Below are 57,671 nucleotides of genomic sequence, written 5' to 3'. Positions count from 1 at the left end.
CCGAACGAATGCCCGATCAGATGCACCGGTCCTTGCGGATACAACTGCTCAAGTGCCCGCAGGTAGAACGTGGCGGCGCTTTCGACCCGGCTGTGCGGCACCGTCGCGCCGTCCAGGCCTCGGGGTTGCAACCCATGAATCGGCCACTCCGGCCCCAGTGCCTCGGTCAGGTGGAGGAACCCGGTGACACTGTCGCCAGCTCCCGGCACACAGAAAATCGGCGCATGCCCGGTGTGACCGGTCTGAATGGTCAGGATCGGCTGATAAGCCGTTGGCGCGGGCGCAGTTGCCGTTTCCAGCGCCTGCGTCAGTGCCTGCCCCAATGCCTGAACGTGGGGTGCTTTCATCATGCTCTGGTGGTCACCTGGTACGTCGATGCAGTTCAACTCCGCACCGGGCAATTCTTCAGCCCAACCGCGGGTGAGGCTGAGTCGCGACATTGGCGCCGAACGCTCCGTGGCACGCAGCAGATGCAACGGCAGACCGATCGGGTTGATCCGGTAATGCGCCAACGCATGCCCGTGGGCCACTTCACGGTCGAGGTAATGCCAGGCATCCTCCGACGAGACAGCCGCGAGCTCGGGTCTGAGCAACTGCTGCTCGTGACAATGGTTGAACAAATCGGCGAACGCCCACTGCTCAAGTTCGGTCTGCAACACGGCCAGACGCGCCAGTGCTTGCTGCCCCTGTGTCTCGTGCCCGGCCCAATGCGCCGTGCAATGCAAAAGCAATTGGCGCTTGTGCACATGTGCATCGTTCCACTGCGCCTTGTTCGGATCGGCCAGGCGCGGCACGTAGGTGTCGATCAGCCCGACGAACGCCACTGACTCGTCCATCCCGAGCAGTTGCGCCGCGATTTCGTAAGCCAGCACGCCACCGAACGACCAGCCGGCAAGCCGATAGGGGCCGTGGGGTTGTCTGGCGCGGATCACCTCGACCAGTCGGGTTGCCAGGCATTCCATGGTACGCAGTTGCGTCATACCGGAATCGATTCCCGGCAAGCCGTAAATCGGGAACTCACCGCCGATGTGCATGCCCAGCGCCGGGAAATACAGGTCACGACCACTGAACTCATGCACCAGGAACAACGGCGTTCCCTGGTCACTTGCACGCACCACGACCACGCCGTCATGGAGCGGCACAGCGTCACTGCGCTGGCACAGCAGCGTGGCAGTCCCCTCGACAGTGGGATGCTGGAACAGCTCGGCCAACGAAACCGGCATGTCGGCCTTTTGCATCAGATCGACGAGCCGCACCGCCAGCAGCGAATGCCCGCCCAGTTCGAAGAAGTTGTCATGGCGCCCTACCTGCCCGACTTGCAACACTTCAGCCCATAGCCCGGCCAGTGATTCCTCAAGAGGATTGGCCGGCGCTTCATAGTCACGCATGACCAGCGCTTGGTGTGTCGGCGCCGGCAGGGCTTTGCGATCGACCTTGCCGTTGTTGTTCAGCGGCAGGCTCGCCATCGCCACCCAGGCGGTCGGCACCATGTACTCCGGTAACCTTGCTTGCAGCAGCGCGCGCAGAGTAGCGCTCTGCAATTCCGAATTGTGCGCGGTGTAATAGGCCACCAGCCGCGTTGGCTCCTGTTCGTCGCGTCGGGCCAGGACCACCGCTTCCTTGACTCCCGGACAACTCAACAGGCGGTTTTCGATTTCTCCGAGCTCGATCCGGAAGCCGCGAATCTTCACTTGGTCATCGTTGCGGCCGATGCATTCCAGTCGCCCCGGCGCCTGCCAGCGCACCAGGTCACCCGTGCGATACATCAAGGCTTGCGGATTGTCGCTGAACGGATCCCGGAGGAATTTCTCGGCACTCAGTTGAGGCCGATTCAGATAACCCAGCGCAACACCCTGACCACCGATGTACAACTCACCGGTGACGCCGAACGGCACCGGTTGTTGCCGGTTATCCAGCACATACACGCGGGTATTGCCGATGGGGCCGCCAATCGAAACACTGTCCGCATCCGGCGCCACCTCACGCACTTCGAAGGTGGTGGCGTACGTCGTGGTTTCGGTCGGGCCATAACAATGCACCAGGCGCAGGTCCGGCGCTTCGGCGAGCAGCTTTCGAAACGCCGCCGGATCGCCACGCTCCCCACCGCACAGCAGGATGCGCAGCCTTTTTAGCGCCTCGGGAATCAATTGCACGTACTGATTGAACAACGCGGTGGTGACAAAGAGGATCGTCGCCCCGCACCGATCAAGCTCCCGACCGAATGCCTGCGGGTCGAGCAAGGTCGCATGATCGATCACGGCCACCTGGCCACCGTTGAGCAGGGCGCCCCAGATATCCATGGTGCTCGCATCGAACGCCGGGTTCGAAGCGAATGCCACCCGGTCACTCGGGTTGAAATCGGCGTAGCCGCAATCGATCACAAGGCGGGTAATTCCGCGATGCGGCACCATGACCCCCTTCGGGGTGCCCGTGGAGCCCGAGGTGTACATGATGTACGCCAGCGCCTCCGAGGACTGAGGTAGATCCGGGTTGTGCGAAGGACTCCCGGCAAGCGCCAGGGTATCCAGATCCATTCGCCGTACCGGGTACTCGATGGCCTGATCGCTGCCGGTCAACAGCGCGACCGCCTGACAATCCTGCACCATGAATGCCTGACGCTCGGCGGGTGCATTGATGTCCAGCGGCACATAGGCCGCCGCACACTTGATGATCGCCAACTGTGCGACCAACAACTCCAGCGAGCGTGGCAACAGGATCGCCACATGATCGCCGGGCTGCACACCCTGGGCGATGAGGTGATGAGCCAGGCCGTTGGCGCGGCGGTTCAATTCTGCGTAACTCAACGCCTGCATTCCGTGCACCGCCGCGACGGCTTGCGAATCTTTGGCAGCCTGCATCTCGAATAAACGGTGCACGGTCAGTATTTGCGGAGTGTTCCGCGCGCTGGCGTTGAATTCGTCGAGCAACTGCGTGCGTTCCTGATCCTCGATTATCTGCGCGTGTTCCAGCACTGCCTGGTCGTTGTTGACCATGGCCTGCAACAAACGCTTGAAGTAACCGACATAACGCCGTGCCGTCGCCTCATCGAAGAGCGCTGTGGCGTACTCCATCCAGCCACTTATCCCGTTGGGCGACTCCCCCAGGGTCAGGGTCAGATCAAACTTGGCGAAGTGACTCGGCTCGGCCACCGCTTCCAGGGTCAGATCCCCCAGCGCCAACACCGGTCCGTCGCTGTTGCGCCAGTTGAACATGGTCTGGAACAGCGGGCTGTGGGCCAGGCTGCGGGCCGGTCGGGCGATTTCCACCACTTGCTCGAAGGGCAGGTCCTGATGATCCTGGGCCTGCAAGGTCAGCGCCTTGACCCGCGCCAGCAGCGCTTCGGTGCTCAACTCACCGGAGGTATCAATGCGTAATGCCAGGGTATTGACGAACAACCCGATCAGTCCCTCGATTTCGGCCCGCTGACGGTTGGCCACCGGCGAGCCGACCACGACGTCCGATTGCCCGGCCAAACGACCGAGCAGCATCGCCCACGCGCTCAGCATCGTCATGTACAGCGTCACGCCATGGCGCTGGCTCAAGGCTTTGAGCCCGGCGCTCAAGCGCTCGTCCAGGCACACTTCGACGCTGCTGCCTGCGTAATCCTGTTGCGCCGGCCGCGGTCGGTCGGCAGGCAACGTCAGCAAGGCAGGCGCGTCGGCCAGCGTACGTTGCCAGTATTCGCTCTGGCGCTGCAATACCTCCCCGCTCAGCCAGCGTCGCTGCCAGACGGCATAGTCGGTGTATTGCAATGCCAGCGGCGGCAAAGGGTCCGCCAACCCCTGACTGAAAGCCTGATACAACGCCATCAGCTCGCGGGTCAGCACCTCCATCGACCAACCGTCGGAAATGATGTGATGCAAGGTGATCAGCAGCACATGGTGATCGTCGGCCAGACGGACCAGTCGCCCGCGAATCAACGGATCGTCCTGCAGGTCGAACGGGCCTGAGGCCTCCCCCTGAATCAGTGCCTGCAAGGCTTCGTCGGCCAGCGGGTGCTGGCGCAAGTCTTCGACACGCAGCAGCACACCGCTGTCGGGCGGGGTAATCAGCACCTGGGCTTCGCCATTGCTGGGAGCGAAGCGGCTGCGCAGGCTTTCGTGCCGGGCGACAATCCGGGCCAGCGCCCGCTGCAGCGCATCGGCGTCGAGCACACCGCGCAAACGCAGGCCGATCGGAATGTTGTAAGCCGTGTTGGCACCTTCCATCTGCGCCAGAAACCAGAAGCGCTGCTGGGAAAACGACAGCGGCAATGCGCCTTCCCGTGGCACCGGCAGGATCGGCGGCTGCGTAGAGCGTCCGGCCAGGGTCAGCGACTGCGCCACCGACGCCAGTTCGGCATTGGCGAACAACTCGCCGAGCGCAAGCTCTACACCCAGTCGCTGACGCACCTGCGCGACCATGCGCATGGCCAGCAACGAATGGCCGCCCAACTCAAAGAAATGATCCTGACGCCCTATCCGTTCGACCTGCAGAACCTCGGCCCAGATCTGCGCCAGTGTGCACTCCAGTTCGCCTTGTGGCGCCTCGTATTCGTGTGTGAGCAGGGCCGTGCGCTCCGGTAACGGCAAGGCCTTGCGATCGAGCTTGCCATTGGCGGTCAACGGCAAGCTGTCGAGCCTGACGAACGCGACCGGCACCATGTATTCGGGCAACTGGCCCAGCAAATGCTCGCGCAGCTGCGCTACCGCCAGTGGCTGCACCTGGGCCTGCTCGGTGAAATAGGCCACCAGCCGTGGTTGTCCTGGCTCGTCTTCACGAGCCAGGACAACCACTTCCTGAAGGCCGGGAAGCTGATGCAGGCGGCTTTCGATTTCCCCCAATTCGATGCGCATGCCGCGGATTTTCACTTGATCATCGTTGCGCCCCAGATAGTCGATCGTCCCGTCCGGGCGCCAGCGAGCTAGGTCGCCAGTGCGATACATACGCGCATTCGGTCGTTCACTGAAGGGGTCCGGCAGAAAGCGTTCGGCGGTCAGTTGCGCACGGTTCAAGTAACCGCGCGCCACGCCTGCGCCACCGATATACAGCTCGCCGGATACGCCGATCGGCACCGGACGCTGTTGGTCGTCGAGCAGGTACACCGAGGTATTGCTCACCGGTTTGCCGATGTGCAGCGCCTCCCCCGCCTCGATCCGTCCGGACGTGGCGACTACGGTGGCTTCGGTAGGGCCATAGTTGTTGATCACATCGAAATGCTGATTGCGCGAAAACTGACGCAAGCGGTCGCCGCCGATCAGCAGGGTACGCAATGTCGGGTGCTCGAGATGCCGGCTGAAGGCGTATTCGGCGACGGGCGTCGGCAGGAAACTCACGTCCAGCGGTTGCGCGCACCACCAGGCCAGCAGCCCGTCGACGTCTTCGCCGCCGTCCTGCGCAGGCGCCAGGTGCAGGGTCGCGCCGACGGACAGCGATGGCCAGATTTCCCAGGCCATCGCGTCGAAGCCGAACCCGGCCAGACTCGACGTATGGCGGCCGGCACACAGGTCAAACGCGTTGCTGTGCCAGTCGACCAGATTGGCCAGTGTCTGGTGTTCGACCATCACGCCCTTGGGCAAACCGGTGGAGCCCGAGGTGTAGATCACGTAAGCCAGGTTCGCCTCGGACAGACCCGGTACCACGGGGTTTGCGTCATTGCCTGAGCGCCAGGTGCGCGGGTCGAGATCGATCACCGGCAGCTCCTGCGTCGGCAGCCGTGCAAGGAGGTCACGTGAAGTCAAGATCGCCACCGGTGCGCAATCACTCAGCAGATAGTTCAGGCGTTCGGCCGGATGCGCGGGGTCGATCGGCACATACCCGGCGCCTGCCTTGAGGACTGCGAGCAATCCGGCCAGAGTATCCAGTCCTCGCCGGGCGACGACTGCGACCCGGTCATCCGGCTGCACACCCAGATCGATCAAGCGATGCGCCAGACGGTTGGCCTGGCGGTTCAGTTCGTGGAACGTCAGTTGCTTGTCCAGGTGCACCGCCGCCAGCGCTTGCGGTCGCGCGACGACCTGCGCCTCGAAGCGTTGATGAATCGTCTGTCCGCGAGGGTATTCGACATCGCTGGCGTTGAACCCCGTCAACAGCTGTTCGCGCTCCGGGGCGGGCAACACCGACAGTTGACTCAGCGGCGTATCCGCCGCGAGCGCCAGCGCCTGCAACAGGTTTTCCATGGCACACACCATATAGCCGCAGATCCGCTGCGCCTCGACCTCACGGCTGGCCAGCAGCGTCAGGCTGAAGTGATCGCCAAAGTCATCGATGCTCAAGGTCAGCGGGTAATTGGTGCGTTCCTCCGCATGCAGGACGCTGATCCCCTCCCAGGCCGAAAGCGCCTCGGCACTGGCATTGGCACTCGAGGTGCTGTGCCGATAATTGAGCAGCGAACTGAACAGCGGCGATGACCCGACCACCCCGCTGCAGCGCTGGGCCAGCGCCAGTGGTGCGTGCTCATGGCGCATCAGGCTCGTCAGACGTGCCTGTGTGGCCTTCACCGACTCGCTTGCTGCCAGCGCGCTGACCTCGACCCGTAGCGGCAAGGTGTTGATGAAAATGCCGAGCGCGCGATCGGTAGATTCCGCGCCTTGCATCCGCCCCATCAGCACAGTACCGAACACGACAGGAGACTTGCCGGTGAGTGCATTCAGGACCTGCCCCCAGCCAAGGTGGAACAGACTCGCGACACTCACGCCGAGCGAACGGGCACTGGCTCGCAGGCGCTGCCCCAGCAGTGGGTCAAGTGGCACATTGCATTCTTCGATGTCGCTGCCGTCGCCATGCACGCCTTGCAGGCCGAACGGCAACGTCGGTTCGTCGATGTCACCCAGCATCTCGCGGAAAAACGCCTCGTGCTCCGACTCGCTGATGCCAAGCCGCGCCTGGGCGACATAATTGCGAAACGGTACGGGCGCTCCCAGTCTGGCGCTCTGCCCTGACAGGCAAGCCTGCATTTCTTCGCTGACCACCGCCAGCGCCGAGTGATCCATCGCCATGTGATGAAACAGCAACATCGCGACGATACGCCCGGTCTTTGCATCCCGGGCATGGGCCAGCTGCAATAGCGGCGCACGTGTCACGTCGAGACGAAAATGCCGGGCGTCGAATCGCGCATGCAACTGCTCCAGAACATCGCCTTGAGCCACATCGAGCTGCACTTCTTCCACAGGTAACCCGACACGTCGCAGGACCACTTGCACCGGCGTATCCAGTCCTTCCCAGACGATGGCGGTGCGCAGAATGTCGTGGCGTTCGATGACGGTCTGCAGGGCCTGGACGAATGCCCCGAATCGCTCAGGTCCGCTGAACGCGAATTTCGCCTGCATCACATACGGATCACCCTGTGCAGCGCTCGCGTGGTGGTAGAGGATGCCCTCCTGCAACGGCGTCAGCGGATAGATGTCCTGGACATTGGCGCCGCCGCCAGGGATATGCGCGACAATTTGATCGAGGGTGTCCTGGCTCAGGTCAACCATTGTCAGCATCGCCGGGGTAACCCGTGTTGTGCCCGGTGAAATGCCATTGACCGGCACTGCAATCTGCCCTTCCCGTGCGGGCGAGTAACCGCCCGCCTCGATCAGCTCGATCAATGCCGGTTTGTGCTCGCGCAATGCGGCCAGCAAGGCCTGTTCACTCAGGGCCTGCTTGTTGCCATTGACCCGTAATTGTCCGTCCGTGATTGCCAACTGGATGTCTTTTGTCTTCAGCGTCGCCAACAGTTCATTCAGGTTCACAGGACGATCTCCATTCTTTCCGTGATAGCCGCGTAACCAGCCAGAGTCGGTTGCTCGAACAACGTCCGGACATCGGCTTCGATACCTTCCTGTTGCAGGCGCCCGATCAGACTGACCGCCAGCAACGAATGCCCACCCAGCTCAAAGAAATGGTCTTGTCGCCCGACGCGCTCGACTTTGAGCAATTCACACCACAGTCGCGCGAGGAGGATTTCCATCTCGCCGACCGGCGCTTCGTATTCGCGAATGCTGACTGCAGCCGAATCCGGTGCGGGCAGCGCCTTGCGATCGACCTTGCCATTAGGGCTCAGCGGCAGGCTGTCGAGCGCGACGAATGCCGACGGCACCATGTAATCGGGCAAGCGTGCGAGCAAGTGTTCGCGCAACGCCTCGATCCCCGGTTGCCCGGCTTCGGCGTGCCAGGTGAAGTACGCCACCAGACGCTCCTCACGCACCAGCACCACGGCTTCTCGCAAGGCTGGATGGCTCAACAGTTGCGCTTCGATCTCACCCGGTTCCAGACGCAAGCCACGCAGCTTGACCTGGAAGTCGTTGCGCCCGATGAATTCGAGCTGGCCATCGGCGCGGTAGCGCACCCGGTCGCCCGTGGCGTACAGCCGATCGCCGGCAACGAACGGGCTCGGGATAAACCGTTCGGCCATCAATTGCGGCAAGCCCAGATAGCCCCGCGCGACCCCGGCACCGCCAATGAACAACTGACCGATGACGCCCATCGGCACCGGCTGTTCGGCGGCATCGAGTACGTACAGACGAGTGTTGTTGATCGGCCGTCCGATCGGCAACGCGCTGTCAGGCACCGGCATCGACGGTTCCAGCGTCCACACCGTGCTGTCGACCGTGGCTTCGGTCGGGCCGTAAACGTTGTGCAAGCGCACTTGTGGCAAACGCTCACGCACGAGACAAGCCAACGCCGGCGTCAGGTCGCCGCCGCCACAGAACACATCGGTGAGGCTGCTGCACTGGCTGACATCGTTCTGCTCGAGGAACTGTTGCAACAGCACCGGCACGAACTGGATCACGCTGATCCGTTGTTCGCGAATCACCTGCACCAGATACGCCGGCTCGCGGTGTCCGTCGGGACGCGCCAGCACCAGACGCAGCCCGGCGCTCAACGGCCAGAACAGCTCCCAGACCGAGGCATCGAAACTGAACGGGGTTTTCTGCAACAGCGCGCCATCCGTCACGGCGGGACATAGCTGCGAACTCCAGTGCAACAGGTTGCCCACACCACGGTGCTCGACCATCACGCCTTTCGGCGCACCGGTCGAACCGGAGGTGTAGATCACGTAGGCCAGGTTCGAAGCGCTCAGGTTCGGTACTTGCGGGTTGTCGTCCGGATTGAATGTCCAGTGAGTCTGATCCAGATCGATCACCAGCGCAGTGCTCTCGCCCAGCAACGCACGCGTCGCCCCGTGCACCAGCACCGCTATCGGCGCGCTGTCCTTGAGCATGTAATCCAGACGTTCTGCCGGGTACGCCGGATCCAGCGGCACATAGGCACCGCCCGCCTTGAGAATGCCGAGCAGACCGACCATCAGCTCCAGCCCGCGCTCGACACAGATCGCCACCCGAGAATCCGGCCCCACGCCCAGCTCGCGCAGGTGATGGGCCAGACGGTTGGCCTGTGCGTTGAGTTCGGCGTAAGTCAGCCGCTGCTCACCAGCCTGCAAAGCAACGGCTTGCGGCGTGCGTTGCACTTGCGCCTCGAACAGCCCGTGAACGGTTTGCTCCAGATTGTCGGCAGTGCCGGTGACATTGAGATCGTAAAGCACCCGCTGACGTTCTGCGCCGTCAAGGATCGGCAAGCGGTTCAGCGGCTGATCCGGTGCCTGTTCCAGAGCCTCCGCCAGTGTCTCCAGCGCCGTCTGCATGTAGTCGCAGATCCGCTGCGAACCGATGCTCGCCGGGGTCATGGCGGTGAGCACAAAACCGCTGCCCAGATCATCGACGCCCAGACTCAGCGGATAGTTGGTGCGTTCTTCGCTGCTCAGGGTCTCGATGCCTTGCCAGGCCTGACGCAGGTTTTGCTGTTGAGCTTCATCAGCGCTGTGCCGGTAGTTGAGCATCGAACTGAACAGCGGCGACGGCGCGGCCACGCCGCTGCAACGCTGGGCCAGTGCCAGTGACGCGTGTTCATGACCGAGCAAAGCACTCAGACGCGCATGCGTCGCCCGAGCCCCTTCGCGCACCGGGGTTGTCCCCAGATCGACCCGCAGCGGCAAGGTGTTGATGAACATCCCCAACGCCCGGTCGGCACCGTCGCCGCCCTGCATCCGGCCCATCAGCACCGTACCGAACACCACACGATCCTGCCCGGATGTCGCGGCCAGCACCTGCGCCCACGCGAGGTGGAACAGGCTGGCCACGCTGATGCCCAGTTGCCGTGCGAGGCTGCGCAGACGCTGGCCGGTCGCTTCGGTCAGGGCCTGTCGCGTTTCCTCGATATCGCTACCGTCACCTTGCACATCCTGCAAACCGAACGGCAGGGTCGGCTCGTCGATGTCGCCGAGCATGTCGTGGAAGAACGCTTCGTGCTCCTGCTCGCTGACACCCAGCCGCGCCTGCGCCACGTAGTTGCGGTAAGGCGCCGCCGCGCCCAGCGAGGCTTCGCGCCCTTGCAGGCAGGCGAGCATTTCATGCTGCACCACGTCCAGCGCGGTGTGATCCATCACCACATGGTGGAACAGCAGCATCGCGACCACCCGGTCGTGGGCCGGATCACGGGCATACACCAGACGCAGCAACGGTGCCTGGCTGATGTCGAGGCGGTAGTGACGGGCATCGAAACGCCCGTGCAATTGCTCGAGGATGTCGCCATCCGCCGGATCAAGCACGATCTCCTGCACTGGCAGATCTGCGTGACGCCAGACCACTTGCATCGGCTCGGCCAGTTTCTGCCAGATCACTGCCGTACGCAGGATGTCGTGGCGTGCAATGACCTGGCGCAGCGCTGCCGCGAACGCTTCCACACGCTCGACGCTGTCGAAGGCCAGCCGCGATTGCAGCAGATACGGATCGCCCTGCTCTGCGCTCAAGTGGTGATAGAGGATGCCTTCCTGCAACGGCGCCAGCGGATAAATGTCCTGCACGTTGGCGGCGCCGCCGGGCACCGTGGCAACGATCCGGTCGATGCTCGGCTGATCCAGTTCGGTCAGGCTCAGCAGGTCCGGGGTGATATGGATGCAGCTATCGGGAATGCGATTGGCCGGCACTTCGATTTCGCGACCGCTGCCCACCGCCGCGGCCAATGCAGCCAGAGTTGGCTGGCTGAACAGCACACGCACATCGGTACTCAGGCCGATCTGGCGCAGGCGTTCGATCAGGGTGACGGCCAGCAGCGAATGGCCGCCCAGTTCGAAGAAGTTGTCGTGGCGACCGACTTTTTCCAGCTTCAGGACATCGGCCCAGATCTGCGCCAACGCAGTTTCCACCGGACCTTGCGGGGCTTCGTATTCGCGGCTGAGCCAGGCGTTCTGATCCGGCTCCGGCAAGGCCTTGCGGTCGAGTTTGCCGTTGGCGGTCAGCGGCAAGGCGTCGAGGCGCACGTAAGCCGCCGGGATCAGCGCTTGCGGCAATCGGGTTTGCAGATGATTGCGCAGGGTTTCGATATCGGTCGGCGCACGCTCGGTGAACCACACCAGCAACTGCCCGTCGCGCACCAGCGCCACTGCGTCCTGCACTGCCGGATGGCTGGCCAGCGCCGCTTCGATTTCCCCCAGTTCAACTCGCACGCCGCGCAGTTTCACCTGATCGTCGTTGCGGCCCAGGTACTCGATGTTGCCGTCCGCCAGCCAGCGTGCGAGGTCGCCGGTGCGGTACATGCGTCCTTCGTTGAACGGATCATTCAGGAAGCGTTCAGCGGTCAGATCGGGACGGTTCAGGTAACCCCGCGCCACGCCGGCGCCGGCGACGTACAACTCGCCCGTCACACCCACGGGCACCGGACGTTGCTGGTCATCGAGCAGATAGATTCGGGCGTTGGCCATCGGCCGGCCGATGTGCAGCGGTTGGCCGACTTCGACCGGCCCGGACGTGGCGACCACCGTAGCCTCGGTCGGACCGTAGTTGTTGATCACCGAGAAGGTCTGCTCGCGATTGAACTGACGCAGCTTGTCGCCGCCGATCAGCAAGGTGCGCAGGGTCGGATGTTGCAGTTCGCGGCTGAACGCATATTCGGCCACCGGAGTCGGCAAAAAGCTCACTTGCAACGGCTGCGCCCGCCACCAGTCGAGCAGTTCGTCCAGGTGCTCGTTGCTCACCGATTCCGGCGGCAGGTGCAACGTCGCGCCGACGCACAGCGCCGGCCAGACTTCCCACGCCATCGCATCGAAACCGAACCCGGCCACGCTGGCGGTGTGGCTGCCGGCGTGCAGGTCAAAGGCTTCGGCGTGCCAGTGCACGAGATTTTCCAGGGTCGCGTGTTCGACCATCACGCCCTTCGGCTGGCCGGTGGAGCCCGAGGTGTAGATCACATAGGCCAGGTTGTCCGGCGTAAAATCGGCGACCTGCGGATCAGCAACCGACAGGCCTGACCAGGTTTCATGGGCGAGATCGATCACCGGCACGCCCGACTGATTCGGCAAATCGACGTTGCGAACCAGTACCACCCTCGGCGCACTGTCGGCCAGCATGTAAGCGATTCGCTCGGGTGGATAAGCCGGGTCGACCGGTACATAGGCGGCGCCGGCCTTGAGGATCGCCAGCAAACCGACCAGCATTTCCGGGCTGCGTTTGAGACAGATCGCCACTCGCGTATCGGTGGTAACACCCATCCCCTGCAGATGATGGGCCAGGCGATTGGCACGCTGGTTCAATTGCCAGAAAGTCAGGCGCTGCGTGCCCGCCTGAACCGCCACGGCATCCGGCGTGCGCGCAACCTGCGCTTCGAACAGATGATGAGCACCTTGCGCTGACGGGTAAACGGCGGAGCTCGCATTGAAGTCGCCAAGCAGCTGCTCGCGCGCCGCCGCGGACAGGACGTTGAGACGTTCAAAGGCCTGTCCGGGGTTGTCAGCCAACGCTGTCGCCAGCTCCGTCAGAGCGGTGTGCATCAGCTCGCAGACCCGCTGCGCCCCCACATGATCCGGGGTCAGCACCGACAGATTGAAGCCATCACCCCGGTCGTTGATGCTCAGGGTCAGCGGATAATTCGTGCGCCCGTCCTGGGCCAGGAATTCGATGCCTTGCCAGACCGGATCAACAGGCTCTCGCGCAGCGTCGTGGCCGCCATGCCGATAGTTGAGTACCGCGCTGAACAGCGGCAAAGGGGCGGCCACGGCGCTGCAACGCTGAGCCAGTGCCAGCGACGCATGCTCATGTCCCAGTAAAGCCGCCAACCGCTCATGAACCGTTCGAACCGCTTCGCTCACACTTTGCCCGGCAACCTCCACGCGCAGCGGCAAGGTGTTGATGAACATCCCCAATGCCCGATCCGCGCCCTCACCGCCTTGCATGCGGCCCAGCAGCACCGTGCCGAACACGACGTCCCGGCGTCCGGAGGTCGCCGCCAGCACCCGTGCCCAGGCGAGATGAAACAGGCTCGCGACGCTGACCCCGTATTGCCGTGCCTGGCTGCGCAGGTGCCGATTCAATTCCACCGGCAGCGCCAGCGAATGCTCCTCGATGTTGCGGCCGTCGCCCTGTACGTCCTGCAATCCGAATGGCAGGGTCGGCTCGTCAATATCACCGAGCATCTCGCGAAAGAAGCTTTCGTGTTCTTCCTCGCTGATGCCTTGGCGAGCCTGATGGACGTAGTTGCGGTAGGGCGCGGCAGGCGGCAAAGACTCAACCTGCCCCGGCAGATACAACTGCATTTCCCGGCGAACCACCTCCAGCGCGGTGTGATCCAGCACGACGTGATGAAACAACAGCACGCCTGCCACCCGGTCATGCAGCGGATCTTCGGCATACACCAAACGGATCAGCGGTGCCTGACCGAGGTCGAGGCGATAATCCCGGGCATCGAAGCGTGCGCGCAACTGATCGAGGATATCGCCATCCAGCGGACTCAAATCGACCGATTGCACCGCCAGCGCGGCTTCTCGCCATACCACTTGCTGCGGGTTCGGCAATCCTTCCCAAACCAGACTGGTGCGCAGGATGTCGTGGCGCGCAATCACCTTTTGCAAGGCGTTGGCAAAAGCGCGCAGGCGCTCGACGCTGGCAAAGGCCAGACATGATTGCAGCAGATACGGATCGCCCTGCTCCGCGCTCAAGTGGTGATAGAGGATGCCTTCCTGCAACGGCGCCAGCGGGTAAATGTCCTGCAAGTTGGCGGCGCCGCCGGGCACCGTGGCAACGATCCGGTCGATGCTCGGCTGATCCAGTTCGGTCAGGCTCAGCAACTCCGGAGGGATGCGGGTGCAGTCGGCAGGAATGCGATTGGCCGGCACTTCGATTTCGCGACCGCTGCCCACCGCCGCGGCCAGGGCTGCCAGAGTTGGCTGGCTGAACAGCACGCGCACGTCGGTGCTCAGGCCGATCTGGCGAAGGCGTTCGATCAGGGTGACGGCCAGCAGCGAGTGGCCGCCCAGTTCGAAGAAGTTGTCGTGGCGACCGACTTTTTCCAGCTTCAGGACATCGGCCCAGATCTGCGCCAACGCAGTTTCCACCGGGCCTTGCGGGGCTTCGTATTCGCGGCTGAGCCAGGCGTTCTGATCCGGTTCCGGCAAGGCCTTGCGGTCGAGTTTGCCGTTGGCGGTCAGCGGCAAGGCGTCGAGGCGCACGTAAGCCGCCGGGATCAGCGCTTGCGGCAATCGGGTTTGCAGATGATTGCGCAGGGTTTCGATATCGGTCGGCGCACGCTCGGTGAACCACACCAGCAACTGCCCGTCGCGCACCAGCGCCACTGCGTCCTGCACTGCCGGATGGCTGGCCAGCGCCGCTTCGATTTCCCCCAGTTCAACTCGCACGCCGCGCAGTTTCACCTGATCGTCGTTGCGGCCCAGGTACTCGATGTTGCCGTCCGCCAGCCAGCGTGCGAGGTCGCCGGTGCGGTACATGCGTCCTTCGTTGAACGGATCATTCAGGAAGCGTTCAGCGGTCAGATCGGGACGGTTCAGGTAACCCCGCGCCACGCCGGCGCCGGCGACGTACAACTCGCCCGTCACACCCACGGGCACCGGACGTTGCTGGTCATCGAGCAGATAGATTCGGGCGTTGGCCATCGGCCGGCCGATGTGCAGCGGTTGGCCGACTTCGACCGGCCCGGACGTGGCGACCACCGTAGCCTCGGTCGGACCGTAGTTGTTGATCACCGAGAAGGTCTGCTCGCGATTGAACTGACGCAGCTTGTCGCCGCCGATCAGCAAGGTGCGCAGGGTCGGATGTTGCAGTTCGCGGCTGAACGCATATTCGGCCACCGGAGTCGGCAAAAAGCTCACTTGCAACGGCTGCGCCCGCCACCAGTCGAGCAGTTCGTCCAGGTGCTCGTTGCTCACCGATCCCGGCGGCAGGTGCAGGGTCGCGCCGACGCACAGCGCCGGCCAGACTTCCCAGGCCATCGCATCGAAACCGAACCCGGCCACGCTGGCGGTGTGGCTGCCGGCGTGCAGGTCAAAGGCTTCGGTGTGCCAGTGGACAAGGTTTTCCAGGGTCGCGTGTTCGACCATCACGCCCTTCGGCTGGCCGGTGGAGCCGGAGGTGTAGATCACGTAGGCCAGATGTGCCGGGGTCAGTTCCGGCAACTGTGGATTGCTGTCCGGCAGGTGCTGCCAGGCGTCGCTGTCAAGATTGATCACCGGCACGGCGCCCAGCAGGTCGCGGGTGACTGTCTGTGCCAGTACCGCCACCGGGTCGCTGTCCTGCAACAGATAAGTGATCCGTTCTGCCGGATGTGCCGGATCGACCGGAACATAACCGGCGCCAGCCTTGAGAATCGCCAGCAGCCCGACCAGCATCTGCGGACCACGCTGCACGCAGAGCGCGACGCGATCGTCCGGTTGCACACCGAGGCCGATCAGGTGATGGGCCAGGCGGTTGGCGCGGCGGTTCAACCCGTCGTAGCTCAGACTTTGCCCGCCCTGCACCACTGCTACAGCGTCGGGTTGGGTCGCTGCTCGCGCTTCAAACAATTGGTGCACCACATGGCCGTGGGCAAAGTCGCGACCGGTAACATTGAAACCGACCAGCACGCGCTGGCGTTCGGCCGCCGACAGAATCGACACCTGATTCAATGGCGCATTGCGGTCTTGTTCCAGCGCGCTCAGTAAATTGTGCAATGCCGCTTGCAGGTAGTCGCAGACCCGCATGCCATCCACTTCGGGCACTGCCTGCACAGAAAGCCGGAAGCCCTGTCCAAGGTCGTCGACGCTGACCACCAGCGGATAGTTGCTGCGCTCACGAGAATCGAGAATCCGGATGCCTTCCCATCCCGGCGTAGCCGTCTGTTGCGCACTGTGGCGATAGTTGAGCAAGGTATTGAACAGCGGATCCGAACCCGTCACGCCACTGCAACGTTGAGCCAGTATCAGCGGCGCCTGCTCATGCACCAGCAGTTGCGCCAGACGCTCGTGGGTAGACCTGACACCCGCCTCCACCGTCGTTGCCCCGACATGGACCCGCAGCGGCAGTGTGTTGATGAACATACCCAACGAACGGTCGGCGCCCTCTCCACCCTGCATGCGCCCCAGCAGCACCGTACCGAATACCACCTCCTCGCGCCCGCAGACCTGCGCAAGTACCTGACCCCAGGCCTGATGCACCAGACTCGCAACACTGATGCCCAGCGTGCGGGCCTGTTTGCGCAGGCGCCCGGCAAGACCCTCATCCAGTGCCAGTTCGCTGTCCACGATGTTTGTGCCATCGCCGAGTACGTCTCGCAGGCCGAACGCCAGGGTCGGTTCGACGATGTCGCCGAGCATCTCGCGAAAGAACGCTTCATGTGCCTGGGCATTCGAACCGAGACGGGCCTGAGCGACATAGTTGCGGTATTGCACGGGGGGCGGCAGCGCGCCGACTTGCCCGTCAAGTGCGTCGCTCATCTCGGCCACCAACACCTCGAGCGCGGTGTGATCGAGCACGATGTGGTGCAACAGCAGGATTCCGACCCAGCGGTTTTGCAACGGGTCTTCGGTGTAGGCGAAGCGCATCAACGGCGCACGCTGCAAGTCCAGGCGATAGTGTCGCGGATCGAAGCGCGCCTGCATTTGCTGCAACACATCACCGTCCTGCGGATCGGCATCCACCCGCTCCAGTGCCAGCGGCGCCGAACGCCAAACAACTTGCACTGGCTCGTCAAGGTTTTCCCTTACCACGCTGGTACGCAGGACGTCGTGCCGGGCGATGACACTGTTCAACGCGCGAACGAACGCCTTGATCTGCGCCAGTCCGTCGAAGGCGAATTGCGCTTGCAGCACGTACGGGTCACCGTCGGCGATGGCCAGATGGTGATAGAGGATTCCCGCCTGCAACGGTGCCAGGGCGTAGATGTCCTGCACGTTGTCGATACCGCCATCGACGGTCTCGACGATACGGTCGATGGCCGCTTGATCCAGCGTGGCCAGCGGCAGCATGTCCGGGGTGATGCGGGTGCAACCGGGTTCGATGCGGTTGGCCGGCACGCTGATCGTGGCGTCCCCTCCCAGCGTCGCGGCGAGTGCCGCCACGCTTGGCTGGCCGAACAGCACACGGACGTCGCACTGCATGTTTTGCTGACGCATGCGCTCGATCAGCTTCACCGCCAGCAACGAATGCCCGCCCAGCTCGAAGAAATTGTCATGCCTGCCCACCCGGTCCAGTCCGAGCAAGGTCTGCCAGATCACAGCGATGCGGGTTTCGATTTCGCCGAGCGGTGCTTCAAATGCCCGCCGGGCGAAGGCTTCGTTGTCCGGCTGCGGCAACGCCCGGCGATCGAGTTTGCCGTTGGCCGTCAGCGGGAAGGCATCGAGGCGCACGAACGCGCCCGGCACCATATGCTCGGCCAGCGATGCCAGCAGGTGATCGCGCAATTGCGCAACGCTCGGTTCGACACCTTCGGCGGCCAGCCAGTAGACCACCAGACGCGTGTCGCCGGGGCTGTCCTCGCGGGCGATCACCAGCGCATCGCGCACGCCGTCGCAGGCTGCAAGACGTGCCTGAATCTCGCCAAGTTCGATACGGAAACCGCGGATTTTCACCTGATCGTCGTTGCGTCCCAGGTATTCGAGTTCGCCCTCCACCGTCCACCGAGCCAGATCGCCGGTCTTGTACAAACGCGCTTCGGCATGCTCGCTGAACGGATCGGCGATAAAGCGCTCGGCGGTCAACGCCTCACGATTCAGATAACCACGGGCAACCCCGGCGCCACCCACATACAACTCACCGGTCACCCCGGCTGGCACTGGCTCCCGCCGAGCATCGAGGACGTATAGGTGCAGGTCGGGAATGCGCACGCCGATCGGGCTGCTGGCGGTCAATTGCGCGTCTGCCGCCACCAACGGTCGATAGGTCACATGCACCGTGGTTTCGGTGATGCCGTACATGTTCACCAGCCGGGTGCCGGCGTTGCCGACCCGCGCATACCAGGGTTTGAGCGATCCTGGCTCCAGCGCTTCACCGCCAAAAATCACTTCGCGCAGCGAATGTTGCAACGGGCTGCGGCCCTGGGCGGCGATCAACTGACGGAAAGCGCTCGGCGTCTGGTTGAGTACGGTGACCCCCGTGCGGCAGAGCAACGCATAACACTCGTCCGGCGAGCGGCTGATGTGTTGCGGCACCACCAGCAACTGACCGCCGTAAGCCAGCGCGCCCCAGATTTCCCAGACCGAGAAATCAAAGGCAAACGAGTGAAACAACGCCCAGACGTCTTGCGCATTGAACCGGAACCAATCGTGGGTCGCGCCAAACAGGCGTGCCACGTTGCGGTGCTCGACCATCACCCCTTTGGGCAGCCCGGTGGAGCCAGAGGTGTAGATCACGTAGGCCAGATGCGCCGGATTCAAGTCCGGGATCTGCGGGTTGAATTCAGGTTCGGTCTGCAAACCGTCGTTATCGAGGTCGATCTGCGGCACGGATAGCCCGGCAATCCGATCCAGAGTCGCTGCCTGCATCAGCACCGCCACCGGCGCACTGTCTTGCAGGGTGAAGGTGATCCGCTCCAGCGGATAAGCCGGATCGATCGGCACATAACCGGCGCCCGCCTTGAGCACACCGAGCAGGCCGACGATCATTTGCGGGCCGCGCTCAACGCAGATCGCTACCCGGTCATCCGGACGAATGCCGAGGGCGAGCAAACGATGGGCCACCTGGTTGGCCTGTCGGTTGAGTGCCTCATAACTGTAAGTCCTGCCCTCGAACAGCAACGCGACTGCCTCGGGCCGGGTGTGCGCATGCGCTTCGAATTGCTGATGGATCAACGGCGTGTCGAGAAAACTCGCCCTCGGTGTATTGACGCCATACAACCAGTGCTCACGCTCGGCGGGCGGCAGGATGTTGAGGCTGTGCAATGCGGCTTGCGGGTTGTTCTGCAGCGCATCGACAAGACTGTCCAGTGCCGTGCGCAGGTATCCGGCGATTCGGGAGGCGCCAAGCGTCGCGTCGGCCAGCACCGTGATGCGCAGGTCCTGACCGAGGTCATCGATGTTGACCGTCAACGGGTAATTGGTGCGCTCGCGGGCGCCCAACACGTGCACCCCCGGAGACAGCTCGATCACCTCGGCAACTTCCTCCACGCTGCTGTGGCGGTAGTTGAGCATGGCGCTGAACAGCGGCGTCGGCACCGCCACGGCGCTGCAACGCTGGGCCAGTGCCAGGGACGCCTGCTCATGGGCGAGCAGCGCGGTCAGACGCCGGTGCGTCGCCAGCACGCCGTCATGAACGCTCGACCCGCCGACATCCACCCGCAAAGGCAGCGTATTGATGAACATCCCCAATGCTTGCTCGACACCGTCAGCCGCGTTCATCCGTCCCAGCAGAACGGTGCCGAACACCACCGCCGAGCGCCCGCACAACTGCCCCAGCACGCGTGCCATGGCCAGGTGCATCAGGCTCGCCACGCTCACGCCTGATTGTCGCGCCTGGGTACGCAGGCGCTGGCTCAGATCGCTGTCGAGCATGCACGAGACTTCCTCGATGCCCTGACCGCCACCTTGTACATCGTGCAAGCCACCGGGCAGCGTCGGCTCGTCGATGTCGCCGAGCATCTCGCGGAAAAATGCCTGGTGCGCTTGCTCATCCGAGCCCAGACGTGCCCTCGCCAGGTGGTCGCGAAACGGCACCGCCCTCGCTACTTCGGCATCGCGGCCTGACAGGTAGGCCTGAATTTCCCGGCGTACCACATCGAGCGCGACGTGATCCATGATCATGTGATGGAACAGCAACAATGCGACCACCCGGTCGTTGGCCGGATCCTCGGCGAACACCAACCGCAACAACGGGGCCTGTTGCAGGTCGAGGCGAAAGTACTGCGGGTCGTGGCGTGCCAGCAATTGCGCGAGTACGTCCTCGCGGTCATTCAAATCGACTTCCTCACAGACCAGCGGGGCTTCACGCCAGACCACCTGCACGGGATCGTCCAGATGCTCCCAGAGGATGGCGGTGCGCAAAATGTCATGGCGCCCGATCACCCGACGCAGCGCGTCGGTGAATGTATCCAGCCGTCCGCGACTGTCGAACGTGAACCGCGCCTGCGACACGTAGGGATCCCCCTCCGGCGCGGAGAGATGGTGATAAAGCAGCCCCTCCTGCAACGGCGCCAGCGGATAAATGTCCTGCACGTTCGCCACGCCGCCCGGCACGGTGGCGACGATGCGGTCGATGGCCGGCTGATCCAGTTGCACCAGCGGCAGCATGTCCGGGGTGATGCGCAGCGCCGGGCTCGACCAGTCGCCGCCGTGGCTCGCCACCAGTTCCAGCAACTGCGCCTTGTGTTTGGCGAGGCTGTCCCACAACGCGTCGTCCAGCGCGTCGTCGTTGCCCAGAATGACCAGGTCTTCATCGTCCTGTTGAAGGCGGATCGCATGGGTGGAAATAACAGCCATCAGCTCGCGAAATTGCATGGGGGTAACCTGCTGTAAATTCGGGAAAAAGGAGCGCGCAGCGGCGAGTCCGTGCGGCCGCGCGCAGCCTGGAAAAGCTAAAACATCGGGGCTTGGGTGTCTGACATGGGAAGCAGGGACAAGCCCCGTGACCGGACAGTCATGGCGTCGATCCGCGGGAACCGCGAATCGACGCCGATGTCGCCTCAGAGCCGGCGTTTGCGATTGAGCGTCGGTATGGTGGTTTGCGGGACTTCCACCTGTTTTGCCTGCGCCGAGGTCTGCGCCGCCAGCGCGGCCAGGGTCGGCTGGCTGAACAGCGTCCGCGCATCGACGTGCAGCCCGGCCTGACGCATGCGCGCCACCAGACTGACCGCCAGCAACGAATGCCCGCCGAGCTCAAAGAAGTGGTCGTTGCGCCCGACCTGCTCCAGTTGCAGCACCTCGGCCCAGATCTGCGCCAGCCGGATTTCGACTTCGCCCTCGGGCGCCTCATAGCGGCGACTGAGCACCGCCTCTGCCCCCGGTGCCGGCAAGGCTTTGCGGTCGACCTTGTCGTTGGGGGTCAGGGGCAATGCGTCGAGTTTCACGTAAGCGCCCGGCGCCATGTACTCCGGCAAACGCTCCAGCACATGGGCACGCAAGGTTTCGATGGGGGGCGCGTCGAAGCCTTCGCGCACGGTGAAATACGCCACCAGTCGCTCGTCCCGCACCAGCACCACCGTTTCACGCACCGCCGGGTGCTCGATCAGCCGCGCTTCGATTTCCCCCGGCTCCAGACGCAGGCCGCGCAGCTTGATCTGGAAGTCGTTGCGGCCGAGGAATTCGATGTTGCCATCCGCCCGGTAGCGCACCAGATCGCCAGTGCGGTACAGGCGATCACCGGCCACGAACGGGCTGTCGATGAAGCGCTCGGCCTGCATATCCGGCAATCCCCGATAACCCCGCGCAACCCCGACCCCGCCGATGTGCAAATGACCGCTGACGCCGAATGGCACCGGTTGATCGTGGGCATCCAGCACATAGAGCCGGGTGTTGCTCAGGGCCTTGCCGATCGGCACCACGGTTTCCGGCACCGGTTGATCCGGTTCCAGCGTCCAGCCGGTGCTGTCGACCGTGGTTTCGGTCGGGCCGTAGACGTTATGCAGACGCACCCACGGCAGGCGTTCGCGGACACGCCGGGCCAGTGCGGCGGTCAGCTCACCGCCACCGTTGAGCACGTCGGTCAGGCTGGTGCACTGGCTGACATCATCCTGTTCGATGAACTGTTGCAGCAGCGCCGGCACGAACTTGACCACGGTGATCTGCCGTTCACGAATCACCTGAGTCACATAGGCCGAATCGCGGTTGCCGTCGGGGCGCGCCAGCACCAGCCGCAGGCCGGAACACAGCGGCCAGAAAATCTCCCACACCGAACTGTCGAAGCTGAATGGCGCCTTCTGTAACAGCGCGCCGTGCTCGGTCGGCGGGCTGATCTGCGAGCCCCAGTGGACCATGTTGCAGGCGCTTCGGTGCTCGACCATCACGCCCTTCGGCGTGCCGGTGGAGCCCGAGGTGTAGATCATGTAGGCCAGGTTTGAAGCGCTCAGACCCGGTACTTGTAGGTTTTCAGTCGATGCGCCCTGCCAGATGCAACGGTCGAAATCGATGACCGGCACACCCGGATCGCCCAACAGATTGCGGGTGGTTTCGTGTACCAGCACCGCAACCGGCGCGCTGTCCTGCAACATGTAATGCAATCGATCCAGCGGATAGTCGGGATCCAGCGGCACATACGCGCCGCCGGCCTTGAGAATGCCGAGCAGGCCGACTATCAGATCCAGACTTCGCTCGACGCAGATCGCCACCCGCGAATCGGGCTGCACGCCTTGCTCGCGTAGATGATGCGCCAGACGGTTGGCCTGTTCGTTCAGCTGGCGATAGGTCAGCTGTTGCTCGCCAGCCTGCAAGGCGATGGCGTCGGGCTTGCGTTGCACTTGTTGCTCGAACAGCACCTGAAGCGGCTGATCGAGCGGGCAATCGACTTCGCTGGCATTGAACTCGACCAGCAGTTGTTCAAGCTCCGCCGCCGGCAGGATCGGCAAGCGATTCAGCGGCTGTTGCGGGGTTTGCTCCAGGGCATCGACCAGTTCCTGCAACGCGGTTTGCACGTAGTCGCCGATGCGCTGCGCACCGATACTCATCAGGGTGCGCGTGGTGATCTGCAAAGCGCTGCCCAGATCATCAACGCTCAGGGTCATCGGGTAATTGGTGCGCTCTTCATTTTCCAGAGTCTGAATGCCTTGCCAGGCTTGGTCCGACGCCGATTCCTGCGCCTCAAGGTCGGTGTGCCGATAGTTGAGCAACGCACTGAACAGCGGCGCCGGCGACGCAACGCCGCTGCAACGCTGGGCCAGCGCCAGCGACGCGTGTTCGTGCCCGAGCAAGTCGGTCAATCGGGCGTGGGTGAGCAGCACCGCATCGCGCGCGCCCCGGTCCATGTCCACCCGCAATGGCAAGGTGTTGATGAACACTCCGAGCGCCCGGTCCGCGCCCTCGCCGCCCTGCATACGACCCATAAAAACGCTGCCGAACACCACATGTTCCTGCCCCGAGGTCGCCGCCAGCACCTGCGCCCAGGCCAGGTGAATCAGGCTGGCCACGCTGACGCCCGCCTGCCGCGCCTGAAGGCGCAAGCGCCGGTCCAGTTCCGGCGCTAGCGTGCGTACGGCTTCATCGATACCGCGCCCGTCGCCCTGCACATCCTGCAAGCCGAACGGCAAGGTCGGCTCGTCGATGTCGGCGAGCATCTCGCGGAAGAACGCTTCATGTTCCTGTTCGCTGACACCGAGCCGGGTCTGCGCCACGTAATTTCGATACGGCACCGCTGGCGGCAACGGTTCGCCCTGCCCCAGCAGATTGGCGCGCATTTCATGGCGCAGGACTTCCAGCGCGATGTGATCCAGCGCCAGGTGATGGAACAACAGAATCGCCACGATCCGCCCGTGAGCCGGGTCGCGCGCATACATCAGCCGGATCAGCGGCGCCTGACTGACGTCGATGCGATAGCGACGAGCATCGAAACGCGCGTGCAGTTGCGCGAGGACATCGCCCTCGGCCGGATCGAGGGTGATTTCCTGCACCGGCAATCCGGCTTCGCGCCAGACCACCTGCACCGGGTCGGTCAAACCTTCCCAGACCACCGCAGTACGCAGGATATCGTGGCGCGCCATGACCTGACGCAGCGCCGCCGCATAGGCCTCGACCCGCTCGACGCTGTCGAACGCCAGCTGCGATTGCAGCAGGTACGGATCGCCCTGCGCGGCAGTGATGTGGTGATAAAGAATGCCTTCCTGCAACGGCGCCAATGGATAAATATCCTGCACGTTGGCCGCCCCGCCCGGCACCGTGGCGATGATCCGGTCGAGGGTGGCCTGATCCAGTTCAACCAACGGCAACAGGTCCGGCGTGATCCGCGTGCAACCTTGCGGAATGCGGTTGGCCGGTACTTCGACCTCGCGGCCACTGCCCATCGACGCAGCCAGCGCCGCCAATGTCGGCTGGCCGAACAGCACGCGCACATCGCTGCTCATGCCGAGCTGACGCATGCGTTCGATCAGGTTGACCGCCAGCAACGAGTGCCCGCCCAGTTCAAAGAAGTGATCGTGACGCCCGACCTTTTCGACTTGCAGCACCTCGGCCCAGATCTGCGCCAGGAGGATTTCGACATCGCCTTGCGGGGCTTCATATTCGCGGCGGATCAACGCCTCAGGCCCCGGTGCCGGCAACGCCTGGCGATCCAGTTTGCCGTTGGCCGTCAGCGGCAACGCCGTCAAACGCACGTAGGCCGATGGCAGCATCGCGCTGGGCAGACGGGGCTTGAGGTGAGCATGCAGTTGCGTGATATCCAGCGGCTGGCGTTCGGTGAACCAGGCCAGCAACTGCCCGTCGCGCACCTGCACCACCGCATCGCGCACCGACTCATGGCTGCTCAACGCGGCTTCGATTTCGCCGGGCTCGATGCGCACGCCACGGATTTTCACCTGATCGTCGTTACGGCCCAGGTATTCGATAGTGCCGTCCTGGCGCCAGCGTGCGAGGTCGCCGGTGCGGTACATCCGCGCGTTGGGCTGGCGGCTGAAAGGATCGTCGAGAAAGCGTTCGGCGGTCAGCTCAGGGCGATTGAAGTAACCCCGCGCCACACCGGCGCCACCGACGTACAACTCACCGGGAACGCCAATCGGCACCGGACGCTGTCGGTCATCCAGCAGATAGGCCGTGGCATTGCTCACGGGTTTGCCGATGTGCAGCGTCCGGCCCGCTTCGATTCGGCCCGAGGTGGCGACCACCGTCGCTTCGGTCGGGCCGTAGTTGTTGACCACCGCGAACGTCTGCTCGCGATTGAACTGGCGCAGGCGATCACCGCCGATCAGCAGCGTGCGCAGGGTCGGGTGTTCGAGGTGCCGGCTGAAGGCGTACTCGGCAATCGGAGTCGGCAGGAAACTCACGTCCAGCGGCTGCGCGCGCCACCAGTCGAGCAGCGCGTCGATGTCTTCGCCGCCGTCGCGGGAAGGCGCCAGGTGCAGGGTCGCGCCGGCACACAGCGCGGGCCAGACTTCCCAGGCCATGGCGTCGAAGCCGAAGCCGGCGAGGCTTGAAGTGTGGCGACCGGCACACAGATCGAAGGCTGTGCAATGCCAGTCGACCAGGTTCGATAACGTGTGATGCTCGACCATCACGCCTTTGGGCTGGCCGGTGGAGCCGGAGGTGTAGATCACGTAGGCCAGGTGCGCGGTGGTCAGCCCCGAGACGTCGGGGTTGAGATCGTTGATCGGCCAGCCGCGCGAATCGATTTCGATCAGCGGCACGTCCAGCACCGGCAAGCGTTCGCGCAGATCGCGCTGGGTCAGGACCACGACCGGAGCACTGTCGCTCAATAAATAGCTCAAACGTTCCGCCGGATGGGCCGGATCGACCGGCACATAACCGGCGCCGGACTTGAGGATCGCCAGCAGCGCGACCAGTGTGTCCAGCCCTCGGCGGGCGACCAGCGCCACGCGGTCATCCGGTCGCACGCCGAGCCCGATCAAATGATGGGCCAGAGCGTTGGCCTGTCGGTTCAGCTCGGCATAGGTCAGCCGCAAGCCCTGGAACTCTGCCGCCACCGCATCCGGTCGCATTACGGCTTGCGCTTCGATGCGATGGTGGATGGTCAGGTCTTGGGGAAATTCAGCGCGCGTGTCATTCCACTGCTGCAACAGCGCCGTTTCGGCCGGCAGGCTCAGGCTGAAATCGCCCACCGCCAGCGCGGGTTCTTCAAGCCCCTGCTCCAGCACCCACAGCAAGCGCCCGCTCAGCGCCGCGATTTCGTCGGCGTCAAAGTAGGCTTCGTTGTACACCATGTACAAACTGTCCTCGTCGTCGCCCCGGCTGCTCAGCAGGTGCACGGACAGCGGCGTGCCCTCTTCGTGGTTCGACACTTTGACCACCCGCCCCTGCGCATCGCCGTAGCGGTACTCATGCGCGTCGCGCTCATAGGACACGGTCACTTCGAACAGCTGCGAGCGATCCTCGCGCAGCAGACCGAGTGCACGGTTCATCTCGCTGAGGGGGAAACGCTGATGGCGGAAATCCTGTTTCAACTCATCGCCAATCGCCTTGACCAGCGCCTTGAACGACAACTCGCGACCGAACCCCATGCGCACCGCGCTGACCTGGGTGAACAGCCCCAGGGTCGATTTGAACCGGGCGCCGGAACGGTTGAGCAGCGGCACGCCCACCACCCATTCGTCACGCTGGGCGCTGCGGCTGAAGTACACATGGATCGCTGCCAGCAGCACATGAAACGCCGACGCGCCGTACTCTCGGGCCACCTGCTTCATGCGTTCATGCAGGCGTGCCGGAAAGACTTGCGAGAAAATCCGGGTCGGTGCCGCAGCGCCGGCAAAGCGTTCCTGATAACGCGGCAACAACAGCGGCTCGGGACGGTGCTGGTATTTGTCCAGCCAGTACGCACGGTCACGGGCATAACGGGCGGACTGAAAATACCGCGCATCATCACGGATGAAATCGACATAGGACGGTGCCGAATCGGGCGGCTGCTGCCCGAGCGCCAGCGCGTTGTAAATCTCGTCGAGGGATTTGAGCATCTCGCCGAAACCCCAGCCATCGACGATCAGGTGATGTGCCTGGAGTGACAGCCAATGGCAGTCGTCATCGAGGCAGATCAGGCAAAACCGGAACAACGGCCCGCCGTTCAGTGTGAACCGCTGCTCAATGCATTCCTGAGTCAGTTGGCGTGCGGCGGAATAAGGGTCGGGATGGCTGCGAAAATCGTGCACCGGCATCGGCACCGGCATCGATTGCGCGAAACGCTGCAACGGCAGCCCATGCTCGCCGGCCCCCGGCAGCAGGCTGGTGCGCATGGCGTCATGCCGGGCCACGAGCCCTTCAAGCGCCGCCTGCATCAGCGCCGGATCCAGCGGCCCGGTCAGCTCGACATAACCACCGATGTTGTACATCGGCGAATTCCCCTGACGCACTTGATCGAGCCAGATATCGCGCTGGGCAGCGGTCAGCGGGAAAGCCTCGGAAATCGCGGACAGACCGTCCGCCGCGTCGGCAGCAAATTGGTTCATAAGATCCATCTCACGTGATTTGGCGCGTATTCAAGCATCGGCCCCGAAATCGGCGTGACACGTGAAACCCGGACAACCCTGCTCACTTCGTACAGTCCTGCGACCCAACAGGGCCGGACAGGTCAGCGATCCCCCTAAAAGTTCGGAAAGAAATGGCTGAAAATTCTGTAGGACAATCGCCACTCGCTGCTACCGACTAGCGCCTCGCAATTGTAGGGCGCGTCGGTCCGAGCCCCGGATTTCGGGGTTCGCACTAGACCGTACAGTCATGGACTACGAGAGCTTGCACATTGATCTGACAGAAACGTGACGCCATTTTTTCGGAAATGGTGGCACTTTGTGTCCCTGTTTTCCCCTACAGACGTAGGACAAATGCATAGGCTTAAATCCCGCTCCAGATCGATTTCAAGGAGAAAAGACTGGGTGGGCGTTTCACGGGTGCATGCACGGCAGACGATTCGGCAATGGCTCTAAATCAAGGATGACAAGGATATGAATCTGACCGGCAGTCTTCGCAACATGGAAAATCCGCACTTCTACTGGCAACTGGGTGAACTGATCGCCAGCACCGGCAACGAGCGTTTTGCCACGAACATGTTCCAGTTGGTCGACAACCTCGTGCCGGTCAATCGCGTCCATCTCAGTGAGTGGACCCTGGATGAGCGGGAAGCCAGCGTGGTCGAGATCAAGGCGTTGGGCAGTGCCGGTTTGCCGGACACCTTCCCGCCCCCGGAGCCGTTGCAGCACCCGGACGACCACCCGCTGCTGCAACAGATGATCGAGATGAACGACTCGCTACTGATTCAACTGAAAGCCTCGCTCCAGCATCGACACCCGCACCACAGCGTCCACCAATGCAATCTGGTGTCCCGCACGTCCAACCGCCGTTGCGTCATCTCGTTCTACCGCCCCCACACGCATCGGGTGTTTTCCCTGCCGGAGCTGTCGTTCCTCAAGCGCCTGTCCGACACCCTGTTGCCCCTGATCGAGCGCCACGCGCACATCAGTCGACAAGCCATCGCCCGCCAACCCCGCGCGCCACAAGCCGATCAACCCCAGACGCCGTTGCAACAGGTGTTCGACGAACGCCTGGCGTTGGGCGACATCACCCTGTCGGTGCGCGAAAAAGAGGTCTGCCTGGGCCTGCTGACCGGCGGCACCGTGCCGCAAATGGCAGAAAAGCTGCGGGTCAAGAACAGCTCGATCGAGACCTACCTCAAGCGCGCAGCCGCCAAGCTTGGGGTCAGCGGCCGTCATGGTCTGGCGAAATGGATGGCCGGGGCCTGATCCGGCGTTTTTCTCATCACGGGCGCCCGGCGTCCGCTCTCATTCGTGAACGAGGCTGTTTGATGTCCAGGTTGCCGATTTCCCTGCTGTCCGCCGCGCTACTGCTGGGCGGTTGTTCGTTGATTCCCGATTATCAGCGACCGGCATCGCCGAGCGCGGCGCAGTATCCCCAAGGTCCGGCGTATGCCGCGCAATCCCCGGTCACACCCCGGGTCGAGGACTGGCGCGCGCTGTTCAATGACCCGGCGTTGCAGCAATTGATCGAAAGCGCACTGGTCAACAACCGTGATCTGCGGGTGGCCGCGCTGAACGTCGAGGCGTTTCAGGCGCAGTACCGCATCCAGCGTGCCGATCTGCTGCCGGCGGTGTCGGCCAACGCCAACGAATTGCGTCAGCGGGTGCCGTCCAGCGTGACCCGCACCAAGGCGGCGATCACCTCGACCTATTCGGTGAACCTGGGCATCAGCGCCTATGAACTGGACTTCTTCGGCCGGGTGCGCAGCCTCAGCGAGCAGGCGCTGCTGACCTGGCTGTCCACCGAAGAGGCCCGGCGCAGTGCGCAATTGAGTCTGGTGGCCAACGTCGCCAACGCCTACCTGACGTGGCGCGCCGATCAGGAGTTGCTGGCGCTGGCCCGGGAGACGCTGGCCGCCGACGAACGAAGCCTGCACCTGACCACCCGCAACCGCGAGGCCGGCAAGTCTTCGGCGCTGGACCAGATTCAGGCGCAGACCAGTGTCGACAGCACCCGCGCGAGCCTGGCCCGTTATCAGCGTCAGGTTGCCCAGGACTTGAACAGCCTGACGCTGCTGGTAGGCGCGCCGGTGCCCGAGCACCTGCCGGCGCGTCCGCTGGACAGTGATCTGGTGGCTACCGTGCCGGCCGGATTGCCGTCGGATCTGCTGCAACGCCGGCCGGACATTCTCCAGGCCGAATACAAGCTGCGGGCCGCCAATGCCAACATCGGCGCGGCGCGGGCGGCGTTTTTCCCGAGTGTCAGCCTGACGGCCAATGCCGGGACGTCCAGCCGCGATCTGTCCGGGCTGTTCAAGGGCGGCTCCGGGGCCTGGACGTTCCAGCCGCAGATCAACCTGCCGATCTTCAACGCCGGCAGTCTGCGTGCGAGCCTTGATTACGCGAAGCTGCAAAAAGACATCACCGTCGCCGAGTACGAAAAGACCATTCAGACGGCATTCCAGGAAGTGTCCGACGGCCTCGCGGCGCGCCAGACCTACGAACAACAACTCCAGGCCCAACGCGATCTGGTGCAGGCGACCCAGGACTACTACGACATGGCGCAGCACCGCTATCGAAGCGGCGTCGACAGCAGCCTGACGTTCCTCGATGCCCAGCGTTCGCTGTTCAGTTCCCAGCAAGGACTGATTACCGACCGGTTGGCGCAACTGGTGGCGCAAGTGAACCTGTACACCGCGCTGGGTGGTGGCTGGAGTGCTGGTGAGGGATCAAATCATCAGTAACGCTATATATTCGAAGCCAATAAATGGAGTTGCCCACCATTTCCTATCAGTCTGAGCAACTGTCAGAAATGACAGTAGAAGGTAAATAGGTGGAATCATATGCTCCCTTTACTCGGAATTTGCCGAGATCAACGAAGGGAGCACATTCGATGGCGGATAAAATCACGAAATTCCTGCCCTACAACATCGAAGGTTTCGATGCTGTGACAAAGACTCTCTCAGTGGCACGGATTAGCCCGCCCGGAGCGAAGATTCAAGCCCCGGCCGACTCAAACATAGAGAGACTTATCTTTACGGGAGCCAACAGTTCGGTAGATCTGCACATGACGAATTTCCTGAGTACTCCGATGATGGAATGCACACTTCCCATATGGTTTTTGATGAACAACCTGGGCGCTGTCGTCAACTGCCTGTTCCGATCATCGCCCAGCGGAGTTGTAATCGCTGACGATATGAAAATCGTCCCTTGATACAACCAGTGAGATCGCACTCCTTACCCTGCGTCATTTTTTCTTACACCTTTTGTCGCCAGATCCCACATTGCCCGGCGATCGAAAACCGGCGCAGCGGATCATTTTGGTATCATGCGCCGCTTTTACGGTTAACCCGCCCGCCTGTCCTGCCGACTGGCGGGCTCCAAAGGGCGGTATGAAATGACGGCTTTGTTGACTCGCCGCAAGGTGCTTGCGGGAATGGGCGTACTCGGTCTCGGCCTGCTCGCCGGCTGCGACACCCGCGGCGAACTGTCGTACAAGTACGGCAAGGATCTGAGCGACAAGATCCTCGGACGCACCTTCAAGCTCAAGGACACCGAAGGCAACACCGTGTCGCTGTCGAGCTTTCGCGGCCTGATGCCGATGATCTTCTTCGGTTTCACCCAGTGCCCGGCGATCTGCCCGACGACGCTGGCCCGCGCCGCGAAAATCAAGAAGCTGATGGGCAAGGACGGCGACATCCTGCAAGTGGTGTTCATCACCCTCGACCCGGAACGCGACACCCCGGAAATCCTCGACGCCTACGTCAAGACCTTCGATCCAAGCTTCGTCGCCCTGTACGGCACCCTCGAAGAAACCAAGGCCACCGCCAAGGAATTCGACGTGTTCTACGAAAAAGTCCCGGCCGGCGACACCTATACCCTCTCCCACACCGCCACCAGCTATGTCTACGACACCCGGGGCACGTTGCGTGTGGGCCTGTCTCAATCGCTTTCTGCACAAGAGTGCACGGAAGATTTGCTTACCGTCATGGAGGTCTGCTGATGAACCCTTTTCTGAACCACATCAAACGTGCCGCACTGGGCCTGTCCCTGCTGGGCCTGGCTTTCCAGGTATCGGCGCAGACCAGGGTCGACGACGCCTGGGTGCGTGCGACCGTGCCGAACCAGTCGGCCAGCGGCGCGTTCATGACCGTCACCGCCGACAGCGACAGCAAACTGCTCAGCGTTGCCTCGCCTGCGGCCAAGGACGTGCAGATTCATGAAATGACCATGAAGAACGACGTGATGAGCATGGGCCCGGTGAAATCGGTCGACCTGCCAGCGGGCAAGGCCGTCAACTTCGACCCGAATGGCTACCACGTGATGCTGATGGGCCTGACCGCTCAGCTGAAGGAAGGCGACAGCGTGCCGCTGACCCTGACCGTGGAAAACGCCAAGGGCGAAAAAGAAACCGTTGAAGTCAAAGCACCGGTCAAGGCGCTGACCATGGAAGGCCACGATCACAGCAAGATGCATTGATCGCTGACTGACAGATCTACGGTTTCAAAAAACAAAAGGGGCGGCATGATCGATGATCATGCCGCCCCTTTTGCATCTGGATATCAGACCAGTTTCAATTCGACCTCGATATTGTTGCGCGTAGCCTTGGAGTACGGGCACACCTGATGCGCCGCATCCACCAGCTGCTGCGCCGCGCCACGCTCCATTCCCGGCAGGCTTACATTCAGTCGCGCCTGCAGGAGATACCCTCCCGAATTAGTGCCCAGGTCCACTTCGGCATCCACCGCCAGGTCTGCCGGCAGGCTGATTTTCTGCTGCCCCGCCACCGCTTTCATCGCGCCAATGAAACACGCCGACCAGCCTGCGGCGAACAATTGTTCCGGATTGGTCCCGCCGCCACTGGAACCGGGCGACGACAGTTTTACATCGAGGATCCCGTCGGAACTGCGCGATGCGCCGTCACGTCCGCCGGTGGTGTGGGTTTTCGCGGTGTAGAGGACTTTTTCGATCTGACTCATGGCGATCTCCTGAATGAAAAACAGCAGATTGTTCACTCGGCGCCTCCCGTCGCAGCCTTGAGGTGCGCCACCCGTTTCACACAGCCCTCTCACTATAGACGCGGGTTTGCCGCTCACCCGGCCGGCGGACGTGCGGATAACCGCCGGTCGTATTGGCACCGCCAAGCGGGTTGACAGAACCAGAGGGCGAGAGGATTATTATTACATCGCATACGATCTAACCGTATACGATCACAACCAATCACAACACCTTGAGGATTCCCCCATGAGCAAAATCGAAAAAGTCCTGGCCACCGGCAAAACCCACACCACCGCCAGCAGCGCCGGTCTCACCTCCCGTGGCCACAACGGCAATCTGGACATTCAGCTCTCGACGCCCGGCAGTGCCAAACCGGCGCACGTGTTTGCCAACGTCCTGCCCCACCCGACCGCCGAGCAACTGTTCGCCGGTGCCTGGTCGTCCTGCTACACCGCCGCCGTCGGCCTGGTGGCCAATGACCTGGGCGTGGTGCTGCCGGCCGACATGTCGGTAGACATCGAAGTGGATCTGGGCCAGACCGGCCCCGCCTATTTCCTTCAGGCTCGCCTGACCCTGCGCGTCCCGGGCATCGCTGAGGACATCGCGAAAAACCTGGCCCACACCGCTGACCAGATCTGCCCGTACTCCAAGGCGACTCGCGGCAACATCGAGGTGGCACTGAACGTCATCACTGAGTAATTTTTTCGCGCCAAATAAATCGCATGCGATGTAGGCGCATAAGAAACAACTAACCGGTTCGCGCTGTCCATGGCGAACCGGTTACCTCAGGCGACATGATCAACCCTCCCGATAGAATCGCATCCGACGTATAGTTCGCCCCATACGTTTCACCGGTCACCCGACCCACGAGGATGAACATGAATTCCACCGCCAATACCGCACCAACCGATCTCAAACTCAGCGATTTCCTGTGCTTTGCCGTCTACTCCACCAACCTGGCGTTCGGCAAGGCCTACAAACCGATCCTCGAACGACTCGGTCTGACATACACCCAGTACATCACCATCGTCTCCCTGTGGGAGCAGGACAACCAGACCGTCGGCGGCCTGGGCGAGAAGCTGTTCCTGGAATCGAACACCCTCACGCCAATCCTGAAAAAACTTCAGGCCATGGGTTATGTGCAACGCCAGCGTGACCCGGCAGATGAACGCCAGGTGCGGATCAGCCTGACCCAGAGTGGCCGTGACCTGCGCAACGTGTCTTCGGGCACGAGCCTGTTCGAGGCGACGGGGCTGACCACGGAAGAGTTCACGCAGATGCAGAAATCGATCGTCAAGTTGCGCAACAACCTGATCCGGTCGATGAATGCCGAGGGTTGATCGAGTCCTGATGGAAAGCGTGCTTTACATAACTAGTGGCTTCAGTAACTATGTAAAGGGTCTTTTACACAGGAAGTGAAGCATGAATCGATTCCATCTCGAAATGGGCGGCGCGCTGGTGCTGTATGCCGTCGTGCTGATTGCCTCGACGGTTGCGCTGCAGTCGTTGGAGGACGCCAACATTTACCTGCGCACGCTCATTGTTCTGACGCCGATGATTCCGGCCGCACTGGTGTGCTGGAGCGTGGTACGCGACATGAGGCGTCTGGACGAAATGTATCTGCGCATCCAGTTCGAAGCCCTCGGCTTCGCCTTCGCTGCCTCGGCCTTGCTGACCTTCAGCTACGGTTTTCTGGAGAACGTCGGCGCCCCCCATATCCCGTGGTTCTGGGTCTGGCCGGTGATGGGCGCGATGTGGATGATCGGCCTGCGGATCGCGCGGCGCCGCTACCAATGAAGAACCGGCTCAAGGAACTGCGCGCCGAGCGCAAGTGGTCGCAGGTGGATCTGGCCGAACGCTTGAACGTTTCGCGCCAGACCATCAATGCGATTGAAAACGAACGCTACGACCCGAGCCTGCCTCTGGCATTCCAGATTGCCCGGGCGTTCGAGATGCCGATCGAGAGCATCTTCGATGACACAGTGAGTTGATTCGAAAACTCCACCCGTCAGCACGGGCTGCCGGGTGGACTGTTCAGAAAAGACGAATGTTCAACTCCCCGCCCCGCCATGGGCCTCTTCAAAGAAATAATCCTTCCAGCTGTCCGCCTTGTTCTTCAGCACACCCAGCTCCTGCAATTTCTCTGCATAGATATAGGTGCGTTGCGGCACGACGGTGAAATCGATTTCCGGATCGGTGACGATTTTCTCCACCAGCGCCAGCGGCAACTTCGACTGTTCAACCCGAATGTAAGCCTGAGCCGCGGCAGGCTTGTCCGCCTTGATGATCTTCTCGGCCTCGACCAGTGCGTCGTAGAACGCCTTGTAGGTTTTCGGGTTTTCGTCGTGGAATTTTTCCGTGGTGTAGAGCACGTTGAACGTGGCTTGGCCGCCGAGCACGTCGTAGGAACTCAGCACTTTATGCACGTTGGGATTCTGCAGCGCCTGGTACTGGAACGGCGGGCTGGAGAAATGCGCGTTGATTTCCGAGCCGCCGGCGATCAATGCAGCCGTGGCATCCGGGTGCGGCAGGCTGACGGAGATGTCGTCGAATTTCTTGTATTGGTCATTGCCGAATTCCTTGGCAGTTTCGATCTGCAGCGTGCGGGACTGGAAGCCCACACCCGCCGCCGGCACGGCGATGCGATCCTTGTCGCTGAAGTCCTTGAGGGTTTTCACGTTCGGGTTATTGGTCAGCAGGTAGTTAGGCATCGAGCCCAGCGAAGCGATGGCCTTGACGTTCTGCTTGCCCTTGGTGCGATCCCACACGGTGAGCATCGGCGGCACGCCGGCCGAGACCACGTCCAGGGATCCGGTGAGCAGCGCTTCGTTCATGGCGGTGGCGCCGGAAATGCTGTTCCAGTCGACCTTGATGTCCAGGCCCTGGGCCTTGCCGTGTTTCTCGATCAAGTGCTGATCGCGCACCACATCCAGAATCAGATATCCGATGCCGAATTGCTGGGCGATGCTGATCTTGCCTTCGGCTTGAGCAGTGTTGCCGAGCAGCGCACCAGCCAGCGAAGCCGCCAGCAGCGTCAGTGCAGAACGTTTGAACGGTAGGGCCATGACAACCTCGCAGTGATTTACCGGGAAATCTGTGAGGCCGGACTCTATCGCTATAAAAAACGAAATTTAAATACCGTTATCGCATATTGATATCACCTGAATGTCAGTCTTGCAGAAACGCCTGCAAGTCCGCGCCCAAGCCATCGAACACCGCTGAAACCCGCTGCACCCGGCGCATGTCCTGATGCATGGCGATCCACACATCCACCGTAAAATCCACGTCTGCGGGCAGAACTCGTATCAGACCATGGCGCTCGGCCAGTTGCCGGGAACTCACGCCAATCCCCAGCCCGGCACGCAACGCCGCCCATTGCGCCAGATGATCATCGGTGCGGATGGCCGTGTGCTCGGCTGAACAATCGAAGCCGCGCTCGCGCAGGAATTCGATCTCGCCCGCATTGCGATCCGGGCCGATCAGCGAAAAACGGCGCAAGTCCTCAGGCGTTTCAGGCACGCCCTGCTCCGCCAGCAATTCCGGCGTGGCGTACAGGCCGACGTGCAGGTCGCCGACCTTGCGCGCCACCACCGACGCTTCGGTCGGGCGGCGGATGCGCACGGCGACGTCGGCCTCTTGCCGTGAGAGGGTTTGCAGACGATTCGACACGTTCAGTTCCAGCGCCAATTGCGGGTGCTGTTGACGTAAACGGCGCAACATCGGCGGCAGGATCTCGACGCCCAATAGCTTGCCGGCCGTCAGGCGCACGGTGCCGCCGGTTTGCGCCACGTCGGCGGAAGCGGCGCGGTTGAAGGCGTTGGCGGCCAGGGCCATGGCTTCGACGTGGCCGATCAACTCCCTGGCGGTCTCGGTCGGCAACAGCCCCGAGGGCGAACGAATGAACAGGCTGACGCCGACGCTCTGCTCCAGCACCTCGATCCGCCGTCGCGCCGTGGCCTGGGCGATTCCCAACAAGCGCGCGGCGCCCGACAGACTGCCGGTGCGCAATACCGCGAGAAAGGCGCGCTGGGTTTCCCATTGAAGTTGTGGAGCGTTCATACATTTCCTGTGAGCGGTTGGGCAGTTTTGGCCGATGTTCATTCACCGGGGTCTGCGGCATGCTGCGCGAGCATACCGCACGGGCCTTGCGCCCGGCATCGAACCCGCAGTTGAAGGAGCCTTGCCCATGACACTCACCGGCCAATGTCGCTGCAGTGCCGTCCGCTATCAGTTGAACACCGACGTGCCGCCGGCGATCTACGCCTGCCATTGCACGGATTGCCAGACCTGGAGCGGCAGCGCCTTTGCCCTGCACGCCCTGCTGCCCGCCGACGCCCTGACGTTGACCGGGCCACTGACCACTTATGCCTACGATCTCAATGGGCAGCACGCCGAACATCAGCTGTGCAGCGTCTGCCACACGCGATTGTTCAACACCACAACGGCCGCGCCGGGGATGAAAGTGCTGCGCGCCGGCACGCTCGATGAAAGTCGCTCACTGCAACCGATGGCGCACATCTGGGTGAGTCACAAACAACCCTGGCTGACGCTGCCCGAGGGGCTGCCGAGCTGGCCGCAAAGCCCGACCCCGCAAGCCTTCGGCGAAGCCCTCATGGCGTACGCTGGTTGAACCGGGTTCTGAGCCCGTCGGCGTTCGACGACAAACGCTTCGCGGTGTCCACAAACGGGGTGACGATCAGGCTGTACAACGTCAGATAACGCGTGCGGTCCTGCTCGCCCGTGCCGAAGCGCAGCACTTCGGGCTTTGAAGTGGTGACGTACAGCGTGCCGAACAGCCAGTCCCACAGTGACAGATTGATCGCGAAGTTCTTGTTGAAATGTCGCGGTGCGTCGCTGTGGTGAATCTGGTGCTGGGCCGGGCTGTTGAGCACATGCTCGACCGCCGGCCCGAACGACAGCCAGACATGGCTGTGGCGCAGATTGGAACCCAGGCTGTTGATGATCAGCACCAGCCACGTCACGCCGAACAGCGTATAGCGGCTGACTTCGCCGCCGCAGGCGTACCAGACCACACCGGCAAACGCGCCGAGGCCAGCGGTGATGACGGTTCGTTCAACAATCGATTCGACAATGTGAATCCGGCTGGCGGTGGCCGGCACCAGCACCGGCGCCGAATGGTGAACCTTGTGAAATTCCCACAGATAGCGGGAGTGGAAGGCGCGGTGAATCCAGTAATGCAGAAAATCCCTGAACAGGAACACACCCAGTCCGTAGAACAGCGCGATCATCGGGTGATCCGGCACTTGCTCGCGCGCGCCCCACAGCTGAGTGAAAAACTGCGCGTAATCACCTGAACGCAGAATGTGCGGATCGACAAGGCCGACCACGGGCAACACCAGCGTCACCCGAAGAATCGCCTTGATGAAGTAATAACGGTAATCCAGCCAGGCCGAACGATGCCCGTGAACGCGACCGCCGCCGACAAATTGCCAGAAGGATCGGGCCTGCGTCAGGTGTCGGGATTTTCGGTGGCGATAAAGGCCGTAAGCCACGCCGTAGGACGTGAGCAGGAACACCACGCCAAGGCGACCGTTCAAATCGAACAGGCCAAGGAACTGCTCGGTGACCGGATCGATCACCCAGCGGCTGAGCTGCGCAAAGAGTTGCGTGAGGACATCCACGGAGCTTGATCTCCATCAGAGGTCGCGCATTGTAAATCGCACTGGTTCGCAAATGCAGCACGAACGGATCAAAGGCCGGTTAAACAGCCTGAAACAATAAAACCGTCACCGCGCTCGGGACGGAAAACCGCCAGGACGGTCGCCGAGCAAGGCCCCAGCTCATCCGGGTTGCTAACCGCGCCTTCCGGGACCGGTTCACCCAGCCGTTTAAAAAGGCGATCAGACAGCCCACCCTTGGTATCATCGCCCACACTTTTATGACGATTTGATGGCTGGAAGGTCTTTTTGTGAGCGCTCTTTTTCAACGGTTGCGGCGTCTGGATGCCCGTCTTCTTTCTCTGGTTTTCCTGGTACTGATTGTACCGGTGTGCCTGCGGGCGGCACTTGGCTGGTCGAGCCTGTTCGGTTACCTGTCGGATCTGGCCATCGGCAGTCTGCTGGTGGTGCTGTTGCATCGTCGTCCCTGGTGGCTGGCGCTGCCGGTGCTGCTGTTCTGGGGACTGCTGGCGGTGGCGACCGCTGAACTGGTCAGCGCGGTCGGCCGCCTGCCGACCGTGGCGGACCTGCATTACCTGATCGACCCGCAGTTCGTGGAGAACTCCACCGGCGGCGGCTTCGCCCACCCCGGCGTGGCGGTTGCGCTGCTGGTGGCTCTGGTCTTGTGGTTGCTGAGTCATTGGACTCGACGCGCGACAACCGCCCCCGCTCTGCCCCGCGCAGCCTGGGCGACGCCGGTGCTGCTGTTCTCCGCGTACTGGGGCGCTCAGCATCTGGCCCCGAGCGATGCCGACCCGTGGCGTCTGTACAACCTGCCTCACCAGTTGCTGGCCGCGCAGGTCGCCGACGTGCAGATGCAGGCTGAAGAATGGCTGGACGGCGACACTCAATTCGCTCCCCCGCCCATGGCCGGGCTCACCGATGTCGATCTGAACGGTCACCCGTTGCTGGCGGCCAAGGGCCAGGCGCGCAATGTGCTGATCGTTGCCCTCGAAGGCATTCCCGGTGCCTACATCGGCGCCAATCGCCAAGCCATCGGCAGCCATTATCAGGAAGACCTGATGCCCAACCTCAGCCGCTGGGCCGAGCGCGGCATGAACACCCCGGATTACGTGCTGCACACCCACCAGACCATTCGCGGTCTGTACGCCATGCTCTGCGGCGATTACGACAAACTCGACAACGGCACGCCCAAAGGCGTGGAAATGCTGACCCAGCACGAGCGCAATCAGGCCTGTCTGCCGGCCCAGTTGCGTCAGCACGGTTTCGCCACGCACTACCTGCAAGGCGCAGGGCTGCGGTTCATGGCCAAAGACAAGATCATGCCGCACATCGGTTTCGATGCGACCCATGGCCTGGAGTGGTTCACCAACGCCAACTACCTGGAATTCCCGTGGGGCAAGGATGACAAGGCGTTCTTCGAAGGCGCGCTGAAATACGTCGGCGACCTGAAAAAGCAGAAGCAGCCGTGGATGCTCACGCTGCTCACAGTCGGCACTCACCAGCCCTACTCCGCGCCGGAGGAATACCTGCAACGCTACGACACGCCGAAGCAAGCCGCCGTCGGTTATCTGGACGATGCGCTGGAACAGTTTCTCAGCGGCCTCGAACGCCAGGGCGTGCTGAAAGACACGCTGGTGGTGATCACCTCGGACGAATCCCACGGCATCGACGGTGTGCGCCTCGCGTCGTCCTGGGGCTTCAACCTGACCCTCGCGCCGGAGCAGGCGCAACTGCCGCGCCTGAACGCCGGGGTCTACGGTCACGTCGATCTGAGCGCGTCGATTCTGGATTACTTCGACTTTCCCGTGCCTTCCGCCCTCAGCGGTCGCTCGCTGTTTCGCGATTACGATTCGGGCCGCGAAATCATGTCGTTCACCAACGGCAAGCTGCGCTATCACGACGGTCGCGGCCTGCTGACCGAATGCGACATGCCGCGCCGCTGCCGCAATTACGCCAGTGAAGGATTCATCGCCGAAAGCGCCACGTTCAAGGGCAACGCCAGCGGCCAGAATGCCCGGGACATCGCCGCCCGCGCCTCGGCCCTGGACCTGTCGCTGCTGCGTACTCCGCTCAACCAGCGCTATCAGTTCGGCAGCGCCAACGTCATTCCGCTGCAAGCGCAGATCAAGGATGACTGGGCTGACAACCTGATCGGCGCGCAATACCTGGAGATGCCAAAAGGCTCCCACACCCGCGTGCGCCTGACCGTGCGTTCGGTGGATCCGCAGCAGGCGGCGTACATTCAGCTCAAGGCCAAGGAGTTCGAACAGGACGTGCAACTGGGCCTGCCGACCGAGATGGTCGCCACGGCGGATCAGCCGCTGGAGATGGATTTCAGCTTCGACAACCCGCAACCGCGCAAGGCGTTCTCGTTCCACTTGTTGGGGTATGGCCTGGGCGCCGTGGAAGTCAGTGATTTCAGCGTGATCACCGAACTGCCGGGGCAACAGGATCTGCTGGACGAGATCCCGGAAGAAGACACCGCTCAATCGAGTTGAGGTCGACGCCAGCGTCGCAACGACGCTGGCGCTTGTCCGGTGTGAACGATCAGAACGTGGTGCGCAGACCGACCTGAATGCTGCGCCCTTCTGCCGGCGCAATATCGCGCAGGATCGAGCTGGCATAACGCACGGTCTGGTTGGTCAGGTTCTCGGCATTGACGAAAGCCAGCCATTTGCTCTGGCCGACATCAAAGTGATAACCCACATTCGCTCCCAGCGTGGTGTAGCCGTCGGTGCTGCTTTCATTGTCCGGCACCCGGTGCTGGGAACTGGCGTGTTCCACATCGATGCGCGCCTGCCAGCGATCCAGCTCCCACAACAGCCCGGTGTTCAACCGCAGCGGTGCGATGCGCGGCAGGTCCTGGCCGTTGTCGAGGTTCTTGGCGCGGGTGTAGTCGCCCGACAGCTCCAGCGCAAACTTGCCGTAAGCGTTTTCGCCAAGCGTCCAGCGATCCTGCGCTTCGATGCCGCTAAAGCGCGCCCGCACGCCGGAGTAGGTGTATTCGGGGATGCCGTCGGCGTCCTCCTCCCCTTCGTCATTCAGCGTGCGCCCTGTCCCGAGCAGGCCGATGTAGTTGGAGAAATGGCTATAGAACACGCCGACGCTGCCCTTGTGCGTACCGTTGTCAAAACGCAGGGCCAGGTCACTGGAGACGGCTTTCTCTTTCGACAGCCCCGCATCCCCGACTTCATAAGTGCCGGTGGCGACGTGGGCGCCGTTGGCGTAAAGCTCATAGAACGTCGGCGCGCGTTCGGTGTAGCCCAGCGTGGCGGCAACCGACCAGACCGGCGTCAGAGTGTACACCGCACCGGATGACAGGCTGCCGGCGGTGAAGCTGCTGGAGCGATCGGCATTGGCGAAACGCTCGTTGCCCTTGGCGTCCGGATCGACGGTGGTGTGTTCGAGGCGTCCGCCGAGGGTGAACAGCAGGCGATCCGTGGCTTGCAGCTCTTCAAGAATGAACAGTGCACCGGCATCGGTATCGGTGTGCGGCACGAAGGCTTCTTCGCCCAGCGCCGAGAATTCGTTGCGACTGACTTGTGCGCCAATCACCCCGTTGAACGGCCCCAGCGGCTGATGCCGGGCCTCGACCCGCGCCTCGTAGCCCTTGTTCTTGAACGTGGTGCCGACCTCGCCGCCCTCGATTTCGCGGTGCTGGTAATCGGTGTAACCGGCGTCGAGTTTCACCGAGCTGAACGGGCCGTCGAGGTTGCGGATTTCCGAAGCGAACGCGTAGTGCTCCTGCTCCATGCGGATGCGCACATCGTCTTCGGCCGGCGAGCCGTAGTTCGAATCGTAATTGCTGTACGACAGCCCCGCGTAACCGTCATCCCAGGTGTACGACCCGCCCACCGCACCGCCGTCCTGACGACCGTCGCTGTTGGCCAGCCGATGTTTCTTCGAATCACCATCGTCGTTCGCCCGCTCACGACTGGTCTTGGCGTAGCCGGGAATCTTCAGGTCATTGAACTCGCGGGCGCTGGCGTCCAGGTGCAAGGCGAACTGGCCGTTACCGGCTTCGAGCTTACCGGCGCTGCTGCGGGTAGTTTCCGCGCCGCCGTAGCGCAACTCGCCGGCACCGTGAATGCCGTCGATGGCTTCGGTCGGGATGCGGTTGTCGAAGGTGTTGACCACCCCGCCGATGGCGCTGCCGCCGTACAGCAAGGCTGCCGGGCCACGGACGATTTCGATGCGCTCGACGTTGACCGGATCCAGCGGCACCGCGTGATCGTAGGACAGCGACGAAGCGTCCAGCGCGCCGACGCCGTTGCGCAGGATGCGGATGCGATCGCCGTCCTGCCCGCGAATGATCGGGCGACTGGCACCCGGGCCGAAGTAGGACGACGACACACCCGGCTGCTTGTTCAGGGTTTCGCCGAGGCTGCCCTTTTGCTGCAGCGTCAGCTCATCGCCGCTCAACACGGTCGAGGGCGAGGCCAGGGTCTGACTGCCCAGCGGATTGCCGGTGATGACTTGCGGTTGCAGTTCCAGCGGGTCGGCGGCGAATGCGGGCGAAGCGATCAGCAGCGCCGAGGCCATGAGCGTCAGGCGGGGTTGGAAGGTGTGGAAACGGGAAGGCATTTCAGGAATCCGTCAGGCAGAAAAGTGAGGATCAATGCCAGCACTACAGAGGGTGTATTACCGGCATCGATCAGATGAAATCATTTTTATGTTATACAATAACATTTCTAATGGCCATCACGCTTCTTCCACACAATTGCAAACCATCGCTCAAGCACGGGCATTTCAGCGCCCTGCCCGGCACCGGATCACGAGACTTCGCGTAAGAGACTGCGCCTATCACGCACCAATAGTCGGCCTATTAGCTGACTCGCCGAGTCGGGTCTAGCCTTACTACTCCGAAGTCGGCACGAGCCGGCCGCAGAAGACCTGATAAGGACCCGAACATGGCAAATGAATCGAAATGCCCGTTCAATCACGCCGCCGGCGGTGGCACGACGAACCGCGATTGGTGGCCGAATCAACTGAACCTGAAAATCCTGAGTCAGCACTCGCCCGCATCCGATCCGCTGGGCAAGGACTTCGACTACGCCAAGGCTTTCAAAAGCCTGGATTTCCAGGCCCTCAAACGCGATCTTACGGCGCTGATGACCGACTCCCAGGAGTGGTGGCCAGCGGACTTCGGCCACTACGGCCCGCTCTTCATCCGCATGGCCTGGCACAGCGCCGGCACCTATCGCACCGCTGACGGCCGTGGCGGCGCCGGCTCCGGCCAGCAACGCTTCGCCCCGCTCAACAGCTGGCCGGACAACGTCAGCCTCGACAAGGCCCGCCGCCTGCTGTGGCCGATCAAGCAGAAATACGGCCGCAACATTTCCTGGGCTGACCTGATCGTGCTCACCGGTAACGTCGCGCTGGAGTCGATGGGCTTCAAGACCTTCGGTTTCTCCGGTGGCCGCGCAGACGTCTGGGAGCCGGATGAAGATGTGTACTGGGGCTCGGAAAACAAATGGCTGGGCGGCGACAATCGCTACGGCAAGGATCCGGAATCCATGCAACCGCCGGGCGAAGGCACGCTGGTGGCCGAGCCCGCCGAACACGGCAATGAGGAAAGCCGCACCAATCAGGGCGAACGAAACCTCGAGAACCCGCTCGCCGCCGTGCAGATGGGCCTGATCTACGTGAACCCGGAAGGTCCGGAAGGCAATCCCGACCCGGTGGCCTCGGCCAAGGACATCCGCGAAACCTTCGGCCGCATGGCCATGAACGACGAGGAAACCGTCGCCCTGATCGCCGGTGGCCACGCCTTCGGCAAGACCCACGGCGCCGGCCCGGCCGATAACGTCGGCCCGGAACCGGAAGCCGCCGGCCTTGAAGAACAAGGCCTGGGCTGGAAAAGCACCTTCGGCACCGGCAAAGGGGCCGACACCATCACCAGCGGCCTGGAAGTCACCTGGACCACCACCCCGACCAAGTGGAGTAACAACTACCTGGAAAACCTGTTCGGCTTCGAGTGGGAACTGACCAAGAGCCCCGCCGGCGCCCATCAGTGGAAACCGAAAAACGGCGCCGGGGCCGGCACCATTCCCCACGCCCACGACCCGAACAAACGCATCGACCCGACCATGCTCACCTCTGACCTGGCCCTGCGTTTCGACCCGGCCTACGAGAAAATTTCGCGGCGCTTCCTGGCCAATCCCGATCAACTGGCCGACGCCTTCGCCCGGGCCTGGTACAAACTGATTCACCGCGACATGGGCCCGCTCTCGCGTTATCTCGGCCCGGAATTGCCCCAGGAAGAACTGCTGTGGCAAGACCCGATTCCCGAAGCCAAACATCCACTGGTGGATGACAGCGATATCAGGGCGCTGAAAGGCAAAGTACTGGCGTCGGGGCTGTCCGTTTCGGAACTGGTTTCCACTGCCTGGGCGGCCGCATCGACCTTCCGGGGCTCGGACAAACGCGGCGGCGCCAATGGCGGGCGTCTGCGTCTGGCACCGCAGAAATTCTGGCAGGCCAACCAGCCGGAGCAACTGGACAAGGTGCTGAAAGTCCTCGAGGGCATTCAAAACGAGTTCAACACTGGAGCGACAGGCAAGCAAGTCTCGCTGGCGGACCTGATCGTGCTGGCCGGTAACGCCGGTGTCGAGCAAGCGGCGCAAAACGCCGGGCATACCGTGACCGTGCCGTTCAATCCGGGGCGCACCGATGCAACTCAGGAGCAAACCGATGTCGAGTCATTCGGCTTCCTCGAGCCGCATACCGACGGCTTCCGCAACTACGCCGCCAACACCTACCGCGTGCCGGCCGAAGCGTTGCTGATCGACAAGGCGCAACTGCTGACCCTTTCTGCACCGGAACTGACCGTGCTGATCGGCGGCCTGCGGGTGCTGGACACCAACGTCGGCAAGACGAAACACGGGGTGTTCACCGACAAACCCGGCTCCCTCACAAACGACTTCTTCCGCAACCTGCTGGACATGGGCGTGGAATGGAAACCGACGTCGAAAACCGAGTTCGAAGGCCGCGACCGTAAAACCGGCAGCGTGAAATGGACGGCGACCCGGGTCGATCTGGTGTTCGGTTCCAACGCCGTACTGCGGGCGCTGGCCGAGGTGTATGCCAGCTCCGATGCGAAGGAAAAGTTCGTCAACGACTTCGTTGCTGCGTGGGCGAAGGTCATGGATCTGGATCGGTTTGATTTGCGCCAATAAACCTTTTTCATCCACCCACAAAAAACGCCGCTCATCGAGCGGCGTTTTTTATTGCCCTGAACCAGCGTCAGGCAAGGCTTTTGCTAACCACCTCATACACATCACTGGACAGCTGCCCCGAAGCCAGAATCCGCTCCAACTCAGCCTTCATCAGCGCCTGACGAGCGCCGTCATACTTGCGCCAGCGGGTCAGCGGCGCCAGTTGGCGCGAAGCGATCTGCGGGTTGAAGCCGTTCAGTTCGATCACCAGATCCGCGAGGAAGCGATAACCCGAACCGTCCGCCGCATGGAAGTTGATCAGGTTCTGCCCGGCGAACGCACCGACCAGCGCGCGCACCTTGTTCGGGTTCTTGATGTTGAACGCCGGGTGCTGCATCAGCGCTTTCACGCGCTCCAGACCGCCCGGCAAGGTGCTGCCCGCCTGCACGCTGAACCACTGATCCATGACCAGCGGATTGTCCTTGAAGTGCTCGGCAAAACTGGCCAGCGCCTTGGCCTTCTCGTCGTCGAACGGCGAGTTGACCAGCACCGCGAGTGCGGTCAGGCGTTCGGTCATGTTGTCGGCGCTGTCGAATTGCTCCAGCGTCGCCGCCAACACTTCCGGTTTGCCGCTGAGCATCAGGTACGACAAGGCAATGTTCTGCAACGCGCGACGGGCGAAGTGCTCGGCCTCGGCCACGTAAGCAGTTTGCTTGGACAGGTCACGGTTGGCCTGGTAACGCAACCACAGCGCTTCGAACAAACCTTCCGAAAGTTGCTTGCGGGCGAACTCGCGGGCGTTATGGATCGCATCGACGTCAGCCGTTTCGCTGATTTCCGTCAGATAGGCTTCACCCGGAAGCGAGAGCATTTCCGCGACCATAGCCTGATCCAGCGACTCGTCCGACAGCACGGTGCGCAGCGCGGAAACCAGACGTGGGTCGAGCACCAGGCTTTCGCCCTTCTGCTGCTGGCCGATCAACTCTTGCAGCACCTGCACCGACAGTTGCTGGCCGGCATCCCACCGGTTGAAACCGTCGCTATCGTGCTGCATCAGGAACATCAACTGATCGCGGTTGTACGGGAAGCTCAGTTTCACCGGCGCCGAGAAGCCACGCAGCAAGGACGGCAGCGGTTGTTCGGCGATGTCGACGAAGGTGAACGTCTGCTCGGCCTCGGTCACCGAGATCACTCGGCTAGTGCCCTGGGCCGAGGCTTCGCCAGCCAGACGCAGGGCAATCTCGTTGCCCTGGCTGTCGAGCAGGCCCAGCTCGACCGGAATCACGAACGGCAGCTTTTCAACCTTGTCCGGGGTTTCCGGGCAGCTCTGACGGAAGCTCAGGCTGTAGGTTTTCGCAGCGGCGTCGTAAGACTCGCTCACCGCCAGACGCGGTGTGCCGGCCTGGCTGTACCAACGCTTGAACTGGCTCAGGTCGACGCCGTTGGCATCTTCCATGGCCTTGATGAAGTCATCGCAGGTCACGGCCTGGCCGTCGTGGCGTTCGAAGTACAGGTCGCTGCCCTTGCGGAAGCCTTCGGCGCCCAGCAGGGTGTGGATCATGCCGACCACTTCCGAGCCCTTTTCGTACACGGTCAGGGTGTAGAAGTTGGAAATCTCGATGAAGCTGTCCGGGCGCACGGCGTGGGCCATCGGGCCGGCATCTTCGGCGAACTGGTGGGTACGCAGGTACGCCACGTCCTGAATGCGCTTGACCGTGGCCGAGTTCATGTCGGCGGAGAAGCCAGAGTCGCGGAAAACGGTGAAGCCTTCTTTCAGCGACAGCTGGAACCAGTCGCGGCAGGTCACGCGGTTGCCCGACCAGTTGTGGAAGTATTCGTGGGCGACGATCGCTTCAACGCGCTGGTGCGCGGCGTCGGTGGCGGTTTCGGCGCGGGCCAGCACGGCGCTGGAGTTGAAGATGTTGAGGCCCTTGTTCTCCATCGCGCCCATGTTGAAGTCGTTCACGGCGACGATCATGAAGATGTCCAGATCGTACTCGCGACCGTACACCTCTTCGTCCCAACGCATCGACTTCTTCAGGCTGTTCATGGCGTGCTGGCACTTGTCGATGTTTTCCGGCTCGACATAAATGCGCAGCGCCACGTTGCGGTTGGTCATGGTGGTGAAGCTGTCTTCAACGCACCACAAGTCACCGGCCACCAGCGCGAACAGGTACGCCGGTTTCATGAACGGGTCTTCCCAGGTCGCCCAGTGCCGGCCGTCTTCGCCGGGGCCGCTGGCGATCGGGTTGCCGTTGGACAGCAGCACCGGATAGCTGTGCTGTTCGGCGACCACGGTGGTGGTGAACTTGCTCATCACGTCCGGGCGGTCGAGGTAATAGGTGATCTTGCGGAAGCCTTCGGCCTCGCACTGGGTGCAGAACATCGTGCCAGACTTGTACAGGCCTTCCAGTGCGGTGTTGGTTTCCGGGTGGATCTTGACGCTGGTGTCGACCGTGAAAGTTTCGCTGGCCGGTTGCAGGGTCAGGTGGTTCTCGGTCAGTTGATAATCGTCGGCGCTCAGTTCCTGGTCTGCCAGGGTCACCGAGAGCAGTTCCAGCTGCTGGCCATCGAGCACCAGCGGCGGCAGGCCCGGGCCACGGGCCGGGTTGCGGCGCATCACCAGTTGCGCGTGGACCAGACTGTGGTCCTCGAACAACTCGAAGGTCAGGTGTGTTTCATCGATCAGGTACTCGGGCGCCTGATAGTCCTTCAGGTAAATCATCTTCGGTTGTTCGGTGCGCATGCTGAAGTCCTTATTGATGCACGGCGAGCTGATAGGCCGTGTACTTGCGAATGTTGATCACGCCGGTGTCGAAGATCAGGTACTGGCCCTTGATCCCCAGCAGCGTGCCTTCGGCAATCGGGTTCTTGTCCAGGTTGAAGCTGACGATCTTGGCCGGGTACTGCTCGACCGGGTAACGGATTTCCAGCGGCTCGACATCGGCAATTGTCTGAATGGCCTGGAGGCCGAAACGTTCCTGCAAGCCTTGCAGGCCTTCGGCGCAGCTGTCGAACAGCTGATCACGCACCTGCGCCAGATCCACCGCCGCCGCGTCACCCTTGAGCAAGGCGCGCCAGTTGGTCTTGTCCGCCACCTGACTGCGGAACAGGTCTTCGACGAAACCCGACTGCTGCCGCGTGGAAACGCGCATGATCGGCAACGCCTGACTGGCGCCCTGATCGAGCCAGCGAGTCGGCAACTGGGTGGCGCGAGTGATGCCGACCTTGATCCCTGACGAATTGGCCAGGTAGACGACGTGGTCGGTCATGCAGAACTTCTCGCCCCACTCAGGCTCACGGCAGGTGCCGGCCTCGAAGTGGCAGCGTTCCGGGCTCATGATGCAGATGTCGCACTGAGCCAGTTTGGTCATGCACGGGTAGCAGTAACCCTGACTGAAACTGGTCTTGGTCTTGCGCCCGCAATGGGTGCAGTGGATCGCCCCCAGGTATTCCAGACGCACCGTGTTGCCGATCAACGGGTTGACCGGCACCTCGACGTCATCCAGACGAAACGCGTACTGCACGTTCGGCCCGTCCAGGCGCGCCGACATTTTGCTGATTGCACCGCGGCCGATCTCGATCAATGGAGGGCGTCCGACTTGAACAGGATGTTCGGCACTTCGATCGACTTCGACGCACATTCCTGCGGACCCATGTAACCGGTGCGCTCTTCCTCGGGCAGGTTCTGCATTTCCCAGGCGATCATCGCCTGCAACGACAGTTCACGCTGTTCGGCGGTGAGTTTGCCACCGTCCGACCATTTGCCGATCTCTACCGCCAGCTTCAGGCTCTGGTAGATATCCGGGGTGATGTTCTTGATCAAATCGTTAAAAGAGGACATCAGGGTCTCCGTGCTCTTTATTCAAAAAATTCAGGCGGCCAGTTTACGGCGGTTGTACAAACCGCCCAACAAACCGGTGAAGCATCCGATGAGTAACCCGCCGACGTGGGCGGCGTTGGCGATTTCGCCGAAACCGATCATCGAGATCAGCCCCGACATGCACACCAGCAACCACACCAGCATCATCACCAGCACGCCGCGCGGCAGGCGATAGGCCGGGTTCGGCGCCAGCAGCTGGAAGATCCAGCAGTGACCGAGCAATCCGTAAAGTACGCCAGACAGGCCGCCGAACAGGCTCGGGCCGCCCCACGCGAACTGCGCATAGTTGGAAACGAGGCCGAACAGCAGCGTCAGGCCGATCAGGTTGACGCTGCCCTGGCGCGACTCGATGCGCCGCCCCAGCTCCCAGTACCACATGCCGTTCATGGCCAGGTGCAGGATGCCGAAGTGAATCAGCATCGGCGTGAACAGGCGCCACCACTGCCCCGCCGCCAGGCTGTCGGCCAGCGGTGTGAAGTGGATGTAGTCGCCGATTACGCGAAAATCGAGGAAGGTCAGCCAGCGCATCGTCTCGAGGTTATCGCCGAGAAAGGTCAACCCGCCGACGATCAGGCTCAGCAGCAGAATGAACCCGGTGGCTTTGGCATGTTTCAGTTGCTCGGCAAAGCTCGGGCGCTTGAACGTCGGCGCCACCGGAATTTCCAGTTGCTGATCCGGGTCGCCCGCCGGGAAACGCTCGTACAGCGAACGTACGTCGTCGCTGATTTCCGAGGGCACCCACAACACCTGCTCACCCGCCTCTTCACTGACGCGATGGGGCACTTGCATGCGTTGCAGCAGTTTGACGAAACCACTCAGGTCAGCTGCCAACGGCACACGCAAGACGGCTATGGCACTCATCGCAGCACCTCCGGCCGCTCGACGTCGACCCAGACAAATTTATGCGGATCGAGGCGGGTTTCCTGATCCAGACGATAGGCCACCAGTTTGCCGTACAGCACCGCGCTGTAATCCAGACACGCGAGGTTCGGGCGGATCGGCGCCGGTTTGCCGCTTCGCCAGTAGTGGCCGACGAACAGCAATGGCTCATCGACGCCGTAGCGCAGCAGGGAATTCTTTTCGCTGGAGGTCAGTGGTTTCTGCGCCACCGGCTCCGGCAGTGCATCGGGCTGGAACACGATGTCGCCATAGGTTTGCGGGTCGTCTTCCCAGAATTTGGTGCGGAAGAACGAACGCACCAGGCCGTCGCCGCTGGTCATGGTCAGGCCATCCGGCAGACGCATGTCGGTGCCGCGCAGCAGGCGATCGAACACGGTGCAGGCAAAACTGCCCGGCACCGCCGACGCCTGGAGGAAGTGTTCATCGATGCAGCCGTCGGGGAACAGCGCGCGCAGCGGCTCGATCAGGCCGGCATCCCAGCAGGCATGCACCACGCGGAAACGTCCGGCATCGACGAACAACGGCAGTTTGTAGAACCACTGCTGGAAGTCGTGCCAGTCGCCCGGATGGTCTTCGAACTGAGTCAAGGTTTCATGCAGCAGACGGGCATGGCGCGGCGTGTGTTCACGGACGAACTGCTTGCCGCTGCCCGGAGGCGCCGGAGTGCTCCAGCCGAGCGCGTTGAATTCGTGGTTGCCCATGATGCACAACGCCTGACCGGCCTCGACCATGTCATGAACGATGTGCAGCGCCTCGCGAATCCGCGGGCCACGGTCGATGATGTCGCCGACAAACACGGCCATGCGCGATGGATGCCGCCAGACCCCGCCCTGCTTGTGGTAACCGAGTCGGTCCAGCAGGTGTTCCAGGGTCAGGGCGCATCCGTGCACGTCACCAATCAGGTCATAACTGCGCGCGGGATCGAGCATCAGTCGCCTCCACCACCCAACTTGCTGCCCCAGCCGAGCTTGGTGCGGCAGACTTCGTAGTAGTTGTGGTCGAGCGGATGGATCAGCCGTAGCTTCTGCGCTTTCTTGCTGACGGTGATGGTGTCACCCGGCGCGCAGGTGAAATGGTTCTGCCCGTCGCAGGAGACCTGCGGGTAGATCTGCATATCTTTGGACACGACGATTTTCAGCTCACTGTTGCCATCGACCACGATCGGTCTGCCCGACAAGGTATGGGGGTACATCGGCACAATCACAATAGCGTCAAGCTTGGGATGCATGATCGGGCCGCCGGCGGACAGTGCGTACGCGGTGGAACCGGTCGGGGTCGACACGATCAGGCCGTCGGCCTTCTGGCTGCAGACGAACTGGCCGTCGATGTACAGCTCGAACTCGATCATCCGCGTCGATTTGCCCGGGTGCAGCACCACGTCGTTCAGCGCATCGCCCTGGCCGATGGCCTCGGCGTGACGACGGACTTCAGCCTGCAGCAGGAAGCGGTTTTCCACCAGATAGTGGCCGTCGAGCACCTCGGCGACCTTGATTTCCAGTTCGTCGGGGCGGATGTCGGTGAGAAAACCGAGGCTGCCACGGTTGATCCCGAGCACCGGAATATTGTGTTTGGCCAGTGCCCGCGCCGCGCCGAGCAGGCTGCCGTCACCGCCGACCACGATGACCATGTCGCAGACTTCACCGAGCATCTTGCGCGACGAGGTTTGCAGGCCATGGCCCGGCAGGACTTCGGCGATGGTGTCTTCGAGAATCACATGCAGGTGACGATCGAGCAGGAAGCGTTTCAGTCGGCGGACGGTATCCAGCACCTGGGAGCTGCCCAGGCGACCGATGATGCCGATATTACGAAATTGCTCCATGGGACTCCTGCGGGGGACTGAGACGGCGAAAAGCACGATTATGGGCGAAAGCGCCGGATAGACAAAATCCTTTCAGCCCCGAGGATGCACCGGTGTTTGAGGCTATGCTCGCAAGATGATCCTATTTCCCGATTTGCTTCAGCTGCCCCACCAGTTACGCCACCCCGAGGTGCGTGATCTGGCGTGGGTTATCCTCGCCCCGCCGATGCTCGCCGCCACCCCGTGGCCGCAGCGCCATCCGCTGGCGGGCAGCGACTGGGTCACTGACCCCGAGCGCCTGGAACACTGGCTGCGCCAGCTCGACCGCGACAGTTACGGCCTGCTGCACTGGCTGTCCCAGGCCCGCACCCGGCGCCTGGGCCTGTATTACGAGCGGTTGTGGCAATTTGCGGTGGAACACGCGCCGGGCATCGAGCTGATCGCTGCCAACCTGCCGATCCGCCGCGAAGGCCACACCCTCGGCGAGCTGGACATGCTGTTGCGCGACCGCGACGGCGTGCATCACCTGGAACTGGCGATCAAGCTCTACCTCGGCCCGCAGAACGGCGACGGCCATGACCCGGCGTCGTGGCTGGGGCCGGGCTGTCATGATCGGCTGGATCGCAAACTGGCGCATTTGAGCGAGCATCAGCTGCCAATCTCCGCGCGCCCGGAAAGCCGCGAAGTGCTGGCGGCGCTGGATGTCGGGTCGTTCAGTGCGCAATTGTGGCTTGGCGGGTATCTGTTGTATCCGTGGCCCGGCCAGTCCGTGCCGCCCAGCGGCGCCCACCCGCAGCATCTGCGTGGCAGCTGGCTGCATCAGAAAGACTGGTCGGCATTTGTCGCCCAGCGCCCGGACGGACGCTGGCAGCCCCTGCCCCGCCACGCCTGGCTGGCGCCGGCGCACTACCCGGCGGACCAGACCTGGAGCAACGGACACTTGCAGGCCTGGCTCGATGAACTCGAACCGCTGGCCCCGGCGCAACTGATGGTGCGCCTGACCGAAAATGCCCGGGGCGAATGGGAAGAAGCCGAGCGGCTGTTTCTGGTGTCGGATCTGTGGCCGAACGTGCCTGGCCAGTCCTGATTTCTGTGCCGACTGGTCTGGCCCCTTCGCGAGCAAGCCCGCTCCCACAGATTCGGTGTTCACCGCATAACCTGTGGGAGCTAGCTTGCTAGCGATTGAAGCCAACTGGTTCTAAAGGGATAACCGCACGGCGAGTGCCGCCAAGGTGACCAACAGCACCGGCACGGTCAGCACGATCCCGACCTTGAAGTAATACCCCCAGCCGATCCGGATATTCTTGCGCTCCAGCACATGCAGCCAGAGCAAGGTCGCGAGACTGCCGATCGGGGTGATTTTTGGCCCCAGGTCACTGCCGATCACGTTGGCGTAGATCATCGCTTCCTTCACCACACCCGTGGCCTGGCTAGCATCGATCGACAGCAGGCCGACCAGCACCGTCGGCAGGTTGTTCATGATCGACGACAACAAGGCCGTCAGCACCCCGGTGCCCATCGCCGCGCCCCACACACCGTACCCGGCGAACACATCCAGCCACCCGGCCAGATAATCGGTGAGTCCGGCGTTGCGCAGTCCGTAGACCACCAAGTACATGCCCAGCGAGAAGATCACGATCTGCCACGGCGCCTCTTTCATCACCTTGCGCGTGGAGATCTTGTGTCCGCGCGCGGCAATCGCCAGCAACAGCGCCGCGCACACCGCCGAAATCGCACTGATCGGAATCCCCAGCGGTTCCAGCGCGAAACAGCCGATCAACAGAATCAGCAACACCGCCCAACCGGCGTAGAACGTGGCCTTGTCGTGGATGGCGGTTTCCGGATGTTCAAGCTGTTCAGGGTCGTAGCTCTTGGGAATGTCACGGCGGAAGAACCACAGCAGCATGCCCAGCGTGGCCGCGACGCTGACGAAGTTGACCGGCACCATCACCGCCGCATAGCGGTTGAAACCGATGTGGAAAAAGTCGGCCGAGACGATGTTCACCAGGTTCGACACCACCAGCGGCAGGCTCGCGGTGTCGGCAATGAACCCCGCGCCCATGACGAACGCCAAAGTCGCCGCCGGGGAAAAGCGCAAGGCCAGCAGCATGGAAATCACGATCGGCGTGAGGATCAGCGCCGCGCCGTCATTGGCGAACAGCGCCGACACCAACGCGCCGAGCAGCACCATGAAAGCAAACAGCTTGCGCCCGCTGCCCCGCCCCCATCGCGCTACGTGCAACGCGGCCCAGGCGAAGAATCCCGCTTCATCGAGCAGCAGACTGATGATGATCAGCGCCACGAACGTGCCGGTGGCGTTCCATATGATTTGCCACACCAGCGGGATATCGCTCAGGTGCACTACGCCGAAAATCAGCGCGATGATGGCGCCGAATGTTGCACTCCAGCCGACCCCGAGGCCTTTGGGTTGCCAGATCACCAGGGTAATGGTCAGCAGGAAAATCAGTGACGCAGCGAGCATTCGCGACAGCCTTCAGTCAGGTTAAGAAAACAAGCCACAACAAAAACCTGTGGGAGCGAGCTTGCTCGCGATGGCGGCGTGTCATTCAACTGAAGTGTCAGCTGATACACCGATATCGCGAGCAAGCTCGCTCCCACAGGGTCGATATCTTGTCAGAAAACTCAGTGGTTCACTTCTTGTGCTGCGCCACCCACTCACCAAAAGCATTGATGAAACTTTGCAGGAACGGCTTCACCGACTCGTTCAGCTTGCCCGCCTCGTCGAACGCCGTGCCCGCGCCGCCCAGATAGGCTTCCGGCTGCTGCATGCACGGCACGTTGAGGAAAACAAAGGACTGACGCAGATGCTGGTTGGCGCCGAAACCGCCGATGGCACCCGGCGAAACGCTGATCACCGCCCCCGGTTTGCCGCTCCAGACACTCTTGCCGTAAGGTCGTGAACCGACGTCGATCGCGTTCTTCAAAGGCGCCGGCACCGAGCGGTTGTACTCCGGGGTGACAAACAGCAGAGCGTCGGATGAACCCACTTTTTGCCGGAAAGTGCTGTAGGCTGCCGGCGGTGAATCGCCGTCGATGTCTTCGTTGTAGAGTGGCAGATCGCCAATTTCGACAATGTTCAGCTTGAGATTGGCCGGCGCCAGTTCCGCCAGCGCCAGGGCGACCTTGCGGTTGATGGACGCCTTGCGCAGGCTGCCGACCACTACTGCGACGTTATAGACATTGCTCATTGGAAGACTCTCGACTGTCCGTGGGAGGAGCCAGTAGTTATAGATGATCCGACTACGATTCCACCAGACGCCGAAGGTTATTTCCCGCGTCTGGAATATTTTTTTCCTGTAGGAAAACTTACCAAGCTCGATGACGGTCTACCAAGCCGCAAATCAAGCGTTTTATCTCCAGAGGTTCTAAGCAGATGGCAGCAGTACTCGTCGGTCAGTTCCATGCAAGAGATGCGGAAGGCCGCGTTTATTCCGTGCATGAGTTCCAGGAATCCAACCCGTCGGCAGACGGTTTCACCGGCACGGAGCCCGTTACCACCTACAAGCTGGCGATTGGCGACCGCGTCAACAAGATCGACGACAACGAGTTTTTGCTGGTTCAGTCGGGCATCACCCTGATCCGCGAACCCGAGCCATCGGTCGCTTCATAACCGATCGTTATGAGCAGAAGTCATCCGCGCCGAGTTGGGGTAGGATTCAGCCACTGACCCCAACGGCCGGACATGGACTTCACGCATGCGTTTACGTCATATCGAAGTGATTCAGGCGCTTTTGCAGACCGGTCACGTGGGCACCGCCGCCGAATGGCTGCAACTAGCGGCGCCCGAGGTCGAGGAGCGTTTGCGCGAAGCCGAGAGTCAGCTCGGGTTCATGCTGTTCGCCAGCGTACGCGGACGACTTCAGCCAACCCCGGAGGCCCGGGCGCTGCAAATCGAGATCGGCCACATCTATGAAGCGCTGGAGCCGGTGCAACGGCTGGCCAGCAGCCTCAAGCAATACCTCGCCCCGCCCCTGCGGATCATCGGCACCCCGCCGCTGGCCCAGCAGCTGCTGCCGCAAAGTCTCGCCGCCCTGCGCCGTCGCTTGCCAGACGTGCCCTGCACCCTGCTCAGCGAACCGACCCGCGACATCGTCCGCCACCTGCTGCTGCGCGACAGCGATCTGGGCCTGAGCCTGCACGACCCACAACACCCCGACATTGATTGCCAGCCACTGGCCCAGGGCAAATTGCAATTGCTCGCGCCCCACGGCTGGCTGCAGCCGAAGCAGAAGTACATTTCCCTGCAGGATCTGGCCGGCCAGGCGATGGTCGGCCTCGAAGGCCAGGACCCGCTGAGTCCGGCCCTGGAAAACAAGCTCCAGGCCCTGCGCCCGGCGCCGACCATCCAGACCCGGGTGCAGACCCACCAGATGATGCGCAACATGGTCGAGGCCGGCGAAGGGCTGGCGATCGTCGACCCGTTCACCGCCCTTGGCGCACGGGCGGGCGGTCTCGACGTCTGCCCGCTGTCGCCGGCGGTGCCGATCAGCCTCTATGCCCTGACCTTCAAACACGCCACGCCGTCAGCGGCGATTCAGACGCTGCTCGGGATCGTCACGGAACAAGCCGAGGCGATGCTGGCGAACTGATCGGATTTTCCAGCGGGTTATCGAACAATCGATACCAGAACAGCGCCACTTCGGCGGTGTTTGGATCGATGCCGCGATAACGCAGGTGGTCGATGCCGCCGATTACATACCCGCAACGCTCATACAGGCGACAGGCGCCGAGGTTGTTGTTCTGGGTTTCCAGCATGATCCCCGGCAGCTTTTTCTTGCGGCTCCAGAACTGCGCCACATCCAGCAAGGCCTTGGCCACACCATGGCGCCGCGCCGGGGCATGCACCGCCAGTTCATCGATATGGGCGAAGCCGTTCCAGTTGGTACTGATCACCAGATGACCAACCGGCTCGTCCTCCAGATACGCCATGAAAATCGCACTGTCGGCGGCGTCGCGAAAACTGCTGAACTCCTCCGGATCGATGCCGTAGCACTTGCGATACGGCACGATGGGCGTCACGGCCCATTGCGCCACGGGCTTGCCGATTTCAGCCGCGCCGTAGGCGGCCACCTCGAAACTGAAATCGCTGCCCCAGATATATTCGGCAAAACCCTCGTCGGCGACCCGCACCGACAGCCCCGGGTATTTCGGATTCATGACCGGTTGCATACTCGGAAAAGCCCTCATTCCTTGACGCAATCGACGGTGTATTGCCGCCCATTGCCCTCATCTTCGTGTTGCAGCCCGTGCACATCGACCACGAACCCCGGAAACGTTGCGTCGAACGTGCGGGCAAACCTGAGGTATTCGATGATCGAGCGCGTGGATTCGGTAAAACGTTCGCCGGGCATGATCAGCGGAATGCCCGGCGGGTACGGCACCAGCATCACCGCCGCCACCCGGCCTTCCAGCTCGTCGATCGGCACCGCCTCGACTTCGCCGCGCACCAGTTGATCGTAAGCATGGGCCGGTTTCATGGCGATTTCCGGCAGCACGGTGTACATGCGCTTGAGATGTTTGGCGGTGGCGTTGCTGCGATAGCAGGCGTGGAGTTGATCACACAGATCGCGCAGGCCCATGCCGCGATAGCGCACAGGATCTTCCTGGGCGACACATTTAAGACAGGTATCGAGGCTGACGTTGGCGTCGTAGCTGCGCTTGAACTCCAGCAGCTCGGTCAGCAGCGTGCTCCATTTGCCCTTGGTGATGCCCATGGAGAACAGCACCAGAAATGAATACAGGCCGGTTTTCTCCACCACCAATCCGCGCTCCCACAGGAAACGGCTAACGACTGCCGCCGGAATACCCTTGTCGCTCAAAGCGCCGCCGGCGGTCAGGCCCGGCATGACCAGGGTGACTTTGATCGGGTCGAGCAGTACGTAGTCGTCGCTGACCTCGCCGAAACCGTGCCAGTCCGCGTCTGGCTGCAGCAGCCAGTCCTCGGT

Annotated in this window: 33 protein-coding genes (2 of these 33 cut by a window edge); 15 read left to right on the top strand and 18 right to left on the bottom strand. The window is 62.4% G+C overall.

Translation table 11 applies throughout. The annotated features are described in order from the left end of the window. The 3 genes from ABTV87_RS11990 to ABTV87_RS11980 all read right to left on the bottom strand — a co-directional run. Positions 1-7,715: the 5' portion of an amino acid adenylation domain-containing protein gene (locus ABTV87_RS11990; protein ID WP_433899578.1), read on the bottom strand. The gene continues 586 nt to the left of window position 1, outside the view; the window shows 7,715 of its 8,301 coding nt (coding positions 1-7,715); it begins with the start codon at positions 7,713-7,715; its stop codon lies beyond the left edge, outside the window. Further along, the gene (locus tag ABTV87_RS11985; protein ID WP_433899577.1) at positions 7,712-20,710 is read right to left on the bottom strand and encodes an amino acid adenylation domain-containing protein; all 12,999 of its coding nucleotides are present in this window, start codon (positions 20,708-20,710) and stop codon (positions 7,712-7,714) included. The genes ABTV87_RS11990 and ABTV87_RS11985 overlap by 4 nt, the downstream gene beginning before the upstream one ends. A 185-nt stretch (positions 20,711-20,895) precedes the next feature. Further along, a complete protein-coding gene (locus ABTV87_RS11980; protein ID WP_433899576.1) occupies positions 20,896-27,306 on the bottom strand; it encodes an amino acid adenylation domain-containing protein in 6,411 nt (2,136 codons plus the stop codon). Between the two features lie 492 nt (positions 27,307-27,798). Between ABTV87_RS11980 and ABTV87_RS11975 the strand changes: the two genes are divergently transcribed. The 5 genes from ABTV87_RS11975 to ABTV87_RS11955 all read left to right on the top strand — a co-directional run bounded on the left by ABTV87_RS11975 (position 27,799) and on the right by ABTV87_RS11955 (position 31,806). Then, positions 27,799-28,593 carry a helix-turn-helix transcriptional regulator gene (locus ABTV87_RS11975; protein ID WP_085608940.1) on the top strand — a complete coding sequence of 265 codons (795 nt, stop codon included), beginning with the start codon at positions 27,799-27,801 and terminating at the stop codon, positions 28,591-28,593. A 62-nt stretch (positions 28,594-28,655) separates the two neighbouring features. Then, positions 28,656-30,071, top strand: a complete 1,416-nt coding sequence (gene adeC / locus ABTV87_RS11970) for an AdeC/AdeK/OprM family multidrug efflux complex outer membrane factor (protein WP_221533114.1) — start codon at positions 28,656-28,658, stop codon at positions 30,069-30,071. A 149-nt stretch (positions 30,072-30,220) separates the two neighbouring features. Further along, on the top strand, positions 30,221-30,541 hold the full coding sequence (locus ABTV87_RS11965; protein WP_221533113.1) for a hypothetical protein: 321 nt from the start codon (positions 30,221-30,223) through the stop codon (positions 30,539-30,541). A 183-nt stretch (positions 30,542-30,724) separates the two neighbouring features. Next, positions 30,725-31,330, top strand: coding sequence for an SCO family protein (locus tag ABTV87_RS11960; protein WP_179695470.1), 606 nt, complete (start codon positions 30,725-30,727; stop codon positions 31,328-31,330). After that, positions 31,330-31,806, top strand: a complete 477-nt coding sequence (locus tag ABTV87_RS11955; protein WP_085748386.1) for a copper chaperone PCu(A)C — start codon at positions 31,330-31,332, stop codon at positions 31,804-31,806. The genes ABTV87_RS11960 and ABTV87_RS11955 overlap by 1 nt, the downstream gene beginning before the upstream one ends. Before the next feature lie 83 nt (positions 31,807-31,889). On the opposite strand, the gene ABTV87_RS11950 is transcribed toward ABTV87_RS11955, so the two are convergent. After that, positions 31,890-32,306 (bottom strand): organic hydroperoxide resistance protein, encoded by a 417-nt coding sequence (locus ABTV87_RS11950; protein ID WP_007956881.1) that lies wholly within the window; start codon positions 32,304-32,306, stop codon positions 31,890-31,892. 265 nt (positions 32,307-32,571) lie between these two features. On the opposite strand from ABTV87_RS11950, the gene ABTV87_RS11945 reads away from it, so the two are divergent. The 4 genes from ABTV87_RS11945 to ABTV87_RS11930 all read left to right on the top strand — a co-directional run bounded on the left by ABTV87_RS11945 (position 32,572) and on the right by ABTV87_RS11930 (position 34,316). Further along, positions 32,572-33,024 (top strand): Ohr family peroxiredoxin, encoded by a 453-nt coding sequence (locus ABTV87_RS11945; protein ID WP_007956895.1) that lies wholly within the window; start codon positions 32,572-32,574, stop codon positions 33,022-33,024. A gap of 179 nt (positions 33,025-33,203) precedes the next feature. Next, positions 33,204-33,665, top strand: coding sequence for a MarR family winged helix-turn-helix transcriptional regulator (locus tag ABTV87_RS11940; protein ID WP_085608943.1), 462 nt, complete (start codon positions 33,204-33,206; stop codon positions 33,663-33,665). Between the two features lie 82 nt (positions 33,666-33,747). Then, positions 33,748-34,122: a hypothetical protein gene (locus tag ABTV87_RS11935; RefSeq protein WP_007956899.1), complete on the top strand. Its 375-nt coding sequence runs from the start codon at positions 33,748-33,750 to the stop codon at positions 34,120-34,122. Then, positions 34,119-34,316 carry a helix-turn-helix transcriptional regulator gene (locus ABTV87_RS11930; RefSeq protein ID WP_007956901.1) on the top strand — a complete coding sequence of 66 codons (198 nt, stop codon included), beginning with the start codon at positions 34,119-34,121 and terminating at the stop codon, positions 34,314-34,316. The genes ABTV87_RS11935 and ABTV87_RS11930 overlap by 4 nt, the downstream gene beginning before the upstream one ends. A gap of 60 nt (positions 34,317-34,376) precedes the next feature. Here the strand turns inward: ABTV87_RS11930 and ABTV87_RS11925 are convergent, their stop codons facing one another. After that, positions 34,377-35,390 (bottom strand): ABC transporter substrate-binding protein, encoded by a 1,014-nt coding sequence (locus tag ABTV87_RS11925; RefSeq protein ID WP_433899575.1) that lies wholly within the window; start codon positions 35,388-35,390, stop codon positions 34,377-34,379. A 103-nt stretch (positions 35,391-35,493) separates the two neighbouring features. Continuing rightward, positions 35,494-36,384 (bottom strand): LysR family transcriptional regulator, encoded by an 891-nt coding sequence (locus ABTV87_RS11920; RefSeq protein WP_258713303.1) that lies wholly within the window; start codon positions 36,382-36,384, stop codon positions 35,494-35,496. A 127-nt stretch (positions 36,385-36,511) separates the two neighbouring features. Between ABTV87_RS11920 and ABTV87_RS11915 the strand changes: the two genes are divergently transcribed. Next, positions 36,512-36,955, top strand: coding sequence for a GFA family protein (locus ABTV87_RS11915; RefSeq protein WP_085608947.1), 444 nt, complete (start codon positions 36,512-36,514; stop codon positions 36,953-36,955). Here the strand turns inward: ABTV87_RS11915 and ABTV87_RS11910 are convergent. After that, positions 36,936-37,967 (bottom strand): sterol desaturase family protein, encoded by a 1,032-nt coding sequence (locus tag ABTV87_RS11910; protein ID WP_085608948.1) that lies wholly within the window; start codon positions 37,965-37,967, stop codon positions 36,936-36,938. The genes ABTV87_RS11915 and ABTV87_RS11910 overlap by 20 nt on opposite strands. A gap of 287 nt (positions 37,968-38,254) precedes the next feature. Between ABTV87_RS11910 and ABTV87_RS11905 the strand changes: the two genes are divergently transcribed. Continuing rightward, positions 38,255-40,465: an LTA synthase family protein gene (locus ABTV87_RS11905; RefSeq protein ID WP_085608949.1), complete on the top strand. Its 2,211-nt coding sequence runs from the start codon at positions 38,255-38,257 to the stop codon at positions 40,463-40,465. A gap of 49 nt (positions 40,466-40,514) precedes the next feature. Here ABTV87_RS11905 and ABTV87_RS11900 read toward each other — a convergent pair whose 3' ends face one another. Continuing rightward, entirely contained in the window at positions 40,515-42,551 is a 2,037-nt protein-coding gene (locus tag ABTV87_RS11900; RefSeq protein WP_433899574.1) for a TonB-dependent receptor, read from the bottom strand. 326 nt (positions 42,552-42,877) lie between these two features. Between ABTV87_RS11900 and katG the strand changes: the two genes are divergently transcribed. Continuing rightward, positions 42,878-45,145: a catalase/peroxidase HPI gene (gene katG / locus ABTV87_RS11895; protein ID WP_433899573.1), complete on the top strand. Its 2,268-nt coding sequence runs from the start codon at positions 42,878-42,880 to the stop codon at positions 45,143-45,145. Positions 45,146-45,212: 67 nt separating this feature from the next. Here katG and pepN read toward each other — a convergent pair whose 3' ends face one another. The 6 genes from pepN to ABTV87_RS11865 are packed head-to-tail and all read right to left on the bottom strand — an operon-like array spanning position 45,213 to position 51,726. Further along, positions 45,213-47,870 (bottom strand): aminopeptidase N, encoded by a 2,658-nt coding sequence (gene pepN / locus ABTV87_RS11890; protein ID WP_433899572.1) that lies wholly within the window; start codon positions 47,868-47,870, stop codon positions 45,213-45,215. Between the two features lie 10 nt (positions 47,871-47,880). Next, entirely contained in the window at positions 47,881-48,711 is an 831-nt protein-coding gene (locus ABTV87_RS11885) for a DUF2797 domain-containing protein (protein ID WP_433899571.1), read from the bottom strand. Beyond that, positions 48,708-48,968 (bottom strand): YeaC family protein, encoded by a 261-nt coding sequence (locus ABTV87_RS11880; RefSeq protein WP_011333626.1) that lies wholly within the window; start codon positions 48,966-48,968, stop codon positions 48,708-48,710. The genes ABTV87_RS11885 and ABTV87_RS11880 overlap by 4 nt, the downstream gene beginning before the upstream one ends. 30 nt (positions 48,969-48,998) lie before the next feature. Next, complete coding sequence (locus tag ABTV87_RS11875; RefSeq protein ID WP_258713296.1) at positions 48,999-49,868, bottom strand: rhomboid family intramembrane serine protease; 870 nt, start codon at positions 49,866-49,868, stop codon at positions 48,999-49,001. Then, the gene (locus ABTV87_RS11870; protein WP_371855265.1) at positions 49,865-50,839 is read right to left on the bottom strand and encodes a metallophosphoesterase; all 975 of its coding nucleotides are present in this window, start codon (positions 50,837-50,839) and stop codon (positions 49,865-49,867) included. Before ABTV87_RS11870 ends, ABTV87_RS11875 begins: the two co-directional genes overlap by 4 nt. Continuing rightward, the gene (locus ABTV87_RS11865; protein ID WP_007956919.1) at positions 50,836-51,726 is read right to left on the bottom strand and encodes an NAD(+) kinase; all 891 of its coding nucleotides are present in this window, start codon (positions 51,724-51,726) and stop codon (positions 50,836-50,838) included. The genes ABTV87_RS11870 and ABTV87_RS11865 overlap by 4 nt, the downstream gene beginning before the upstream one ends. 115 nt (positions 51,727-51,841) lie before the next feature. On the opposite strand from ABTV87_RS11865, the gene ABTV87_RS11860 reads away from it, so the two are divergent. Continuing rightward, complete coding sequence (locus ABTV87_RS11860) at positions 51,842-52,792, top strand: DUF1853 family protein (protein ID WP_433899570.1); 951 nt, start codon at positions 51,842-51,844, stop codon at positions 52,790-52,792. 111 nt (positions 52,793-52,903) lie between these two features. Here the strand turns inward: ABTV87_RS11860 and ABTV87_RS11855 are convergent, their stop codons facing one another. Together ABTV87_RS11855 and ABTV87_RS11850 are read right to left on the bottom strand one after the other, a co-directional pair. Beyond that, positions 52,904-54,187 (bottom strand): arsenic transporter, encoded by a 1,284-nt coding sequence (locus tag ABTV87_RS11855; RefSeq protein ID WP_433899569.1) that lies wholly within the window; start codon positions 54,185-54,187, stop codon positions 52,904-52,906. A 169-nt stretch (positions 54,188-54,356) separates the two neighbouring features. Beyond that, entirely contained in the window at positions 54,357-54,914 is a 558-nt protein-coding gene (locus ABTV87_RS11850) for an NADPH-dependent FMN reductase (protein WP_007956924.1), read from the bottom strand. Between the two features lie 185 nt (positions 54,915-55,099). Between ABTV87_RS11850 and ABTV87_RS11845 the strand changes: the two genes are divergently transcribed. Beyond that, positions 55,100-55,336 carry a hypothetical protein gene (locus ABTV87_RS11845; RefSeq protein WP_007956926.1) on the top strand — a complete coding sequence of 79 codons (237 nt, stop codon included), beginning with the start codon at positions 55,100-55,102 and terminating at the stop codon, positions 55,334-55,336. Positions 55,337-55,421: 85 nt separating this feature from the next. Next, positions 55,422-56,315 (top strand): LysR family transcriptional regulator, encoded by an 894-nt coding sequence (locus ABTV87_RS11840; protein WP_433899568.1) that lies wholly within the window; start codon positions 55,422-55,424, stop codon positions 56,313-56,315. Here ABTV87_RS11840 and ABTV87_RS11835 read toward each other — a convergent pair. Then, complete coding sequence (locus ABTV87_RS11835) at positions 56,281-56,895, bottom strand: GNAT family N-acetyltransferase (protein WP_273897228.1); 615 nt, start codon at positions 56,893-56,895, stop codon at positions 56,281-56,283. The two genes, ABTV87_RS11840 and ABTV87_RS11835, sit on opposite strands and share 35 nt — an antisense overlap. Positions 56,896-56,909: 14 nt before the next feature. Beyond that, positions 56,910-57,671: the final stretch of an Orn/Lys/Arg decarboxylase N-terminal domain-containing protein gene (locus tag ABTV87_RS11830; RefSeq protein WP_433899567.1), read on the bottom strand. The gene runs 1,494 nt beyond the window's last position; 762 of the gene's 2,256 nt are visible here — the last part of the coding sequence; its start codon lies off the right edge, out of view — the gene reads right to left on this strand; the stop codon is at positions 56,910-56,912.

Origin of the sequence: Pseudomonas sp. PSE1(2024), assembly GCF_050990555.1 — a bacterium.
GTDB classification, from domain to species: domain Bacteria; phylum Pseudomonadota; class Gammaproteobacteria; order Pseudomonadales; family Pseudomonadaceae; genus Aquipseudomonas; species Aquipseudomonas aphyarum.
This window is presented reverse-complemented; position numbering and strand designations above follow the sequence as displayed.

What these genes read in the sequence shown, in the direction of transcription:
- ABTV87_RS11985 (WP_433899577.1), bottom strand. Translation starts at nt 20,710, where the DNA reads ATGCAATTTCGCGAGCTGATGGCTGTTATTTCCACCCATGCGATCCGC.
- ABTV87_RS11980 (WP_433899576.1), bottom strand. Translation starts at nt 27,306, where the DNA reads ATGAACCAATTTGCTGCCGACGCGGCGGACGGTCTGTCCGCGATTTCC.
- ABTV87_RS11975 (WP_085608940.1), top strand. Translation starts at nt 27,799, where the DNA reads ATGAATCTGACCGGCAGTCTTCGCAACATGGAAAATCCGCACTTCTAC.
- adeC (WP_221533114.1), top strand. Translation starts at nt 28,656, where the DNA reads ATGTCCAGGTTGCCGATTTCCCTGCTGTCCGCCGCGCTACTGCTGGGC.
- ABTV87_RS11965 (WP_221533113.1), top strand. Translation starts at nt 30,221, where the DNA reads ATGGCGGATAAAATCACGAAATTCCTGCCCTACAACATCGAAGGTTTC.
- ABTV87_RS11960 (WP_179695470.1), top strand. Translation starts at nt 30,725, where the DNA reads ATGACGGCTTTGTTGACTCGCCGCAAGGTGCTTGCGGGAATGGGCGTA.
- ABTV87_RS11955 (WP_085748386.1), top strand. Translation starts at nt 31,330, where the DNA reads ATGAACCCTTTTCTGAACCACATCAAACGTGCCGCACTGGGCCTGTCC.
- ABTV87_RS11950 (WP_007956881.1), bottom strand. Translation starts at nt 32,306, where the DNA reads ATGAGTCAGATCGAAAAAGTCCTCTACACCGCGAAAACCCACACCACC.
- ABTV87_RS11945 (WP_007956895.1), top strand. Translation starts at nt 32,572, where the DNA reads ATGAGCAAAATCGAAAAAGTCCTGGCCACCGGCAAAACCCACACCACC.
- ABTV87_RS11940 (WP_085608943.1), top strand. Translation starts at nt 33,204, where the DNA reads ATGAATTCCACCGCCAATACCGCACCAACCGATCTCAAACTCAGCGAT.
- ABTV87_RS11935 (WP_007956899.1), top strand. Translation starts at nt 33,748, where the DNA reads ATGAATCGATTCCATCTCGAAATGGGCGGCGCGCTGGTGCTGTATGCC.
- ABTV87_RS11930 (WP_007956901.1), top strand. Translation starts at nt 34,119, where the DNA reads ATGAAGAACCGGCTCAAGGAACTGCGCGCCGAGCGCAAGTGGTCGCAG.
- ABTV87_RS11925 (WP_433899575.1), bottom strand. Translation starts at nt 35,390, where the DNA reads ATGGCCCTACCGTTCAAACGTTCTGCACTGACGCTGCTGGCGGCTTCG.
- ABTV87_RS11920 (WP_258713303.1), bottom strand. Translation starts at nt 36,384, where the DNA reads ATGAACGCTCCACAACTTCAATGGGAAACCCAGCGCGCCTTTCTCGCG.
- ABTV87_RS11915 (WP_085608947.1), top strand. Translation starts at nt 36,512, where the DNA reads ATGACACTCACCGGCCAATGTCGCTGCAGTGCCGTCCGCTATCAGTTG.
- ABTV87_RS11900 (WP_433899574.1), bottom strand. Translation starts at nt 42,551, where the DNA reads ATGCCTTCCCGTTTCCACACCTTCCAACCCCGCCTGACGCTCATGGCC.
- katG (WP_433899573.1), top strand. Translation starts at nt 42,878, where the DNA reads ATGGCAAATGAATCGAAATGCCCGTTCAATCACGCCGCCGGCGGTGGC.
- pepN (WP_433899572.1), bottom strand. Translation starts at nt 47,870, where the DNA reads ATGCGCACCGAACAACCGAAGATGATTTACCTGAAGGACTATCAGGCG.
- ABTV87_RS11880 (WP_011333626.1), bottom strand. Translation starts at nt 48,968, where the DNA reads ATGTCCTCTTTTAACGATTTGATCAAGAACATCACCCCGGATATCTAC.
- ABTV87_RS11875 (WP_258713296.1), bottom strand. Translation starts at nt 49,868, where the DNA reads ATGAGTGCCATAGCCGTCTTGCGTGTGCCGTTGGCAGCTGACCTGAGT.
- ABTV87_RS11865 (WP_007956919.1), bottom strand. Translation starts at nt 51,726, where the DNA reads ATGGAGCAATTTCGTAATATCGGCATCATCGGTCGCCTGGGCAGCTCC.
- ABTV87_RS11860 (WP_433899570.1), top strand. Translation starts at nt 51,842, where the DNA reads ATGATCCTATTTCCCGATTTGCTTCAGCTGCCCCACCAGTTACGCCAC.
- ABTV87_RS11855 (WP_433899569.1), bottom strand. Translation starts at nt 54,187, where the DNA reads ATGCTCGCTGCGTCACTGATTTTCCTGCTGACCATTACCCTGGTGATC.
- ABTV87_RS11850 (WP_007956924.1), bottom strand. Translation starts at nt 54,914, where the DNA reads ATGAGCAATGTCTATAACGTCGCAGTAGTGGTCGGCAGCCTGCGCAAG.
- ABTV87_RS11845 (WP_007956926.1), top strand. Translation starts at nt 55,100, where the DNA reads ATGGCAGCAGTACTCGTCGGTCAGTTCCATGCAAGAGATGCGGAAGGC.
- ABTV87_RS11840 (WP_433899568.1), top strand. Translation starts at nt 55,422, where the DNA reads ATGCGTTTACGTCATATCGAAGTGATTCAGGCGCTTTTGCAGACCGGT.
- ABTV87_RS11835 (WP_273897228.1), bottom strand. Translation starts at nt 56,895, where the DNA reads ATGCAACCGGTCATGAATCCGAAATACCCGGGGCTGTCGGTGCGGGTC.